This is a genomic window from Paenibacillus sp. V4I5 (genome assembly GCF_030817255.1).
Classification (GTDB): domain Bacteria; phylum Bacillota; class Bacilli; order Paenibacillales; family NBRC-103111; genus Paenibacillus_E.
Genome location: NZ_JAUSZB010000002.1, coordinates 2,133,725 through 2,191,395, shown reverse-complemented (window position 1 = coordinate 2,191,395; position 57,671 = coordinate 2,133,725). Strand labels below are relative to the sequence as shown.

At 43.6% G+C, this 57,671-nt stretch carries 44 protein-coding genes and 2 pseudogenes (2 of these 46 running past the window's edge); 43 read left to right on the top strand and 3 right to left on the bottom strand.

Features of this window, described 5'->3' with window-relative positions:
• On the top strand, window positions 1–835 hold the 3' portion of the coding sequence (locus QFZ78_RS11905) for a sugar ABC transporter ATP-binding protein (protein WP_307547683.1). The gene continues 722 nt to the left of window position 1, outside the view; the window shows 835 of its 1,557 coding nt (coding positions 723–1,557); the start codon falls outside the window, past its left edge; its stop codon occupies window positions 833–835.
• Window positions 832–1,809, top strand: coding sequence for an ABC transporter permease (locus tag QFZ78_RS11900; protein WP_307547681.1), 978 nt, complete (start codon window positions 832–834; stop codon window positions 1,807–1,809). The genes QFZ78_RS11905 and QFZ78_RS11900 overlap by 4 nt, the downstream gene beginning before the upstream one ends.
• A 140-nt stretch (window positions 1,810–1,949) precedes the next feature.
• Here QFZ78_RS11900 and QFZ78_RS11895 read toward each other — a convergent pair whose 3' ends face one another.
• A complete protein-coding gene (locus tag QFZ78_RS11895; protein WP_307547679.1) occupies window positions 1,950–2,507 on the bottom strand; it encodes a CBO0543 family protein in 558 nt (185 codons plus the stop codon).
• Between the two features lie 391 nt (window positions 2,508–2,898).
• Here QFZ78_RS11895 and QFZ78_RS11890 point away from each other — a divergent pair, with 391 nt between their 5' ends.
• The 19 genes and pseudogenes from QFZ78_RS11890 (at window position 2,899) to arfA (ending at window position 26,762) form a co-directional block, all read left to right on the top strand.
• Complete coding sequence (locus tag QFZ78_RS11890; protein WP_307547678.1) at window positions 2,899–3,669, top strand: GNAT family N-acetyltransferase; 771 nt, start codon at window positions 2,899–2,901, stop codon at window positions 3,667–3,669.
• Between the two features lie 322 nt (window positions 3,670–3,991).
• The gene (locus QFZ78_RS11885) at window positions 3,992–4,195 is read left to right on the top strand and encodes a hypothetical protein (RefSeq protein ID WP_307547676.1); all 204 of its coding nucleotides are present in this window, start codon (window positions 3,992–3,994) and stop codon (window positions 4,193–4,195) included.
• Window positions 4,196–4,383: 188 nt separating this feature from the next.
• Window positions 4,384–6,249: a copper amine oxidase N-terminal domain-containing protein gene (locus tag QFZ78_RS11880; protein ID WP_307547674.1), complete on the top strand. Its 1,866-nt coding sequence runs from the start codon at window positions 4,384–4,386 to the stop codon at window positions 6,247–6,249.
• A 398-nt stretch (window positions 6,250–6,647) separates the two neighbouring features.
• Window positions 6,648–7,640, top strand: coding sequence for an aldose 1-epimerase (locus QFZ78_RS11875; protein WP_307547673.1), 993 nt, complete (start codon window positions 6,648–6,650; stop codon window positions 7,638–7,640).
• Between the two features lie 87 nt (window positions 7,641–7,727).
• Entirely contained in the window at window positions 7,728–8,855 is a 1,128-nt protein-coding gene (locus tag QFZ78_RS11870; RefSeq protein ID WP_307555632.1) for a Gfo/Idh/MocA family protein, read from the top strand.
• A complete protein-coding gene (locus tag QFZ78_RS11865) occupies window positions 8,852–9,754 on the top strand; it encodes a sugar phosphate isomerase/epimerase family protein (protein WP_307547671.1) in 903 nt (300 codons plus the stop codon). The genes QFZ78_RS11870 and QFZ78_RS11865 overlap by 4 nt, the downstream gene beginning before the upstream one ends.
• A 38-nt stretch (window positions 9,755–9,792) precedes the next feature.
• Window positions 9,793–10,905: a fatty acid desaturase family protein gene (locus QFZ78_RS11860; RefSeq protein WP_307547669.1), complete on the top strand. Its 1,113-nt coding sequence runs from the start codon at window positions 9,793–9,795 to the stop codon at window positions 10,903–10,905.
• Between the two features lie 37 nt (window positions 10,906–10,942).
• The gene (locus QFZ78_RS11855) at window positions 10,943–11,263 is read left to right on the top strand and encodes a MocE family 2Fe-2S type ferredoxin (RefSeq protein ID WP_307547667.1); all 321 of its coding nucleotides are present in this window, start codon (window positions 10,943–10,945) and stop codon (window positions 11,261–11,263) included.
• Window positions 11,264–11,616: 353 nt separating this feature from the next.
• Window positions 11,617–11,862: pseudogene (locus QFZ78_RS11850) on the top strand (formylglycine-generating enzyme family protein); the annotation flags it as partial.
• Window positions 11,863–12,188: 326 nt separating this feature from the next.
• A complete protein-coding gene (locus QFZ78_RS11845; protein ID WP_307547664.1) occupies window positions 12,189–14,015 on the top strand; it encodes a cache domain-containing sensor histidine kinase in 1,827 nt (608 codons plus the stop codon).
• Between the two features lie 22 nt (window positions 14,016–14,037).
• Window positions 14,038–15,666 (top strand): response regulator, encoded by a 1,629-nt coding sequence (locus QFZ78_RS11840; RefSeq protein ID WP_307547663.1) that lies wholly within the window; start codon window positions 14,038–14,040, stop codon window positions 15,664–15,666.
• A gap of 128 nt (window positions 15,667–15,794) precedes the next feature.
• Window positions 15,795–17,168, top strand: a complete 1,374-nt coding sequence (locus QFZ78_RS11835) for an extracellular solute-binding protein (protein WP_307547661.1) — start codon at window positions 15,795–15,797, stop codon at window positions 17,166–17,168.
• A gap of 66 nt (window positions 17,169–17,234) precedes the next feature.
• On the top strand, window positions 17,235–18,143 hold the full coding sequence (locus QFZ78_RS11830; protein ID WP_307547659.1) for a carbohydrate ABC transporter permease: 909 nt from the start codon (window positions 17,235–17,237) through the stop codon (window positions 18,141–18,143).
• Window positions 18,144–18,162: 19 nt separating this feature from the next.
• Window positions 18,163–19,479, top strand: coding sequence for a carbohydrate ABC transporter permease (locus QFZ78_RS11825; protein WP_307547657.1), 1,317 nt, complete (start codon window positions 18,163–18,165; stop codon window positions 19,477–19,479).
• Window positions 19,480–19,604: 125 nt separating this feature from the next.
• Window positions 19,605–20,708, top strand: coding sequence for a peptidylprolyl isomerase (locus QFZ78_RS11820; RefSeq protein ID WP_307547656.1), 1,104 nt, complete (start codon window positions 19,605–19,607; stop codon window positions 20,706–20,708).
• A 136-nt stretch (window positions 20,709–20,844) separates the two neighbouring features.
• On the top strand, window positions 20,845–23,292 hold the full coding sequence (locus QFZ78_RS11815) for a right-handed parallel beta-helix repeat-containing protein (protein ID WP_307547654.1): 2,448 nt from the start codon (window positions 20,845–20,847) through the stop codon (window positions 23,290–23,292).
• A gap of 74 nt (window positions 23,293–23,366) precedes the next feature.
• Window positions 23,367–24,179, top strand: a pseudogene (locus tag QFZ78_RS11810) (glycoside hydrolase family 43 protein); the annotation flags it as partial.
• 60 nt (window positions 24,180–24,239) lie between these two features.
• On the top strand, window positions 24,240–25,199 hold the full coding sequence (locus QFZ78_RS11805) for a glycoside hydrolase family 43 protein (RefSeq protein WP_373461114.1): 960 nt from the start codon (window positions 24,240–24,242) through the stop codon (window positions 25,197–25,199).
• 60 nt (window positions 25,200–25,259) lie between these two features.
• Window positions 25,260–26,762, top strand: a complete 1,503-nt coding sequence (arfA, locus tag QFZ78_RS11800; RefSeq protein ID WP_307547652.1) for an arabinosylfuranosidase ArfA — start codon at window positions 25,260–25,262, stop codon at window positions 26,760–26,762.
• A 132-nt stretch (window positions 26,763–26,894) separates the two neighbouring features.
• Here the strand turns inward: arfA and QFZ78_RS11795 are convergent, their stop codons facing one another.
• Window positions 26,895–28,655, bottom strand: coding sequence for a sensor histidine kinase (locus QFZ78_RS11795; protein ID WP_307547649.1), 1,761 nt, complete (start codon window positions 28,653–28,655; stop codon window positions 26,895–26,897).
• An 18-nt stretch (window positions 28,656–28,673) separates the two neighbouring features.
• Window positions 28,674–29,405, bottom strand: coding sequence for a response regulator transcription factor (locus QFZ78_RS11790; RefSeq protein ID WP_307547647.1), 732 nt, complete (start codon window positions 29,403–29,405; stop codon window positions 28,674–28,676).
• Between the two features lie 259 nt (window positions 29,406–29,664).
• Between QFZ78_RS11790 and QFZ78_RS11785 the strand changes: the two genes are divergently transcribed.
• The 22 genes from QFZ78_RS11785 to QFZ78_RS11680 form a co-directional block, all read left to right on the top strand.
• Window positions 29,665–30,657, top strand: a complete 993-nt coding sequence (locus QFZ78_RS11785) for a mannonate dehydratase (RefSeq protein ID WP_307547645.1) — start codon at window positions 29,665–29,667, stop codon at window positions 30,655–30,657.
• Between the two features lie 28 nt (window positions 30,658–30,685).
• Window positions 30,686–32,023 carry an ABC transporter substrate-binding protein gene (locus tag QFZ78_RS11780; RefSeq protein WP_307547643.1) on the top strand — a complete coding sequence of 446 codons (1,338 nt, stop codon included), beginning with the start codon at window positions 30,686–30,688 and terminating at the stop codon, window positions 32,021–32,023.
• 39 nt (window positions 32,024–32,062) lie between these two features.
• On the top strand, window positions 32,063–32,941 hold the full coding sequence (locus QFZ78_RS11775; RefSeq protein ID WP_307547641.1) for a carbohydrate ABC transporter permease: 879 nt from the start codon (window positions 32,063–32,065) through the stop codon (window positions 32,939–32,941).
• A gap of 11 nt (window positions 32,942–32,952) precedes the next feature.
• Window positions 32,953–33,792 carry a carbohydrate ABC transporter permease gene (locus tag QFZ78_RS11770; protein ID WP_307547639.1) on the top strand — a complete coding sequence of 280 codons (840 nt, stop codon included), beginning with the start codon at window positions 32,953–32,955 and terminating at the stop codon, window positions 33,790–33,792.
• A 29-nt stretch (window positions 33,793–33,821) separates the two neighbouring features.
• A complete protein-coding gene (locus tag QFZ78_RS11765) occupies window positions 33,822–34,850 on the top strand; it encodes a mannonate dehydratase (RefSeq protein ID WP_307547638.1) in 1,029 nt (342 codons plus the stop codon).
• A gap of 398 nt (window positions 34,851–35,248) precedes the next feature.
• Window positions 35,249–37,900: an Ig-like domain-containing protein gene (locus QFZ78_RS11760; protein WP_307547636.1), complete on the top strand. Its 2,652-nt coding sequence runs from the start codon at window positions 35,249–35,251 to the stop codon at window positions 37,898–37,900.
• A 430-nt stretch (window positions 37,901–38,330) separates the two neighbouring features.
• Entirely contained in the window at window positions 38,331–39,695 is a 1,365-nt protein-coding gene (gudD, locus tag QFZ78_RS11755; protein ID WP_307547634.1) for a glucarate dehydratase, read from the top strand.
• A gap of 109 nt (window positions 39,696–39,804) precedes the next feature.
• A complete protein-coding gene (locus tag QFZ78_RS11750) occupies window positions 39,805–40,506 on the top strand; it encodes a FadR/GntR family transcriptional regulator (RefSeq protein ID WP_307547633.1) in 702 nt (233 codons plus the stop codon).
• A 253-nt stretch (window positions 40,507–40,759) separates the two neighbouring features.
• Window positions 40,760–41,500 (top strand): hypothetical protein, encoded by a 741-nt coding sequence (locus tag QFZ78_RS11745; protein ID WP_307547632.1) that lies wholly within the window; start codon window positions 40,760–40,762, stop codon window positions 41,498–41,500.
• 2 nt (window positions 41,501–41,502) lie between these two features.
• A complete protein-coding gene (locus tag QFZ78_RS11740; RefSeq protein ID WP_307547630.1) occupies window positions 41,503–41,880 on the top strand; it encodes a GntR family transcriptional regulator in 378 nt (125 codons plus the stop codon).
• Between the two features lies 1 nt (window position 41,881).
• Complete coding sequence (locus QFZ78_RS11735; RefSeq protein WP_307547628.1) at window positions 41,882–42,571, top strand: ABC transporter ATP-binding protein; 690 nt, start codon at window positions 41,882–41,884, stop codon at window positions 42,569–42,571.
• Window positions 42,572–42,630: 59 nt separating this feature from the next.
• Window positions 42,631–43,539: an NAD(P)-dependent alcohol dehydrogenase gene (locus QFZ78_RS11730; RefSeq protein ID WP_307547626.1), complete on the top strand. Its 909-nt coding sequence runs from the start codon at window positions 42,631–42,633 to the stop codon at window positions 43,537–43,539.
• A gap of 161 nt (window positions 43,540–43,700) precedes the next feature.
• Window positions 43,701–44,024, top strand: coding sequence for a hypothetical protein (locus QFZ78_RS11725; RefSeq protein WP_307547624.1), 324 nt, complete (start codon window positions 43,701–43,703; stop codon window positions 44,022–44,024).
• Window positions 44,025–44,046: 22 nt separating this feature from the next.
• Window positions 44,047–44,760 carry a DUF4386 domain-containing protein gene (locus tag QFZ78_RS11720; RefSeq protein WP_307547623.1) on the top strand — a complete coding sequence of 238 codons (714 nt, stop codon included), beginning with the start codon at window positions 44,047–44,049 and terminating at the stop codon, window positions 44,758–44,760.
• Window positions 44,761–45,276: 516 nt separating this feature from the next.
• On the top strand, window positions 45,277–45,738 hold the full coding sequence (gene hutP / locus QFZ78_RS11715) for a histidine utilization transcription antiterminator HutP (protein ID WP_307547622.1): 462 nt from the start codon (window positions 45,277–45,279) through the stop codon (window positions 45,736–45,738).
• Between the two features lie 161 nt (window positions 45,739–45,899).
• On the top strand, window positions 45,900–47,441 hold the full coding sequence (gene hutH / locus QFZ78_RS11710) for a histidine ammonia-lyase (RefSeq protein WP_307547620.1): 1,542 nt from the start codon (window positions 45,900–45,902) through the stop codon (window positions 47,439–47,441).
• A gap of 178 nt (window positions 47,442–47,619) precedes the next feature.
• Entirely contained in the window at window positions 47,620–49,851 is a 2,232-nt protein-coding gene (locus QFZ78_RS11705) for a helix-turn-helix domain-containing protein (RefSeq protein WP_307547618.1), read from the top strand.
• A gap of 205 nt (window positions 49,852–50,056) precedes the next feature.
• On the top strand, window positions 50,057–51,031 hold the full coding sequence (locus tag QFZ78_RS11700; RefSeq protein ID WP_307547616.1) for an ABC transporter permease: 975 nt from the start codon (window positions 50,057–50,059) through the stop codon (window positions 51,029–51,031).
• A 27-nt stretch (window positions 51,032–51,058) separates the two neighbouring features.
• Complete coding sequence (locus QFZ78_RS11695) at window positions 51,059–51,922, top strand: carbohydrate ABC transporter permease (RefSeq protein ID WP_307547615.1); 864 nt, start codon at window positions 51,059–51,061, stop codon at window positions 51,920–51,922.
• Between the two features lie 85 nt (window positions 51,923–52,007).
• Window positions 52,008–53,582, top strand: coding sequence for an extracellular solute-binding protein (locus QFZ78_RS11690; protein WP_307547613.1), 1,575 nt, complete (start codon window positions 52,008–52,010; stop codon window positions 53,580–53,582).
• Window positions 53,583–53,698: 116 nt separating this feature from the next.
• Entirely contained in the window at window positions 53,699–55,072 is a 1,374-nt protein-coding gene (locus QFZ78_RS11685; RefSeq protein ID WP_307547612.1) for a glycosyl hydrolase family 28 protein, read from the top strand.
• Between the two features lie 418 nt (window positions 55,073–55,490).
• A protein-coding gene (locus tag QFZ78_RS11680) for an OmpL47-type beta-barrel domain-containing protein (RefSeq protein WP_307547611.1) crosses the window boundary here: on the top strand, window positions 55,491–57,671 show its 5' portion. It continues 4,536 nt past the right edge of the window; only the first 2,181 of its 6,717 coding nucleotides appear in the window; the start codon lies at window positions 55,491–55,493; its stop codon lies off the right edge, out of view.

The window sequence follows — 57,671 nt, the reverse complement described above, 5'->3', positions numbered from 1 at the left end:
TATCGCCGAAACCAATCCGGAGCATCTGGTTAAGACAATGGTTGGTCGTGAATTAAACGATTTATTTCAAAAACCGCCTTCACATACGATCTGGATTAAAGATAAAATACCGGTTTTAGAGGTTAAAGGTTTATCTGATAACAAAAATGTAAAGGATATTTCGCTAAAGGTGCATTCAGGAGAAATTGTTGGGATTTCAGGATTGGTAGGGGCAGGAAGAACAGAACTAGTCAGAGCGATCTTTGGTTTATCAGAAATAACGGCAGGTGAAATTCTGATTAACGGTCAATCGGTGAAAATCTCTTCTCCAGAAGATGCTATACGATATGGTATTGCTCATGTTCCGGAAAGTCGTAAGGAGCAAGGGCTATTCCTGAATATGTCTGTCAAAGAAAATATTATGATGGCTGAAATGTATAAATATCGAAAAGCAGCCCTCTTAGATTGGTCGCAAATAAGCAATGAAGCTGATAGGTATATAAGTGAATTAGGCATTAAAACGGCAAACAAAGAACAAAAGGTGGTCAGCTTGAGCGGAGGAAATCAGCAAAAAGCACTGCTTGCACGTTGGTTATCCATCCAGCCTAAAGTGCTTTTGTTAGATGAACCGACAAGAGGTGTCGACATTGGCGCCAAAACTGAAATTCATAAAGTTATTTGTAAATTAGCAAAAAATGGTCTTGCTGTGTTAGTCATTTCCTCTGAGCTGCCAGAAATATTAGCGCTGAGTGATCGTATACTTGTTATGCATGAGGGTAAATTACGGGCAAACCTGCAGCGGGAAGACGCGACGCAAGAAAAAATCATGTATTATGCAACGGGGGAGATCAAATGAGTGCTGGAATGGAAGCAATTGTTAATAAAAAAATGAATGTTGGATTATCCATGAGAAAAATTTGGAATCAACTAGGCATGTTAATTGTGTTAGTTGCTATTTGTATCATACTCGCCATTTTTGCACCTAATTTCACCGATACGGGGAATATTCTCAATATATTAAAGCAATCGTCCGTTATCGGAATTCTTGCAGCGGGTATGACCCTGGTTATTCTGACGGGCGGGATTGATTTATCCGTGGGATCGACTATCGCACTTTCTGGCGTCGTATCCGTAATGTTGTCAAAACTAGGAGTTAACCCTTTTATTGCCATGTTCGCTGGGATTGCGGTGGGATATGCAGCAGGCTGGATCAATGGTTTTCTGACTGCAAGAACCAAACTTCCATCCTTTATTGTTACATTAGGCAGTATGACTTATATTAGAGGCGCTGCTTTCGTGATTAGCGGGGGATTACCTACCATACTGGCTTCGGAACCGTTTAAGTTTATTGGATCAGGGAAGATCCTATCGGTTCCAACCCCCATATACATTATGCTCAGTGTCTATATTGTTATGTTTATCGTACTTAAATACACGATGTTTGGCAGACATATTTATGCGATTGGGGGAAATGAAGAGGCAGCGAGATTAACAGGTATTAAGGTTGAAAAGACATTAATTAATGTGTATGCCATTAGTGGTTTATGTGCGGGATTAGCTGGCGTAGTACTTGCAGGGCGTTTAATTTCCGGTCAGCCGAATGCTGGAAGCATGGCCGAGCTTGATGCCATTGCTGCCGTTGTTCTCGGCGGTACGAGCCTAGCTGGGGGAATTGGCCGAATTCAGATGACGATTATTGGTGTATTAATTTTGGGTGTAATAAGAAATGGATTGACACTTTTAAATGTCAGCTTCTTTTGGCAAACGGTTATTACAGGTGTTGTTATCGTACTTGCAGTACTTTTGGATCGTCTCCGCAGCGATAAGTAAGAGGAAGGGCTGAATGTGGTGAAATGATGGATTGGAGATGACCCAACTTAACGCAATATTTATCAGTGCGGGGGCAAGAGGGGGCAGATAAATATTGAACTTTTGCATTAATATCGCTACCCAACCAAAGAGTCATGTTATTATGGAGCATCCAAATTATTCATTTTGTTTCGTTTCGAGAAATAATCCGCCAATAAATATATCAAAATGTAAATAGGTAGTGATATGAAATTACTCCAATGTACCACCACATAAATTCCTAACCAACTCAATAAAGGCTCGGATACGAATGAGTTAAACAGCCCCAATATGAGCGCCTTTAGAAAAGGAGAAGACTTTGGTTTGTACTGTAGTAAGAGCATCACTTCAAAAACAATGAATGTTTCAAAAGGAATGTAAGGAGGGATACTTGGAATTAGTTTGTAGGGATAGTACCATAAACCAAAATTATTTCCCATAAAATCGAGCCAGGACGCCGAAAGCAGTACAATGATGCCTGGATATAACAAGCGATCAGTGCTATTTTTTTTCCTAATAAAAAACCAAACAATAATCGGAACGACGAATAAAACTAGGCTAAACCACCACTGCCAGGTAAACAACACATGCTCTTTCCACAATATTACGTACTCGATGCTATCTTGGGCAGTATTACTTATCAATTCTTTTATATGTTTAAGATATTCTTCATTGGTCATAGCTACCTCTTCGTTATTGTCCCGTAAGTGATGTAATAATTGGAAACAACGGTATTTTACGCAATTCAAAGAAGGTTTATTCATTTGTGAATGTGATGACACGAATACAATAAAAATGTCGGGTAAAAAGAAAAAGTCCGATTGCCGATACTGAAGGAGCTAGCTTTGTGGCAGCTCCTCTTTTGCTATTCAAGTAAAGGGCAGATTAACACAATAAAAAAGGAATTGGAATTAAATAGAGAAACATATTTCTAATAAAAGTTGGTGATGTTCGACAACTCACGGGGAATTAAACGGGCAAGTTAGATTAACGAATACTTTCCCTTTAATTTATGAAATGCATCATTTACTATGGAATTACTAATAGTCTCTCATGAAAGGACGGCTTGGGATGATTACAAAAGAATGTCTTATCAATGAAATTCAATATCTTATTGAAGAATACATCCTCGGGCTATCTTCACCTTTTGACTCCTTCTTGGAGGATCATATTCTAACCTCGACTTTTTACATGATCCAAGAGGGATCAAAAGTACTGGGTTACTATGCAATTCACAATAATGAACTTCTTACCCAATTCTACATCAGTCGTCCCTACCAAATGTACTCGCAGAAGATGTTTAACCAAGTGCTAGAACGTAATACTGTGAACTCTCTTTTCGTTCCGACCTGCGATGAACTATTTGTAAGCCTAGCGTTAGATAAGGACTTCACAATCAACAAACAAGCTTACTTTTTCCAAGACAATCAAGCAGACATAATAGAGAGTAATGTTTCAGGTGATGAATCATTTCGCCCTGCTAATCTAGAAGATCTGCAACAAATACAACAAATCTGTGGAGATTTTCTTGACCAATACGAACGGCGGATTGCCAGTGGAGAACTCTTCACCTACTATAGAGGTGCTGTGTTGCTTGGAATCGGAGTAGTTGAGAAGTCTAAGATGTTCAAAGGATTAGCAAGCATAGGTATGTTAACTAATGAGGCATATAGAAAGCAAGGAATTGGGAGAGTCATTATTTTAAAATTAAGGAAATGGTGTGATAAGCAGGGTATTAAGCCTGTAAGTGGATGTTGGTACTATAACGAAGCTTCTAAAAGGACTCTGGAGAGTGCGGGTATGGTCACGAAAACCAGACTATTGAAAATCAAAGTAACTTAAGAATGACTGAGTTATAAGAACCAGAAGCGATAATAATTGATTTAGTCTTAAATATATTACACATGAAGGCTGCCCGTAGGATACGCAGCCTTCTTTGTGTTCAAAATCTGATTTACATCTGACTTACAAATACGATTTCTTCATATGAGTTAAACTTTTATTATCAGTTTATTCTATTGTTTAAGGGAATGTGAAGAGAAGCATACTTGTACGGAAAGTGCTGTCCATCATGATTTGGGCGAGTTTTGCAGCTTTGCTGTGGACACCGGTAATGAAGATTCTGGAAGTGCTCTTTTACGGTATGAGTCGGGCATGCATGTAAGTGGAAACTTATAATTTCGATTTGGATGCTTATGACGGCCATGGGGGAGGGGATCAACAGCTAATAAGTAATTATCTGAAGGTATTACGCGGGGAAGCGAAATCTGCAACCACGTTAGATGATGGTCTGCTTAGTGCATTATTATGTTTGAAAGCGAATGAATCCGCAGAAAAGGGAACCTTTTGTAACATTGTTTGGGATTAAAATTATTCCATCTAATTTTGAAACAGTTAGAATTCTTGAGAAACATCACATTTGTGTTTGAACTGTGAAATGCCCATTAAATTAGAATTGTTCCATAAGGGGGGGGGATAAAAGTTCAACCTCCTCAGTATCCGATTTATCAATCATAATAAAGCCATAGAGGCTTTTTATGAGGTGGATATGGATTAATGATGAACAAAAAGATGTTATCAACCATGCTGGGATGTGTGCTGGCCGCCTGTTTGACCGCTGCCGGTATTGCGTTTGCTTTCGGTGAGACAGCTCCTGGGGGAGTGGAGATTAAAGGATTCAGCCTTGAGGATACGGCATCCGACATTGTCGGTGCGGCGGATTTTACGCCGGAGGGCAACAAGGACGGCCACTACAAGCTTTCGCTGAAGTTAGAAGAGGAAACAACCATTCACGCGGTCGTGCTTCGTTCGACCGATGACTACGGCAAGGATAATTACCAAGGCGTATGGCGGACCAACCGTGCCACAACCGGATGGCTGCTTGGCATTATGCAAGGAACCGATATCATTAACCCCGGTTTTCGTAAAGATGTAAAGGAGCCTGTCGGTACCTATAAGGGTACGGTTAACTGGGACTTGTACGCCAGCAATAACGGCACAATAAAGGAAACGCAGTACTATGTGTTGGAGATCGAAACGCCGAAGGGAACGGTAGTTTCCAAACCTATAAAGTTCAAAAAGCCGCAGGGGGATACGTCTACGACTCCCAATCCAACACTGACACCTGCCCCATCTTCGACGCCGGCATCAACGCCAACACCTGTTCCATCGACGACACCAATACCGGTGCCAACAGCCAGTCCTATTAAGGTAAATCCGCTTAAGGTTACAGGAGGCACCAATATCGTCACGGTCGAAGGCGGTACACCTGAGTCGACGGTGAGTCTTATGCTCATACAGTCAGGTCAGACCATAACGATGGGACAGTCTATCATCAAGTCTGATGGAACAACATCCTTCTATGTCGGACTACCCGGAACGGAGTACTATGTTTTCAATGCGGCTGGGAAGCGTTTCGGTCCGGTTACAGTAACGGCAGGAGAAAACAGCAGCTTGTTTAACCTTTCGAATACGACGGCTACCGCGACTTTCAATCCGGCATCAGGTCTGTACGATGTTAAAGTTAGCGGCGAAGTTCAAGATTCCGTAGAGAAGGTAACGGTTAGTGGATACTACGAAACCATCCCGATCGTAGACAACAAGTTCAACGTAACCTACAGTGCCGATCCGTACAGGTATTCGACAAGAGTAGTGATGTCGGCTGCAACGGCGGATGGAACCAAAACCATCATCTATATGGATACGCAGCGCGATCTTGTTGATAATTTAACGGTAGAGGCTACCCAACTGGATCAAAATGGAACATGGCTGATTAAAGGGAAATATGCCTCAGGGAAAAGCAAGGACGGCTTGGAGATTTATTGGAAAAATGATGGAGGGCAAGTGACCTACTTGCAGGATGAACGGCTAATCGGCAAAGCGGCGCCGCTGTCCAAAGAGGAAGCTGATCTTAAGCAATCCATGAATGATTTTGAATATAAAATAACGACCAAAAAAGATAGGATTGAATTAGGTTTCTACGTAAAGAACAGCCGGGGCGAATTCGAGTACGTTACACCAATGGAAGGTTTAGGAACGATGCGTCCATTGGAAAATATTTATATGCAAATTGATTCCACTACGGTCAGAGTGAACGGCAAAGAACAACAGCTGGAGGTTGCACCGTATTATTTCAATGGACGAACGATGGTACCGATCCGGTTCATCAGTGAAGCCATGGGTGTGGAGGTAGGATGGAACAGTGAGGATCAAACCGTAACCCTGACCCGGGGGGATACTCAAATTAAGCTGCAGATACACCAATATATGGCCTATGTGAACGGCGTACCAACCTGGCTGGATACATGGCCGATGATTAAAGATGGTGTAACCATGGTGCCGCTGCGGTTTGTCGGCGAAAGCCTGAACAAGGACGTCCAATTCGACGAAGGAAGAATACACATTACGAATAAAAATGAATGATACTGTTCTGATGGAAGGAAGCCTTTTGCGCGAATATTTGCTGCAAAAGGCTTTTTCTTATTGCTACATAATTTATAAGTTTTCGGTCGCTCCACCAACACCGCAGCAGAGAGGTGAGGATTCGCGAATATCCGATAATTAATAGGTGTATATCTGACTGAGCTTCTCGTTCATCTAAGCAGGATACACCTATATAATTCCAGATAATACCATGCTATTATTTTAATAAATTCAGAGTTCGTTAAAAACAGCAGCAGTAATTAAGGATTATTTAATATACCTTCTGACTTTTGAGTTAGAAGGTTTTTAATAACTTCTTATTAAAGCGCGAACATTCCATATGGGCATACCAATTGTCAGATCAGTGTATTGTTGAATATTGAATAGGGTGGTGCCTCATGAGTCGATATTCCGCAAAATCAATCATAAATGAAGGGTATTCGGTTATTGTTTTAAACGACGCACGAAGTGATGCAACCGCAGAAATTATACCGGAGGTAGGAAACAATCTCTTTCGCTTCGAAAGCGGGGGACATCCCGTTATTTTGCCTCCGGTAAGCTTACATATGCTAAGAAATGAACCCTTTGCCAATTTCAAATACGGAACTCCGATCTTGTTTCCACCCAATCGCGTAAAAAATGGTCGGTTTTCATTTCACGGACGGACGTACAACTTGCCATTGAACGAGCCGCCCTCCAATCATCTGCACGGCGAAATTTGCTCCAGAGCGTGGGAAGTTCTCGAATACGGGGCAACGCTAGAAAGCGGAGCTTTTGTGATCAGCCGTTTCCGTTATGAGTTGAATCCAGATATTATAGCTTATTTCCCTCATCATCTTTCATTCACGCTCACATACCGTCTCTATGAGGGTCGTCTATACATGAACGGAACGATTGTGAATGAAGGGGAGGACGAAGCTCCCTTTGCTTTCGGACTGCATCCTTATTTTTCAGTTCCTTTTGATAGCGGAGAGAAGATCGTGTTGAAGGTTCCTACGACTGAGGAATGGCCAGTGACGAATGAAGCATTCGTGACGGGCAGGCCGACTATTACACACTTAAGCCGAACTCTTAAAGAAGGCGTCCAGATCTCAGACTATCCGCAGCTCGGTTGTTCACTGTTGACCATGGATAGCGAGGATGAAGATCGCATTTGCCGTATTGAAATGATGGATCACGGGTATGCCATTGCCTATCAGATCGACCGTCAATTTCCTTTTGTCGTGTTGTTCCGTCCTAATTGGGGATCGGCATTTTCGCTGGAGCCATACACATGCGTCACAGATGCGTTTAATCTTCCCTATGAGCATGAACTGACAGGCGTTAAGGGCATAAAGGCAGGTGAAAAAATGAGTTTTACGACCTGCTTATGGATAGAATCCACGAAATAAGGGGTGTGAAATCAAACAATAGAAAGCGCTTTAATTGGTGTGAACACACATGGAAGGTCAAAGAAGGAGGAATATCTTGTGCAGACAATGGATTTAAACTTACCTATCGAACCGGAAATGCCAAAGCGTAAAGATTATCGAATTGGCTGCATCGGTTCCGGATTCATTATGCGGGACTGCCATCTTGTGGCTTATCGGGATGCAGGATTTAACCCATACGCCATTAGCTCAAGATCGTTTGAAAATGCCAAGGCTGTTGCAGAATTGCGGCATATCCCGCAGGTATACCGTACATGGGAAGAACTGATCGAAGATCCGCTGATCGAGATTCTGGATATCGCGATTCCTCCGGATCGACAGTTGGAGGTTGTTCGACAGGCGGTTAAGCAAGAGCACATAAAAGGAATTCTATGTCAAAAGCCGCTAGCTATGAACGCTCACGAAGCTTTTGAAATTGTTGAACTCTGTGAAAGGGCCGGCATCAAAATCGCCGTCAATTCCAACATGCGTTACGACCAATCGATGCGGGCGCTGAAAACAATCCTAGACAAGGGATATCTTGGCGAACCTGTCCTTGCAACGATTGAAATGCGGGCGATACCTCATTGGCAGGAATTCCTGCATAAGTATGAGCACATCGAAATCCTCAATATGGGTATCCATCATATCGATATTTTCCGCTATCTATTCGGCGATCCGGAGAAGATCACCGCTGTTACGCGCAGAGACCCTCGGACGTCGTTTAAACATATCGACGGAATTTCCCAATACACATTCCAATATGCAAGTGAGCTGTTAGCCACTAGTTTAGATGATGTGTGGGCTTGGCCGGGCGAGGGTACTGAGAAGGATCTATACATCAAATGGAGAGTCGAAGGACTAGACGGCATCGCCCAAGGGTATATAGGTTGGCCGTCGTATCCCGAACGAACGCCAAGCACACTTGAGTTCACAACGAAGCAATCTCCGAATCACTGGCACCGACCTCAATGGGACGGAGTCTGGTTTCCGGATGCGTTTCAAGGAACGATGGCGCAGCTGCTTCGTGCGGTAGAAACGGATAGCGAACCGGAAATAGGCGGCAGGGATAACTTGAAATCGATAGCTCTTGTGGATGCGTGCTATAAGTCCATTGCCGAACAGCGTACGATTGCCATTACGGAGATAGAAAGCCAGTATCAATCTTACACTTTTGAAGGAGGCATACAACCATGATTTCAGTAGGTATTTTCAATGGGTATTATCCCTACACGCTAGCGGAGACAATTTCGAGAATTCAAAAGGACGGTTTCTCTTCCGTTCAGCTTGATCTGTCTTTCAAGGACATGGATCTATCTTTCGAGTCACTTACACGAGAGAAGTGCCATACAATCCGCGATGCTTTCAGGGACGCTAACTTACCAATCGTCTGCATCTCAGGTTACACCAATATTATTCATCCGGACCCGAAGAAACGGGAACAAAATCTATTCGGATTGAAAACACTTTTAAAGTTTGCACGCGATCTAGGCACCCCCTACGTAATCAGCGAGACGGGCACCTATCATACGGAAAGCGATTGGGTATGGAACGAGAAGAATGGCACCGAGGAAGCGTATGAGGAAGTGTGCAGGCAACTGGAGGATCTGGCCAAATTCGCTTATGATCACGGTTCCGTCTTTCTTGTAGAGAACTACGTGAATAATGTCATTGGATCGGTCAATCAATTGGCACGTTTGTTTTCCGACGTTAATCATCCGGGTCTTGGGCTGCTGATGGACCCTACCAACTATTTTACGGACAGTAATATTCACCAAGTGGATGATGAACTTAATCTCATTTTCAATACGCTCGGCGACAAAATCAAGATTGCTCATGCAAAAGATTGCAAGCCTGCCGAAGACACCTCCGAAAAGCACGCCACAATCGACGCTGTGGAATCGCATACGTTCCGAGGAGCTGGGGCGGTAGAGCTTCCGGCCCCCGGATTGGGCATTCTGAATTATGACTTGTATCTGCAAAGGCTGTCTAAGCTTCATCCGAACATACCGATCATTATTGAGCATCTGGATGAGCAGGACATTCCACGCGCGAAAAAATTCCTTGATGACAAATTAAAGAAGAACGGCTGTTAATCAGCCTAATCGTATGACAGGCAAAGGAGGAATCATTCATGGCTCCGAATCCACAAAAAAGAGACTACAGCATTACCGGCCCCGAGAATAAGCGCGCGCAAGAGAGAGGACTCGCGACAGCCGAGTGGTATACGAGTCCAATCCCCCGTCAGCGCATGAAAGAGTTAATGAAGAGAAAGAACGGTCCTGCTATCAGGGACACATTCATTTGGTTCGGTTCTCTTGCTGTATTGGGTTTTATCGCTTATCAAGCATGGGGCACATGGTGGGCGATTCCCGCCTTCCTGGCATATGGCATCCTTTATGCGACACCGGGAGATTCCAGGTGGCATGAGTGTGGACATGGAACAGCCTTTAAAACACCATGGATGAACGAGGTCATTTACCAAATCGCTTCCTTCATGGTTTTACGGTCGGCAACGCCTTGGCGATGGAGCCATGCTCGTCACCATACGGACACCATCATCGTTGGACGCGACCCGGAGATCATTACAGAGCGACCTCCGGTGTGGAAAATCATAATCATGCAAATTTTTCATTTGTATGGCGGTCCTGTTGAGATCAAACGATTTATTTTACATTTCTTCGGCCTGCTGGACAAACAGGAAAGAGAATATATTCCTGCTTCGGAGCATGGGAAAACGTTTTGGGAAGCACGTATATACGTGCTCATAATCCTTGGCGTCATTGCAGCAAGTTTATATACCCAAAGCATACTGCCCGCTTTGTACATCTTTTTGCCGTCGTTCTATGGTGGCGTTGTCGTCCTTCTCTTTGGCATCACACAGCATCTGGGGCTGCATGAGGATGTTCTCGACCATCGACTGAACACCCGTACCGTTTATATGAATCCGATATTCCGGTTTCTGTACTGGAACATGAACTATCATACGGAGCACCACATGTTTCCCATGGTTCCCTATCACGCGTTGCCTAAGCTTCATCAAGAGATGAAGCACGACTGTCCAACTCCAAGCCCCAGTCTTTGGGCTGCGTTGAAAGAAGTGATTTCAGCGCTGATCAGACAAAAGGAAAATCCAGCCTATGTGATCGAGCGGCCATTGCCGGACACAGCTCGGCCTTATTTATACGGTATCAGGCAGGAAACTGACGTAAATGCAGCAGTTTCTAATGGAACAGCGGTAAGTTAAACGATAACTAAAATACAAGCTAATGGAGAGTAGAACAATGAGTAACGAACAGTGGGTCGAAGCATGTGCCGCGGAGGATATCGATGTGGAGGATGTCATACGTTTTGATCATGAGGATCGGACATTTGCCATTTACCGTACGGAAAACAGTGTTTACTACGCCTCCGATGGATACTGCACGCATGAACGAATACATTTGGCTACCGGCTTGGTTATGGGTGATGTTATTGAGTGCCCGAAGCATAACGGCCGTTTTGACATACCTACTGGTGCAGCTAAACGCCGTCCCGTATGCATCGCTTTAAAAACATACCCTGTCAAAATAGAAGAAGGTAAAGTGCTCATTCAAATCGATTAGAGAGAATATAATGTGTTTTGGAGAACGTTAATTCAATAAAACAGGGACAGTCTTGGGATCTTCAGATTAAAAAGTCGAACTAATGACAAAATGTCATTAGTTCGACTTTTTTACTTGTTGGAGTGATGTCGTATAACAAGAACATTATCTCATTCGTAAATAAACAATCTGATAAACGCAAAAACAATTCATTGAAGATTACTTCTGCAATCCATACTATGACCGGGAGCAAACACAGCCGTTCCTTCCAATAAACCTTCATGCTGCTCAGCAAGTCGGAGCACTATTCATCAAACTAACGTATGATTTATATACCAGGTGGGAAGTTTTTAATGGGGACTGACGATCAAGACGGCCTTTATAATGCAGCTGGGAATGTGTGGGAATGGTGCTCGGATTGGTTTAGCCCTACCTATCATATCAATGGCACAAAGGATAACCCCACTTGGCCCCCAACTGGAGATAGTAGAGTTCTAAGGGGAGGCTCGTACTTGTGCCATGCTTCCTATTGTAATCAATATCGTGTGGCTGCAAGGAGTAAGAATACACCTGACAGTTCAGCGGGAAATATAGGTTTTCGTTGTGCTGCGGATGTTTAATTAAGCATCCGTGTATCCAATGGCAATTGAAAGAAATTTGGTCCAATGGCGTTCACTCTCAGGGTGAGCGTCTTTTTTAATAAGTAAGAAGTAGTCCCGAAACATGAATAATGCCCGCAACCTTTCCTACTGAAAAGATCAAGGGCTATTTAATCTAACGACTCGGTATCTTTATGTTAGTGGGATCTTTTGTTAATGATTTTCTTTATAAATCGATGATCTTGTGATTTTTCAAATAACATCCATTCCCGGAAGATAGAACAAGATTTACTCTTATGTTAGTATTGTAAGAAAATGTCGAACGTTGACGAAATGGAGGCGTCGCCTTGCATATATTTAATAAATGGATTTTTACTCCAATCGATTATGTGAAACGATCTTTTTACAGGAAAATGCTGCTGTCTTTCTTCATGATCATCATTATTACAGTGTTAAGTCTAGGGATCAATTTCTATGTTCAAACCTCTAAGGATATAAAGAAAAACGCGATATCCAATATGGAACGACTAGTGGACCAATCCGTTCAAACGATGGAATCCCACATGGATTACACGAATAAAGAAACATGGAATCTCTTTAGAGATACGGATTTGCAGTCACTTATGAAAGATTATTCTAAGAACCCGGAGAAAATGAGCTATTTTACGTTTAGACTCATGGACCTTGCAAACAATAATCCATTCATCGATGCCATCGTCGTCCGTGATTCGAATGGTTTAAGCAAACTGTCAGCCGGAGCCTTTCGTTATTTTACAAACCCAGGCCAATTGGCCTCTTTTGAAAAAGAATCAGACAGACTGAGTAAAATAGCGGTTCAAAACGATGGTAAAGGGGCGTGGGTTCTTTCCAACACTTATGACCCGAAAAACCAACCTTATCGAACAATAGCCTATACACAAGCGCTCAAGGATGTATTTGGGGATTTCCAACCTATTATCGGGATGCTGACGATACAATTTTCGAATGAAAAGCTGCAGGAGTGGATAAATTCTCTTAAATCGAATGATCAAGGCGATTTTTATCTGATCGATAAGAAGGATGGAAAGATCGTGCTTGGCCCTGATCAATCTTCTACCGGAAAACCGCTTCTCAATGAACAGAACTTTTCTGAATTCGAAAAAATGCGTCCCGAACCTTATTTTTTTATAAATGAAGATAAAGGACAAACATTGATTGTTTACAAGAGTTTTATGAATTCAGACTGGATGTTGGTTGGTAAAGTTCCTGTTAACGTGCTCCTTGCTCAAGTCAATTCCGTTGCCAAAAGGACAATTCTGATTGGCCTCAGCGCTTTGCTCAGTACGATGCTATTTGCCAGTTTTCTTTCCTCGCGTGTACTCATCCCGATAAAGCGCTTAAGAAAAGGGATGAAACAGATGGAGACAGGTAATTACAATATCTCAGTACCCGTTGAAACCAAAGATGAGATCGGTTACTTTTGCCAAAGCTTTAATCAAATGACCCATAGAATCAATCATCTGGTTGTACAAGTTTATGAAACAGAGCTGTTGAAAAAGGATGCGGAAATAAAAGCGCTGCAATCACAAATGAATCCACACTTTTTGTATAATACGCTTGGCACGATTGAGAGCTTGGCACCGGTGCAAGGTGAGGGTCAGATGATTAGTGTGATGTGCCGCTCTCTTGCCCAAATGCTTCGTTATAATATCAATGGGGCAAGCTTCTCTACATTAGGAGAAGAAATTGAGCAGCTTGAAGTCTATTTATCGATTCAGAAAATCCGTTATGAAACACGGCTTGAGTATAACATTATTGTCGATCCTGAACTCACGAAGATGAGAATACCCAAGCTATTATTTCAGCCCATTGTGGAGAACAGCATTATCCATGGCATAGAGCGTTCGCGAAAAGGCGGGACGATTCAAATTGAAGCGGTATCGATGGATGAGCAGGATGCCATGATTAAGGTGACGGATAATGGGGTCGGTATGGATCCAGACAAACTCAAAGCTTTGCAGCTTAGGCTAAATACTTGGTCAGCATCCAGCTATTCGGCGAACAATCAACAGACATCGATTGGAATGGTTAATGTTCATGCCCGATTAAAACTATTATACGGTGAACAATATGGCGTAGCCATTGAAAGTGTTTTTGGCGAAGGCACGCAAGTCATCATCCGATTAATGAAATAATGGATTGAAGGAGCGAGTTCGTATGAATTTTAAAGTATTGGTTTTAGATGATGAGCCCAAACAACGAAAGGGGATCATTGCGAAAATTAACATATCGGGATTACCTATTACCATTGTAGGTGAAGCTGGTGATGGAATTGAAGGACTTGAGTTTGCCCTCCGCGTGCAGCCTGATATTGTGATTACAGATATTCGGATGCCCGGAATGGACGGATTAGATTTTATAGAACGAGTCAAAGAGCTTAATCCTGAAATCGTATTTGTTATTATTAGCGGGTATAGTGATTTTGATTTTGCCAAAAGGGCGATTAAGTACGGCGTATCCGACTATTTGTTGAAACCTATTGATGAGGCGGAGCTGCGCAGCAATTTGGCAAACATCATATTGAAGATTGAAGAGACGCGGAAATCCCGATTAGAAATGGAAAAGTTGAAGCAAGATAAAGAGATGAATATGGAAAGTCTTCGCCAACAATTATTAACGAGAATGGTTCAAGAACCCAAACAGTCGGCTTCCTCACAAGAAAGCATAACGACGGTATCTGATATTATAGAGAGATTTCCCTACATTTTGGCCATCGTACTTGTATTAGAGCCCTACCAGCTTCCACATTATTCATTTCGTACGGGCGATGAAGATCTCATCCGGTTCGCCATCGAAAATATGATGTCGGATCAAATGAAATTGGCGGGTAGAGACGGAGTTATATTTCAACACGCTATTCACCAGAATGAGATGGTTTATATTTTGGGAGTCGAGAATCCGAATGAAAATACCGCGGTAAAAGAATGGCTCAAAGGCGTTCTTTTTGGAGTGAATCATTACATGCGTCTGGAAGTGACGATCGCTATTGGCAGTATTGTCGATAGCCTGGATAAGATGCAGAAATCATACCAGTTAGCCAAATTGTCGCTTCGTAATAAAATCATTAGCGGCGCAAATAAAATTTATGATTATGGCTGGATTCAGAGCCATACGAACTCGAGAGAACAATTCATGAAAGAGAAAGATGAAGAACTGCTGTTTAGTCTTCTTAATGAAGGGAATGAAACGGCATTACATCGATGGATTGCGCATCGCATTCAGAGCCTTGTGGACTTCCCGACAGCTACTTATTCTCAGCTAGAATGGTTCTGCGCAGATATGTATCTTCTCTTAAGGAAATATCTATTGGAGAAAACAGAGGATACCAAGTTGGTTATTGGGGAAATGGACGATCTGCACTATTGGCTGCAAAATCTGACGAGTTGGAGTGAAGCTGTCCATCAAATCCAAAGTCAAGTTACTAATATCATCCATTTCTTGAATAAAGCTCATCCTGTTAAGGATGTCATGGATGAGATTAAGCAGTATCTTGTTATGAATTTAAATGAAAACATATCCCTGCAGTCCATTGCAGAACGTTTCTTTATTCACCCTACTTATTTCTCTAAGCGGTTTATAGATAAGTATGGCCAAGGCTATTCTGATTTTCTGACCCAGCTACGGATGGAAAAGGCGGCTGAATGGTTAAGGGAAACGAATATGAAGGTTCAGGAAATAGCGGAGATGGTCGGTTTTGAGGGTGCTGCGTACTTTAGCAGTGTTTTTAAAAAATCGCAAGGCTTATCACCGAAAGAATACAGGCAAATGAATCGACAAACAAAGTAATAAGGTGTAAAAAAATTATAACTTTCATTGAATTATTTGTAGAATAACCTTGAATTATTGGATTCTAACCATCTTCCGTTCATCTTATAATGAAAACGTAATCAAGAATATCTCAGGGGGATTGAAAAATGAAGAAACAACTTAAAGTAACTGCAGTCGCTCTCTCTTCCGTACTTTTGCTTAGTGCATGTGGCGGCAAAACAGCCACTACAAGCCCTAGCAGCAGCCCTGCCGGCAACACGCCAGCAGCTGCTTCAGCCAAACCGATAGAAATTACAGTATGGGATAAGCCAGCTGCTGATAATCCTGTAAAGCCGTATCTTGAGAAACAGTTTGCAGCGTTTGATGCGCAATTTCCGAACATCAAGGTGAAGCATGAAGAGCTTGCAACAGGAGGTAAGGATCGCGAGCAATATTTGACAGCAATGGCTGGAGGGCAAGGGCCAGATGCAACACCGAATAATCCTTACCCTGACATGGAAAAATATATTAAGCAAGGTTTTGCATTAGATATTACTGATCGATGGAATAGTTATGCAGATAAGGGGAAGTACATTCCTTCTTCATTGGTAGCTGCAAATAGGGATGGAAAAGTCTATGGCGTTCCTAATGATATGTATGTGACGCCTTTGATCTATAATAAAAAGCTTTTTAAAGAAGCCGGTCTAGATCCTGCCAAGCCGCCTGCGACATGGGATGAATTTGTTGATGCGGCAAAGAAATTAACAGACCCAAGCAAAGGTCAAATTGGTTATAATATTTTGGGAATGGATTGGGCAGATTGGTTTTTTGAATATTATGTTTGGCAAGCCGGCGGGGATCTCACTAAGAAAAATGATGACGGAACAGCTACGTTGACATTCACTTCAGATCCCGCAGTAACTGCGCTGCAATTCTACAAAGACTTAAAATGGAAGCATAAAGTCGTGCAGAAAAACGTTGTACAATCTCTGGACGACAATAACAAGGATTTCTATACAGGACATACGGGAATGACCGTAGGCTGGGTGGATTGGTTTACTGCTAAAGGCATGGATATTAATGATATCGGCGCTATGCCGTTTCCTGCTGGCCCATCTGGTAAATCGCCTTCGCAAGTCGGAGGTGCCTATTGGACAATTAATGCGAAAACTACGAAAGAGAAGCAGGATGCAGCTTGGACCTATGTTACATTCATGTCTTCGAAGAGCTTCTACGATGGTAGATTGAATTATATCAAAGAAATTGGCCAATTTCCTAACTTGCTTACTTTCCGTACAGATCTGGACACCTCAAAGATTTATGAGGGTATCCCTGCTGATATTGTTGAAAATATTAAGAAGGCTGCTTCAGATACACATCTAGAGTATTTCTTAAAGGACCGTCTCAGTAAGTATGTCGTTGCCGCGATTCAAAAAGTGCTGCTTGATCAAAACGCAGATCCAAAAGCCGAGCTTCAAAAGCAACAAGATCTGGCTCAAAAAGAAGTGGTAGACAAATACAATGCTGAAGTAAAAAAATAAATAGAGACAGTAGACATCGGGATTCCCTTAAGGGAATCCCGATAACTACCTAAGAGGGTGAGTGGAATGGAAACCAGTATAGAGACAGGATTGCAGAGTGTAAAAGTGAAACGACGTATAACCATTAGCTGGATGCCTATTATCTTTTTAATTCCTTCGCTTGTTTGTTTTCTCCTATTTAAATACTATCCGTTGTTTAAGATGATCTATATCAGTTTGTTTGACTATGAAATCGGAAATCCTCCCGGAACGTTTGTGGGATTAAATAACTATGTTGAATTTTTGAGTTCGCCTTCCTTCTGGCATGCGATTGAGATTACCTTTGTTTTCGCGTTGATGTACTTGCTTATGACGTTCTGGGTTCCTATCGTACAAGCGTTGCTTCTTAATGAAATTCATCACGGCAATATGTTTATTCGCTTCCTTTATCAGTTGCCCTCTGCTGTTCCGGTGGTCGTTAATGTTCTGATTTGGCGATGGATGTATAATCCCGATCACGGCATATTGAATTATTACCTTGGGAAAATCGGTTTAGGTCCTTACCTTTGGTTAAACGACTTGCATGTAACGAAGTTTGCGATCGTTCTCCCTTCACTCATTGCAAGCCAAGGGATAGCCATCCTTTTATATTATTCTGCCATACGATCGGTCCCTACGGATATTCTCGAAGCCGCTAAAGTAGACGGGGCGGGTCCATGGAAACGATTGCTAACGATGATCTTACCGAATATGAGATTCATTATTTTCATTCAATTAATTAGCTTTATGACAGGGATCCTGCTGACCTTTGATAACATTTACGTGATGACCCAAGGGGGACCTGCCGACAGTACAACGGTTGTATCGATGTTAGTTTTCAACACGGCCTTTCAACAATTTCGTTTCGGAGCTTCGGCAGCCATTTCGGTGTTCTTATTTATCCTGATTGGCTTGATCACGTTTATACAACTCAAAGTTTCCAACGATAATGATTGATAGAAAGGAGTGATGAGCTTTGAATCCAAATACCATTAAAGAAAAAGGCCAAGGGTCGATTAAAATTATTGCTTATAGCATTACCTATTTATTTATTTTTTTATCGCTTATTCCACTTGTGTGGATGATCTCTTCTTCACTGAAGGACGCGTCGTCTATTCAAGCCTATCCGCCAAAGTGGTTGCCTACCATCCCTCATGCGATTCAAGTTCAAATCGATTACACAGGCCAAGAGTCGAAGGATGCTGAGTTTTACGAAAAAGATGCGATGAAAGCGACTTGGTATCCATGGGCATCGAATATTCGTGATTCAATCGGAGAAGTCGTTATTCGCGGGATGAAAGACGGCAAGCTGATATATACCGCGAAAACATCAGGACCCTCTTTCCTTTATGGAAGAACGCTAGTTGTACCTACGACGCTTTTTAACGACAATCTGATGAATGTCAAATTACCGGTTATCCAAGCGAATAAGCTATCTACCTTCCAATGGTTTGGGGATCATGGTGAAATCGCAAACGAATTAGAAAATTCGCAGGAGCTTATTTCTACTCATTTTCGGGATTTTTACGCGACTTCGAAGTACGTCAGCGGCAAGGTACAGAGTATCGAAGAAAAGCCTAGATTTTGGAGCATTTTCGATAGTTATCTGATCCTGGATAAAGTTACGAAAGCCGCATCCAGTAATGGCAGTGGATTTACTCATTATTTTCTGAATAGTGTGATTGTCACGTTAGGTTCTATTGTTTCTCAATTGCTGTTTGGCGGTTTGGCCGGATATGCGCTTTCGTTTCTTATTCACAACAAAAAGCTTAATTTAGTCTTGGTTATGTTCTTTCTAGCCACCCTGATGATCCCGGATATTGCCTTATTAATTCCGTTATATTTAACGATGACTCAATTGAATCTGATTGATACGTTATGGGCAATAATATTACCGCATACCGCATGGGGTATTGTGATTTTCCTGTTCAAAGGCTTCTTTGATCAATTACCGAGGGAATTAATCCAAGCGGCAAGAGTAGATGGCGCCTCTGAATTCAGAACCTTTTATCAAATCGTCATCCCGATGTCCATCCCGATTTTCACGGTTGTTTCGGTTCTGACATTTTTGCCGGTTTGGAATGAGTTCTTATGGCCGCTCGTTGTGGCTAAGTCTCCGGCAAACTGGACCATCACGGTAGCACTGAATAATTTGCAGTATCAAGGTGGATCTATATCGGAGAATATGCTCATGGCCAGCGGTGTCATTAGTATGATTCCTTTGCTCATTGTGTTCATAACTTGTCAAAAATTTATTGAGAAAGGTGTTGCCTTTACTGGAGTAAAAGGCTAATGACGATCTGCTAACCTAATAGTTAGGCTCGTCGGCCATAAGTCGGACGAGCCTTCAAATAATGAACAAAATGGATAAATCATGTACACATTGGAAAATCTAATCGACAATCAGGAGGGGGACTTATGAAGCAAAGTAAGCGGATAAATCGTATTTTTAAAAAGAAAATATTTTTTGCCGTCCTATTGCCGCTATTAGCGACGGTACTGCTTTCAGCCTCTTTGATTGTATCTCATTCAAGCAAATATTCAGGTGGGGCAACCGTATTTACGGTAAATGGAGAGCCAGTATCCAAGGATGAGTTTATGAACGTCATGTCGGGTTTAAGAGCAAATGTCTTTTCCTATTTTGTTCAAAAATATGGAGTAACGGACAGCGCCAAATTCTGGACAACAAGCTTTCAGGGAGAAATACCGATTGAAATTCTTAAGCAAAAGACATTGGATAAATTGAAAAGAATTAAAACAGAGCAGATCGTCATGAAAAACAATGGAATAGCCAGCGATATATCCTATTCCGGTTTCCTCGATAAGCTCAAAGCTGAAAATGAAAGGCGAAAGAAGGCAGTAGAAAATAAACAAGCTATATACGGCCCCCAGCAATTTGATGCGACAGGATATTATGAGGTTCTCCACGGGAATAGGATGGAGGAATTAAAAAACAAACTGGTAGATAAAGAGCTGTCATCCAGTGATGAAGAATTAAAAAATGCCTATGACGAAAATAAAGAAACAATGTATAAAAAGATAGATTCGATTAAGTATGAAAAAATAGTCCTATCTTATTTGGATGAAAAAGGTAATCCTTCGCCAGATAAGAAAAAAATTGCAGCTAGTATGGCTACAAGAATAAAGGAAGATACAAATAAGGGTTTGAAATTTGAGGATATCGTTAACGCCTATAAGAAACAAGATAAATCAGATATAGAATACAAGGGAATGGCGTTTAATGAAAGCACTTACAAGACGGATGTCAGGACATATCCGCAATTGACTACAACGTTGAATGAATTAAAGAATGGTCAGATAAGCGACGTTATTGAAGAAAGCGCTTCCTTTAATATCGTTAGAGTGCTGGAAAAAAGCATTCCTAGCTATAAAACACTGGATGAGGTAAGAGAGCAAGTTAAGAAGGAATTAACTGACAAAAAGGTTGATGAGTTCATAAATAAACGGGTTCATGAATCGAAGTTAATTGTGGATAACAAAGTGTACAACAGCATTTCATAACTTGTAAATTATTATTATCCGGACCTCAGTTTAGAGGAAGGAGGGCTGTTGTAAGATGGCTGATCAAAGCTGAGATCATGGAATAATAGTTTAAATAAATCAAACAACTTAGCGTTGAAGGAAAGGGGATATAATTGTGAAAAAATTTGCTAGTGTATGGCTCCTCATCATGATGATTATGGCGCTTACCATTCCGGTTGCGACCGTTCAGGCTGTAGGTACTACTTATTATGTTGATTCTTCCGGAGGAAACGATTCCAACAGCGGTACAAGCACATCCGCTGCATGGCAAACATTAACCAAGGTTAACAGTATTACCTTCCAGCCGGGTGACCAAATTTTATTTAAAGCCGGAGGCTCGTGGTCAGGCATGCTGAGCCCTCAGGGTTCAGGGGATAGTACCAGCCAAATCACCATTGACATGTATGGAACTGGTAATAAACCATTGATAGCAGGAGGCGGTGTTGCGGCAACGGTTTCCCTGAATGGTCAGGAATACTGGACGATTAACAACCTGGAAATAACCAACACTGCGGCCAGCAGAGCCGCAAGAAGCGGGATCAGGGTGCTTGGTAAAGCAACGGGGATTACACATGGCATCCACATTGCGAACAACAATATCCACGATGTAATCGGAGAAAACAGAAGATCAATGCCTGCGTATCAAAGTATGTATGATAACTCAGGAATTCACATCAGATATGATGGTGACGCTACACCGACAGACCGTTTTGATGATGTGTTGATAGAAGGAAACAATATACATGATGTTTTGACAAGCGGTATTAAGGTTGATTCAACCGGTGGTACGACTGCTGACCAATTGTTTACCAATATTGTTGTTAGAAACAATATTATAAGTAAAACGGGTTCAGATGGTGTGGTTATGGGCAGTACTCTGAACGCGCTTATTGAACATAATTCGGTTTATGATGCCGGCTACAATGGTAATCAAGCCGATACAAAGCTTATTGCAGGCATATGGGAAATTATCTCGAAAGACACTATTATTCAATACAATGAGGTAGCCAGAACTAGACTGTTTGATGCTGACGGCACAGCATTTGATACGGATTTAGGAACAGGCGGAACGATTTACTTCCAGTACAATTATTCCCATGGGAACGAAGGCGGATTCTGGCTTGATTGTGCGCATATCACACCTTATGGTTATGTAAAAACAGTACTTAGATATAACGTTAGCGTCGATGATATCGGGTATATAGCAAGAACTGACGATAGGCCAGCCGACTTCTACAACAATACATTCTATAAGTCCAGCGGTTCACTGGATGCAAGCCAAGGCGCTGACGGCAGCTCATATAGGTTCTGGAACAACATCTTCAATTTCCAGACAAGTCCTAACTGGGCATCTTCGCTATATGACAATAATTTGTACTATCCTGTTACGGCAAACACTGCCGATGGTAACGCAGTGACCGGGGATCCTAAATTTGTGAATCCAGGCGTTGTTGGCGACGGTATGAGCTATGCCGACAATTACAAGCTTCAATCGACATCAGCAGCTATTGATAAAGGTATACCAACTGCCGATAATGGCGGGGTAGATTTCTGGGGCAACACGCTGTACAATCTGATGCCGGATATTGGAGCTCAAGAGTACGGTACGAATGGCACTTATGATGCGAATACGACGAATAAGTTTTCACTCGATTTTTCAACGACACAAGGTCAGAAAAACTGGAACTATATGCAATATAACGGCAGCACTTACTCGAATATGACCTGGAATGGGGGCCTGAATGCATGGAAGGGTGCTGGTACGTGGAACCGGATCTGGTCCGCAGGAGTTCTTCATCCTGACACCAATGATACCGTATTGGCATGGAAGGCACCGAAGGCAGGACAGGTTAGAATCACCGGTAAACCAAGGAAAGCAGGTACCGGAGGTGACGGCGTGAATGTTAAGCTTATGCAAAACAGTACACAGCTATGGCCTGCAAGCGGATGGCAGGCAATCGGTGCTTCAGACATATCCGGAGTGGCGCACGATGTAACAATCAATGTTGCGGCAAATGATATGATTTATTTTGTCGTGAATAAAAACTCAACCAACAGCAGCGATGCAACGTATTGGGATCCAATGATCCGATACGCGTCTACGCTTGCCACTGATTTTTCGTCAACTCAAAACTCGGGGTATTGGAATTATATGCAGTTAAGCGGAAGCACCTATTCGAATATGACTTGGAACTCAACCAATAATCAATGGAAAGGTGCAGGTACGTATAACCTCATCTGGTCTCCATCTCAGATCCATCCGGATACTAACGATTCCGTAGTGGCATGGAAATCTCCAGTGAAAGGATCGGTAAGAATTACCGGCAATCCTAAGAAAGGAAATAGCGGTGGCGATGGCGTGAATGTGAAGATCATGAAGAACGGCACGCAGATCTGGCCTGCAAGCGGATGGCAATTTATTGCTGGTACAGACACCACTGGGGTCACACACGATGTTACGACAACTGTTGCAGCGAATGATATGATTTATTTTATCGTGAATAAAAACGGAACCAACGGCAGTGATGAAACGACCTGGAATCCGACTGTAGCTTTTCAATAAATCAAATTCCTGAAGGGGATGGCCTTAGCCATCTTCTTTAGGCACTAATTAAGGATAAGGATAAGGGGAAGCTAATGCTAAAAAGAGAAGAAATTCAAATACGAGATCCATTCATACTGGCTGATACAAATGAAATGAAGTACTACCTCTATGGAACGACTGATAAAAATGCTTGGGAAGGAAAAGCGACGGGTTTTGATGTGTATGTGAGCGAGGACCTTGAAGATTGGGAGGGGCCGTTCCCTGCTTTTCGGCCGGAAGCCGACTTTTGGGCAGACCAAAATTACTGGGCCCCTGAAGTTTATCTTTATGAGGGCAAGTTTTATATGTTTGCCAGTTTTAAAGCAGAAAACAGGTGCAGGGGAACACAAATTCTGGTTTCTGAGCATCCAATTGGGCCGTTTATCCCGCATTCGGATGGTCCTGTTACCCCTTCTCATTGGGAGTGTCTGGACGGAACTCTGTACGTTGATGATGCAGGGATTCCCTGGATGGTATTTTGTCATGAATGGCTGCAGGTTCAAGATGGTGAAATGTGTGCTGTCCAATTAACGAAGGATTTCAAATCTGTCATTGGCGAACCAGTGATTTTATTTCATGCATCAGAAGCATCGTGGGCTTGTGGATTTGCAAGAAGTGCTGCTTCAAACGAAAAAGATAACTATGTGACAGACGGTCCTTTCATGTATCGGACGGAAAATGGCGAACTCCTGATGCTGTGGTCAAGCCATGGCGCTGATGGATATGCAATTGGGATTGCGCGTTCTGCAACAGGACAAATTACGGGACCATGGCTGCATGATGATGAGCCGTTATTTACCAAAGATGGCGGGCATGGCATGCTGTTTACAACTTTTGACGGGACATTCATGCTAACCATCCATAGACCTAACCAAACTCCGGAGGAGAGACCTGTATTTTTACCTATACTTGAGCTGAATGGTAGGTTGAAAATAAAGCAAGCTTATAAAAATCCAATCGTCCTGCAGCGTGCAGACCCATGGATTTATAAACATACAGATGGTTACTACTACTTTACGGCTTCAGTTCCTGCGTTTGATTGTATTGAGCTTAGAAGGGCAGCAACTATACAGGAGTTGGGAACCGCTATTCCAACGGTCATCTGGAGGAAACATGCAGCTGGAAGGATGAGCTCCCTTATTTGGGCACCTGAAATCCATTTTATTGATGGTAAATGGTATATCTATTTTGCTTCCGGAGGATCGGATGAGAACTTGGACGAGGTATGGGACCACCGGATGTATGTTCTTGAAAATGAAGCCGCAAATCCGATAGAAGGGATTTGGGTGGAAAAAGATCAGCTTCAAACAAACTGGGAATCCGTTGCTCTGGATGCTACAACCTTTGAACATCAAGGAGTAAGGTATCTGGTTTGGGCACAAAAAGATCCCGAAATCGAAGGGAACTCGAATCTTTATATAGCTGAAATGTCTAATCCATGGACGATTAAAGGCAAACAGATCATGCTTACGAAACCGGCGTATCCATGGGAAATCGTAGGTTACTGGGTCAATGAGGGGCCTGCTGTATTGAAGAAAAACGGTAGAATATTTATCAGTTATTCGGCAAGTGCCACGGATAGCAATTATTGTATGGGGGTACTGACAGCAGGGGATACTACTGATTTACTAGATCCGAAATCATGGATCAAATCGCCAGAGCCCGTTTTCAAGTCAAACGAAGAAACCGGACAATATGGTCCGGGCCATAACTGCTTTACCGTATCAGAGGACGGTTCGGAGGATATTATGATTTATCATTCCCGAAGCTATAAGGAAATCATCGGTGATCCGCTGTTTGATCCCAATCGTCATGCACGAGCACAAAAATTAGTCTGGAATGAGGACGGAACTCCGAATTTCGGCATACCAGTTGCAGATCGTTAAGACATGGATGCTTCGAATCATACAGAGATGAATTTTATAATCGGAAATGGAGAATACAGGATGAAGCATGTGAAATGTATGGTTGATAAAGAGTATTTGATTGCAGAAATTGACGATAAGCTGTTTGGTTCCTTCATCGAACAAATGGGCAGAGCCGTGTATACGGGCATTTACGAGCCCGGTCATCCTCTAGCTGATGAACAGGGCTTCAGAAAAGATGTATTGGAATTAGTAAAGCAACTATATATTCCGATTGTTAGATATCCTGGCGGAAATTTTGTTTCAGGCTATAATTGGACGGACGGAATCGGACCGAAGGAGAATAGGCCAACTAGGCTTGACCTCGCATGGTTGTCTGTAGAGAGGAACGAGTTTGGGATCGATGAATTTGTCGACTGGTGTAAGAAGGCAGGTACAGAGGTAATGGCTGCTGTTAATCTGGGTACGGGAACGCCTCAGGAAGCGGGATACATGCTTGAGTATTGCAACCATACTTCCGGCACCTACTGGAGTGACTTAAGAAGAAAAAACGGGCATCCAGACCCTCATAACATAAAAATTTGGTGCTTGGGCAACGAGATGGATGGACCTTGGCAAATCGGTGCGATGAATGCGGAGGATTATGGTAAAAAAGCGCGTGAAACTGCAAAAATCATGAAATGGGTTGATCCGTCCGTGGAACTGGTTACATGCGGAAGCTCCTCCCCGTTGATGCCCACATACCCGGAATGGGACAGGGTCGTTCTAGAGCACACCTATGAACATGTTGATTATTTATCTTTGCACAGATACTACGAGAACGAAGGAAATGTCGAAGATTTCCTGGCCTCATTTGTAGACATGAATGATTTTATTAAAACCGTAGCGTCCACGGCTGACTATGTAAAAGCCAAAACCCGCAGTAAAAAGACGCTTAAATTATCATTTGACGAATGGAATATTTGGTATCAAAAAAAACAAACACGGTTCCCTTGGGAAGTGGCACCGCCGATTCTAGAAGATAACTATTCGCTATTGGATGCGCTTGTTTTTGGCGGTATGCTCTGTACGCTTTTGAACAACGCGGATAGGGTCAAAATGGCTTGTCTCGCCCAATTGGTCAATGTCATTGCGCCTATTTTTACGCAAATGGGCGGAAAAGCAATCAAACAAGCCATTTATTACCCGTTCCAGCAGGTATCGTTATACGGCAGAGGAAAAGCTATTCAAACACAGATAGCCTGCCCTAAGTTCGAGAGTAATCTTTATGGGGAGGCGCCAGTTATCCAAAGCGCTGCAACTTATAATGAAGAGGCGTGCAGTTTAACACTATTTGTATTGAACTGCGATAAAGAGGATGTCGAGTTAACGCTGGATTTGAGGTCATTTCAAGAGGTAAGAGGAATTGAACATATGATTATGGATGGTCAAGATCTGGAAGCTAAGAATTCATTTGATGAGCCAGATAAGGTTGTACCACGAATAGCAAGTATGATTGAGCATGGGGATAAAGTACGAAATGTTGTAATTCCTAAGCTTTCATGGAACGTATTGAGATTTTCCACTAACGGAGATAATCGATGATTACAATGACGCGCATTTAGAAAAAAGCCTTCGAGGTTGCAGAGGTTACCCTCGAACAATTAATGGATTATTTGAAAGACAAAAAGGGTCGATGAATGATTACATTCGTCGCCCCTTTTTGATCTGGATAATTTATATAGGAATGGTTAAGTAGACCGCCGTTCCCCAACCGTATTTACTCCGGATTTTAATGCCGAATGATTCACCGTAAAGCAATTTCAATCTTTTGTGTGTGTTGTATAGACCGATATGATCCGTTTCGCTGATATCCTGCTTGAGTTCGTTCGTAATTTGGTCAAGTCTTTCTTTGCCAATTCCGATTCCGTTATCAATCACAGCCAAGTGAAGCATCTCTTCTATCTGCCAGATTTTAATTTTGATTCGATAGGATCCTTCCTTCACTTTGATGCCATGGTAGATACTATTTTCAATAAGCGGTTGCAAAATTAGCTTTGGCACATTGTACTTGTTGACATGCTCCTCATATTCCCAGACAACATCAAATTTATCGTGATATCTAACCTTCTGTATGTCGATATAGCTTAAGGTATAAGCGATTTCTTTTTGAAGGATGACCGGTTTGTTATGCCCTTCCAAGGAATATCGCAAAATATCTGCCAAATTTTCCACCATTTTGTTCAAATTCCCAGGCTTGCCGGTAAGGCTAGCGATTTTCCAATTGATTGTCTCCAGCGTATTATATAGAAAATGAGGATTCAGCTGTGACTGCAGGGCGATCAACTCCATAGCTTGGGCTTTATACTTTCGTTCGGACAGTTGGATGCTTAAATAGTTCTGCTCGATGAAATTTTTCAGAATGCTATGAATGATATAGCTGTAAACGTCTTTCACGCGAGAAGGTAGAGCAGGCAGCGGCTTGCTGTTTTCGGCGGATTCCAAAATCGTAACAATCGTTTTCACATCTCGGTAATTTTTTCTGGTCAAATAATACGTTAATCCGGAGCCAAATAAAAAGGAGAACAGCAGGAGAAGCTGACTGGTCAGGTTCAAACCATCGGGAACTTCATATAACGATGTTTTGGGGGCAATAGATAAGTAGGTCCAACCGTACTTATCCGAGTTCAGCTTGGAAACGATAAATGGCTGACCGTTCAGGTTCGTCTCATAAAAGGGACGCCCATCGGAAACGAGATCTTTAAATACTAAATGATCAAAATAGGGGAGTTTTTTATTTTTAAACATAACATCCCCGTTCGGGCCTAATATGAGCAGGGTTTGATCCTGTAGTGTGGACAAATTGGACAAGTGGTTCTCGATATATTTGGCGTCAATGTTGAGCACGATGAGACCGTCTCCCTGATCGCGGGACAATTTGCGGTAAAGACTGATAAGCTCCACGGCAGAATTCTCAAAGTTGTATTTCTTAATGGTGCGGTTTTCCGTCCATACCAAATCGTCGCCATGTTGATGCCTTTTATAGCTGTCGAACCAGGCTTTATCATAAAATTCATTTAAATCGATCAGTCCGCCGGAGGTCGTGGAAAGTAAACGGTTTTTGTCATTATTTAAATAAACGTAGACAGAATCGATATAAGGCATCGCCATGGCAGGCGCATCGATCAAATTTTTAATGGTCGCGAGTACTTTATAGTCATCCAGCTCCAGAGACGGCTTGAGCATTAGGCTCTTTAAATTCGCAAATTCGATCGCATTGGCCATAAAGTGGATATTCAGCGAATCAAGCTGTTTAAAGATCAACTCGATATTTTCCTTTGTTTGCTTGAGCATATTGGTCGTGTTGTGATTAATTTCTTCCGTTACATATCTCTTAATAATGACCGTGGACATTGTGCCTAGGATCAGAATAGGTACAAGCATGGGGATCAAAAAAGTGAATAAATTTTTAAGGAAAAATGCATGGTAGGTTTTCATCCGATTTCCTATAGTCCTTTATATGTATTCCGCATTTCTGAATTCACGCGGGCTTTTGCCGAAATATTTTTTGAAGGTGCGGGTAAAATTTTTAGGGTTGCTGTAACCGATCATTTCGCTGATTTCATAGGTTTTATAATCGATTTCCTTTAAAAATTGTGCGGCTTTCTCCATCTTAATGGAAATGACGTAATCCGAAAAATTTTCTCCCGTCTTTTGCTTAAAATACTTGCTAATATAGTAAGGGCTCATGTGAACTAAATCTGCAGCGCCCTCCAGGGCAGCATCTCGATAGCGCTCTTTCACGTAATTTTTGATCACCGAAATCACTTTATCGGAAACAGCCCCTTCTTGCGCTGCATCTTGTTTCTTTTCTTGATTTAATTCTTCTTTGATGCTTAAGAAAACATTCATTAATTCATCGTATTTGGTCGGCTTGACGATATAATTTTTCACGCCGTAAATCAGCGCCTGTTGGGCGAATTCAAAATCTTTGTAACCGCTTAAAAAAATGACTTTAATTGGTGATTTTTTTAGGTAGAGCTCTCTAGCCACATCGATTCCGGTCATAATCGGCATTCGGATATCGCAGAGAATAACATCCACCTCATGTCTCTCCGTATATGCCAATACCTGAGTGCCATTATCAGCCTGACTCACGACCGTGAAGCCAACGTCTCCCCAGGGAAAGTAGTTGCTTAAGCCATTTCTGATTTCATATTCGTCATCAGCAATAAGGAGCTTATACACAGCGACCCGCCTCTCTATTTGGAAAAATCAACAACCTTCTTATAGGCACATTATAGCATTGATCGGTGGTTATAGTCCCTCAATTTGTCAAATGAGTATGTAATGATTCCTTTTTGTTAAAAGATGATACTTCTTCGTCCTGTTCGTCCTTATCGAGCCAATAAATGATACCAAAAGAGGAACCAACCGCCTTTTTATTCTTCCTGTATCCATTATAATCATAGTACTGAAAGCGTTTCCTAATGAAAGGATGAGGAGATTGATCAGAATATCCATAACAACAGCAAGAGTGGATCACCCTGACAGTTATTTGAAGCAGCTTGTACAGCTGGGGGCGGATTGTCTCGATTTTGGGAACGGCTCCAGCTTCGTTGGAGTGAAGGAGCAAGGGTACCCTGATTTAGATGAACTGTTAAAGCTTAGACGCAGACTCCGTTCCTTCGGACTGGATATCAACCGTGTGACACTGCCTAATATGTCGGAAAGATTTATGAGAAACCTTCCCGGCTCGGAAAAGGAACTGGATAATACCGTTAACGCCATGAAGGTATTTGGCGAAGCTGGAGTACCCATCGTACGACAGCGGTTTGCCGGGGATACGTTCGATCAGTTGATGACACGTTACGATGCGGTGCTGCGTGGAGGGTATATCTCCCGTGGTGAGAGCTTAGGTCTTACCAAGCAACAGCAGGAGACGCCGACTTATGAGGAACTTCAAGCTTGGTGGGAACGTTTCCTGATCGTTTACGGTCAACTGGTCCCGATTGCAGAAGATTTCAATGTGAAGCTGTCCATGCACCCTTCGGATACACCAAACGCAGATACGCCTTTTGGCAGTCTGGGTTATCATCGAATTACTGATGCTTTTCCGAGCAAGCAGGTAGGCTATCTGTACTGCATCGGCACCCGTGCCGAAGCGGGCGGGTCATCGCTCGTGCTTGACGAAATCAATCATTATGGAAGACAAGGACGCATTCATCTCATTCATATGAGAAATGTTCGCGGGAGCCTGCCGACTTCGGGAGGGTTTGAAGAAACGCTGCTGGATGATGGGGATTTGAATATGTTCAAGGTTTTAATGGCATTGAAAAAGGTAGGCTATGACGGGTGTATCAATCCGGATCACATTCCTGTACTTGAAGGGGACGATCGGGATCGGCACAGCGGTGACCATCGTACTGAATGCGGAATTGGACTGGCTTATTCAATCGGGTATCTCAAAGCGCTTCTTTGTGCGATGTACGCCATATAAATGACAATACAATAGATGAGGTGAGACTATGAAATGGAATAGAGTGAGCTCTGTATTAGCAGCAACTACTTTGTTGGGAACGATTGCTGCAGGATGTTCGACAAGTAATAATACGGCTACTTCTTCATCCGTTGATAAAGCTGCTTCGCCAGGTGCTTCTAATGGTCCTAAAGAGAAATTTATCTTCTGGGATAAAGGGGAATATACCCAAGCTTATAACGATCTTATGAAGCAGCGGGTGGAGGAATTCGGAAAGGCGAACAATGTCGATACTGAATACGTGGTCATTGCTCAAAACGATTTGAAAACGAAGCTGTTGGCCTCGATCGAAGCGAAGAATCCACCGGATCTTATTGTGGCTAACGACCCGGTTGCCAAGCAGTTTGTCACCTCCGAACAGCTCGTGGACACTTCGGACATCATTACGAAAATCAATTTTACGGATGGAGCTAAAAAATTTTCTGTAGTGGCAGATAAATATTTCATGGTGCCTCAATCCTTCCAAATGGGCGGAGCCTACTTGCGCAAAGATCTTTGGGAGAAGCACAAATTGCCAGTACCGAAAACGTGGCAGGAGCTTTACGAGCAGGCCAAAATTGTCAACGATCCGAAAAACGGCATATACGCCGTAGGTCTCCCGTTAGGCCAATCCGGAGGCGGAGATGCCGAGGGTTTTGTTCGGGATGTCATACTAGCGTATGGCGGAGCTATTGTCGATAAGGACAATAATATCACGGTCAATTCCAAAGAGACGCTGGAGGCGATTACGTTTCTCGCGAAATTTTGGCAAGAGGGCCTAACGCCGCCATCTTCTGTGACTTGGGACGATAACGGCAATAACAATGCCTATCTAGCAGGTACCGTCGGTTTCGTCATCAACAGCGGAAGCATCTACGATCAGGCCAAGAAGGATAAACCAGAGCTTGAGAAAAATACGCTTCTCATTCCAAAGCTTGCCGGCCCTAAGGGTGATTTTATTCTAGGCAGCGGCAACGTCTTCGCCATATTCAAAAATGCCAAAGGCACCAAGTGGGCGAAGAAGTTTGTTACCGAATTTTATGACAAAGATTTCTACAATAAATTTGTTGAAGTCATGGGAGGAAAATTTCAGCCTGTACTTAAGGGCTCTGAAGAGATGGCATTCTGGAAGGACCCGAACAATAAAGCCGCAGGCTGGATGAAAATGATTAATGACGTTGTCGGCTCAAGTAACTATCCAGGTCCTGAGGATGATCTCGGATCCAAGGCCAAATCCATGCAGCTTGCGACAAGAGCGGTGCAAAGAATTGTTGTGGAGAAGATGGATCCGCAGAAATCTCTTAATCAGCTTGAACAAGAGCTCAAGCAGTTATATGGCAAAAAGTAACGGGGTCTTACTATACGCAGTCAGGCGGTGATTTCTTGCGTGGGACAGTTAAGCAGAAAATATGATAGAACGCTCGGATACTTATTAATTCTACCGGTGGCTTTTGTCATCTTTGTGGTCATCGGTTTCCCATTCATCAATGCCATTTATTTAAGCTTTACGGACAAAGTCGTAGGTGTGGAACCTAAATTTATCGGATTTGACAACTATCTCCACATTTTTACCGATAGAGAGTATTGGAAGGTTCTTAAAAACACCTTCATCTATATGATCTTCAGCGTGGGTTTTAAATTAGTCGTCGGTCTGATGCTGGCGGTCGTGGTCAACGAGACATTCTTCGGCCGGGGAATTTTTCGCATGATCCTGCTTATTCCATGGGCTCTCTCCGGCATGGTGGCCGCCATCACATGGCGGTGGATGTATGACGATACTTACGGCATTATCAATTCCCTGCTGCTTCGTTTTCACCTCATAGATACACCCATTCTATGGACCTCGGGGCTCCATATGGCATTGGTTTCCGTCATCATAGTGAACATATGGAAGGGACTTCCCTTTTTCATCTTCAGTTTACTCGGCGGCTTACAGACCATCGATTCACAGATGTATGAGGCGGCTACAATCGACGGCGCAGGCTGGGTAAGACAGTTCTTCGCGATCACGGTTCCTTCGATCATGCCGGTCATTACCATTACAACATTGCTTTCTTGCATATGGACATTTAACAATTTTGAGAGTGTATATTTGATCACGGGCGGAGGCCCATTGAACGCATCAGCGATCATGTCCACTTATACGTATGAAGTAGCTTTTCAACAAAATCTAATGGGTCGGGCGCTGGCAGTGGCGGGTTCCGTCGTTCCTATTCTGGTCATCATGATTGTCGTCTCCATGAGAAAAATGAAAGCGGATGATTAGGGGGAACAAGGATGAAGTCAAGAACAGTGAAAAAGATTAGGAATCAGACGATTATTTACGTCATTGTTTTTATTTTCACCATCTGGACGTTGTTTCCGGTGTATTGGATGGTCAAATCCTCCTTTACCCCGAACGAGCTGATGTATACACCGAAACCCGGTTTGGTTCCTGATTCGTGGACATTATCCCATTACAAGGATTTATTTCAAAAAACGAAGTTCATGAATTATGTGAAAAACAGCCTTTATGTGGCTTCCCTCGTTACCCTCATATCGGTGAGCATCAGTATTCTGGGCTCGTACAGCATGACCCGGCTGCGTTACCGGGGGAGAAGCTTTTTCTCGCAAAGTATTATTTATACGTATCTGCTGCCAACGGCGGTATTGTTTATCCCGATGTATGTGGCGGTAAGCAAGCTTGGTTTGAGCGACAATAAGAATGCTTTGCTGATTGTTTACCCGACCATTATCGTTCCTTATTGCTGCTACATGCTGATCAGCTACTTCAAGGCAATTCCCAGAGAGCTGGAGGAAGCGGCCTTGATCGACGGATGCAGCAGTCTTCAGGCCTTGTTCAGAATCATACTGCCCATTGCGGCTCCCGGAATAGCCGTCGTATCTACCTTTGCTTTCACACTGGCATGGAACGAATATTTGTATGCTTTGGTTTTGACGACAAGCCCGGGGCAGCAGACGGTCAATATTGGGATTTCCGGCTTTAAATTTTCGGATCAGGCAGTCTGGGGACTGCTGATGGGCTCGTCTGTCATTGCATCCTTGCCAGCCATTTTCCTGTATTTCCTGGCTCAACGGTTTTTAAAGAGCGGTTTGGCTGCAGGTGGCGTCAAGTGATGAATAACTAGCGAGTAGGAGGCTAAACGATGATGAAGATATCGGTTACGGTTAATACGTGCGATTTAACGGATCGCGATTTGAAGCAAATGTGCCAGTTGGGCATCGATTATGTAGATTTCGGTAAGGGATCGTCGTTTCCTGGGGTGCAGGAGCAGGGGTATCCGGATTTGGATCAGTTACTTCAGCTGCGCAGGCGTGTGCGTTCCTTTGGGCTCGATATGAACCGGGTTACGCTGCCAGACTTCACGGAACGGTTTATGAACAATTTGCCGGGCTTTGAAAAGGAGCTGGAGAATTCAGCTCTTGCTGTAAAGGTATTTGGCGAAGCGGGCTTGCCGATTGTAAGGCAGCGTTTTGCCGGGGATACTGCACCTGTTTTGACGAATAGCTATAAAGCCGTACAGCGGGGGGGAGCTGTAGCTCGAGGAGAAAGTCTTGGCTTGATGAAGAATAAGCCCGAAATGCCTGGTTTAGAAGAGAGGGAGCGCTTTTGGAGCCGCTTTACGGAAGCATTTCGCACATTGGTTCCCTTGGCCGAGGACTACAACGTAAAATTGACGGTTCATCCATCCGATACACCAAACCATGGAACCCCGTTCGGTGGGCTCGGCTTCCATCGGATTATTGATGCTTTTCCGAGTAAAAATGTCGGATTCGTATACTGTGTGGGAACGCGCGCCGAAGAAGGCGGAAGCTCTTTGGTCATGGATGAAATCAATCATTATGGGCGCAAAGGAAAAATATGTTTGGTACACCTTCGCAATGTGAGGGGCAGCCTTCCAACAGCGGGAGCTTTCGAAGAAGCGCTTCTGGATGATGGCGATTTGAATGTGTTTAAAATTTTACTCGAACTGCGGAAGGTTGGATACGAGGGCTGTATCAATCCGGACCATATCACACAGTTGGAAGGCGACAGTATCGATTTAGATCAAAATTGGACGCATTCGGGCATTGGTTGGAAATCGTCCAGCATCGGTTGGGGCTATTCCATCGGTTATGTAAGGGCTCTGCTGACCGCATTGGCGGAGTTTGAGGGTAACCGTTATGGACACTAGTTTTGGTCATTGCGGGACAGGCGAATCGGATTATTCATTTTCGGGATGGGCGGATATATAAAGACGTTTAGTAGTTATAGGACCGGAACTCCGAATTACGGGTTCCGGTTTGTTTTATTTTCTTTGAGTTATTCAATGAAGTCAAGGATTGTCTTTCGCTATCTATTAGCCCAGGCTGATAAACGCACGCCAGTCCTTTTTTCCATTATGGCTAAAACCGTAAAAAATGACATGTGGATCATAAATTAATCTATCCTGGAAATTTCAACAATTCATTATAATGATAGTTGAAAGCGTTTGCCGAATGAACGATTATACGGAGGAAGGGGTTGGAGTTGGAAAGAAGTTGAGCCTGCTGTTTAAAGGCAATTTTTCACGAAAATAAAGGAGGCTTTTAGATGTTTTTCTTCAAAGTGTCTAAGCAGCAAGTTTTTAAAAGGGGATTAAGCTTAGTTCTTTCGTTTGCCCTTGTACTTTCACTGATCAGCCTATCCGGTTTTCCGTCATCATCGGTTCATGCAGCGCCGGGAGATAGCTTAGGTTTATTGGAAATAGAAGTGAACAAGCCGGTAAACGCAGTCGTTGATCTGAATCAAGCAACCATTCATATATCATTGCCCTACGGCACCTTATACCAAATGTTGAATGTAATGACAAACCCGGGCGTTACCACGACGCTATTCAGAAGTAACAAAATAACCACCATCTCTTTTGCTGCCAGCGGCATTAACAAAGGAGATGCCAAGATGGACCAATTTTCAACCAGCGGAACCACTTTATATTATCTGGTGGTAACCGACAAGAATGACAGCAGTAACACCCGAACCTATACTATAACCGTTACTGTAGATATGGCTTTGCCCCCGATAACAGGGATGGGAGCGGGTGACAAGTATTTGCCTCTCAATATTCAAGGTAGAGAACATGTATGGGATGTTATGGGCGCATCTAAAATCGGCAATGGCAGTACTACGGGTTCAATAGAAGGCCCGAACACCCCCTCGTCTTACAGTGGGAAAATATGGTCGCAATCAGTCTATGATCGTTCAGAGGACTACCCGGTGGCTTCGACAGTTAAGGAAGCATGGCTGGGGGATAACATGTATTTGCAGACCATAGGCAGAAATGATACGAATGCACTTACAAAATACGGGATCGCAAATATTCCGGGAACCGACAAACTAGGGTCCGACATTTTGCGTTTTCACGAATTTGTGCCTTTTGTTACCCCGGACGGCGTAAGCCGGGACGACGGCGATCGGGGCGCAGTAGGAAGCGATCGTCAGAGGCTGGAGATTAAAAGCAACACCAACGCTTCAAGCAGCGATGCAAACAGTAAGGGCGGCGACATTGTGACCCACCACTGGAGGCTTATGCTCCCGTCTGAAACCTTAAGGTTTCAGACGGATGTCGGTGATCACCATGCCAACGATTTTATTGCTCCCCACAGGTTTTGGCACATCTTCCAACTGAAAGAAATAGCCGGAAACGCAGCAGGACAGCCGGTGGCCACGCTTTCTCTGGTTTCAAGCGAAGGCAAAGGGCAACTAGAGTTCAGGAACAATCCTGATGGCGGCTATGCGGACAGAATAAAGCCGTTATTCACGATTCCATTTGAACAGGTCGTTGACCGCTGGCTTGATTTTGATGTTACGATTTTAACAGCCGATAACGGTTACATCTACGGTAAGCTTATCGATTTGGAAACAGGTAAGGTGCTTTTTGAAGGCGGTATGACAGCTGAAACCTACAGACGCCCTGAAGTGGAAAACCCGATTACCGGCCGAAACGAAAGAGGCGACCTGCCTGTTGTATCGGGGCAGCAAAACCGTTCCAAATGGGGTCTTTATCGGGGCATGTATAATGGCGCAGGAGATGCGGCCTATGCAGATGAATTCCAATCCGCAACCATGTATCTCTCCGATACATACTTGATCAAGAGGGATAAAGACATTTATATTTTCCATGATGGATGGAATCCCAAAGATCAACCTAAGGATATTGTAGCGTGGGCAAGGTCGAAAGAAATTACGGCTTCCAAAGGTACAGCGTTTGGAAGTTTAAGCTTGCCTTCACAGCTTGATGTAACCTTGAGTACGGGGTTGACAGAAAAGGTGAACGTTACATGGAGCTCCGCCGGTTATAACCCCGATGGCATGGGCACTTACAGGATTTATGGTGGATTTAACGCTACTAGCTTGACGAATACCAAAAACATTAAGCCATATATTGATGTTACCCTGCGGGATCTGACCCCACCGATTACGGAGGCTCAGATTGATCCGATGCCTCAGAACGGCTGGCTGAACAAGGAGGCGTCCGTCACGCTATCGGTTTATGACGATCTCTCCGGTGTAGCGAAAACGGAATACAGGCTGGGGGATCATGCAAATTGGCAAACTTATGCTAGGCCGATGACCTTTACGAATGACGGCGTAAGCCGACTGGAGTACCGTTCTATCGACACTGAAGGCAACATTGAGCAAACGAAAGAGCTCGTCGTCCGGATTGACAAATTGAAGCCGGATTTTGTGCTGACGGCAAACGGGGAACCGCTTGCGGAAGGTGCAGTTTTCTCCGATGATCGCCCGATTGCGCTGCTTCTGAACGCGAACGATGCACTATCCGGTATAGCGAGCCAGGAATTCACCCTGGACGGAAAGCGGCTTACGAATGGCGCTTCCGTTGATTTGGCCGGTAAGCTTGGCCTTCATACACTGAGGGTCGTCATCACCGATCAGGCTGGCAATACGACGGATGAGTCTGTCGGCTTAACAATAACCGCCACCCCCGAAGGAGTATCCAAATTGATTGACCGATATGTCGAAGCCGGTGAATTGAAGAGTCCATTGGCTGAACAATTGCGCAACAGTTTGAACCAGGCTTTGCATCAATTGGACAAAGGCGACAAGATCAACGCGGCCAAACATATGCAGGACTTCCTGAAGCACCTGAATAACGAGCCGCTGGCGGATAATGTCTCCGAAGCCGCGATGTCCGTCCTCGGAACGGACGCCAATGCTTTGATCACAGAATGGTCCACGAAGTAAATAAAACAGCATCGTACAACACATGTAGTAAGCATCCGGTCCGGATTGGCCGGGTGCTTTTCTACATGTGACTTAGAACGGCTGCCATTGAGGCAGCCACTTTTTAATTGGACCATACGTGTGCAAATGAAAGAAAACATTCATTTATAGTGGGAGGATTCCAATGTTCAACGTGTTGATCGTGGACGACGAAAAATTTGAACGTGACGGGATCAAATATTTGCTCTCAAATACACAAAGGGGTATGAGTTTCATTGCATAAATACTGCCAGGGGATCTTCATAACAGGAGAACCCCTGGCTATTTCTTCCCCTATCGCAGATCATAAAGAATAAATTGACGCATATTTTAATTTGTCTTACAATATGACTTGTATATATCCATTTCCTTATTTTATATTATTTTTTAATGAAGGGAAGAGAACAATTTGATGCAGGATATGAAACATGACCAACTGAATAGCCGATTTTCAGGCACGCCGATCATTACGGAAATGCAGGTCATTCCTGTGGCGGGGTACGATAGCATGCTGCTTAATCTCAGCGGTGCACATGCTCCTTTCTTTACACGCAACATCATCATTCTCAAGGATAACGCAGGACATACGGGTGTTGGTGAGGTTCCAGGTGGTGAAAAGATTCGTCAAACACTAGAGGATGCACGGGCGCTCGTCATTGGTCAATCCATAGGTCAATACAATAACATCCTGAACATAGCACGCAAACAGTTTGCTGATCGAGATGCTGGGGGACGTGGCTTGCAAACCTTCGATCTTCGCATCACGATTCACGCCGTTACTGCTTTGGAAGCTGCACTGTTAGATCTTCTGGGGAAATTTCTCTGTGTTCCTGTTGCTGCGCTCCTTGGAGAAGGGCAGCAGCGTGACCGCGTAGAGATGTTAGGTTACTTGTTCTATATCGGCGAACGTAATAAAACGAAGCTTCCTTACTTGAGCGGGCAGGATGGCAAGGATGATTGGACACGATTGCGTAATGAGGAAGCGCTTACACCTGAAGCTGTCGTTAAGCTGGCTGAAGCGGCATACAAGCGATATGGCTTTAACGACTTCAAGCTGAAGGGCGGCGTGCTTCGTGGAGAAGAGGAGATCGAGGCCGTTACCGCGCTAGCCGAACGTTTTCCGCAAGCAAGAATAACGCTGGATCCAAACGGCGCATGGTCTTTATCTGAAGCAATTCGCCTTTGCCGCGATCAACACCATGTACTGGCTTATGCCGAAGATCCTTGCGGAGCTGAAAATGGCTATTCCGGACGTGAGGTAATGGCAGAGTTTCGTCGTGCTACAGGGCTCCCGACAGCTACGAATATGATCGCCACGGATTGGCGTCAGATGGGACACACGATTCAACTGAATTCGGTTGATATTCCACTTGCAGATCCACACTTCTGGACGATGCAAGGCTCTGTCCGAGTAGCTCAAATGTGTCATGAGTGGGGGCTGACGTGGGGCTCGCATTCTAACAATCATTTTGATATTTCGCTTGCTATGTTTACCCATGTCGCTGCCGCTGCACCGGGAAAAATCACAGCTATCGATACCCATTGGATTTGGCAGGACGGGCAGCGTCTGACCAAAGAACCCTTCCAAATTGTCGGAGGCATGGTGGAAGTTCCAAACAAGCCAGGTTTGGGCATTGAGATTGATATGGTTGAAATTGAGAAAGCGCACCAGCTTTACAATGAGAAAGGGCTTGGAGCACGTGATGATGCGATTGCTATGCAGTATTTGATTCCTGGCTGGAAATTCGATCATAAACAACCTTGTCTTGTACGGTAATCGAGATGATAAAATGAAATGAAGGAGAGATCTGTCTACATTGTTATTTCATCTAATTCGTCTTACAATATGATTATGCGTTTTAGTCAGCTAAGAGAGAAGGGCAATTATGGTAGAACTTAAAGGAAGCGTAGAATTGGAGTCTATTAAACGAAACACGCTGCCCAAGCAAGTCGTTGACAGCATTGTTCAGCTGCTGATCAGCGGTCAGCTTAAACCAGGAGATAAACTGCCGTCCGAGATGGAACTGATCGATATGTTAGGCGTGAGTCGACCGGTTCTGCGGGAAGCATTAAGTTCACTTGAAGCGCTTGAAGTGATTACGCGAAAAACTCGTGGCGGAACCCATTTTAATAATAAAATCGGCAGCAATCCGTTCTCGGTGATGCTGGCTTTGTCCATTGGTAACCTTCCAGCGATCATCGAAGCACGAATGGCATTAGAACTGGGACTTGTGGCCATAGCGGCAGAAAAGATTACGAACGAGCAGTTGAACCGATTAAAGGAAACCATTGATGAAATCGCAGGCAGTGTCAATAACAACTATGGGGAAGCGGACAAGGAATTTCATCGGATTATTGCATTGAGTGCGAACAATCCGATCATTGAAGGAATGATCGATCCGCTGCTTATAACCTTTGACAAAATGGACAGACAAATTAGGGAACGTGAACGTGATGTAACGGTCCAATTCCATACAGATATCTATAATGCGCTCGTTAATCGGGATCCACACGAAGCGTTTACGCATATGTACCGACATCTTAGTTACGTCCGAAATAAGCTTTTGCAGGTATATCAAAATGAATAAGAGGCCCATGATGGTCCATTTAAAAAGTCTGCCCAATCTCTCGTGAATGCGATACAGAGATCAAGCAGACTTTTTTCGTTAATTGCCTTAGTGGAATAAGTTCAAAATAACAAAAGCTGCGTACTCAGGGAGTAATGAAGGTTTTCCTTCTTGCTTCTTTTTATAATGTCTATTTACATACACAATGTCTTAGTGTACTATTACGTTAATACAATTTTCCGTTGTGAAGTTTCATTAAGAAGGAGAGATTTGGATGAGGGCATGGGTAGCTTTATTAAAAAAAGATTTTAAATTAACAAGAACCGTATTTTTCGTAGGACTTGTAATTAATTTATTGATTGTCTTGTTGACGTTATATATGGGGATGAAAGCAGATCATACCTTACTTATTTTCTTACCCTTAGTAGTTGGCGTTGTTCTTCATGTTTTATATGTTCCGATTATTGTATTTATCAGTTTGAAAACAGAGGCAAATCAGCTGCATCTATGGCTGCATAATCCTGGGCCGGCTTCTAGATTGTTAATTAGTAAGATAGTGAACGGGCTGTTGATGCTTGTTATTTCGCTATTGATGTTATATGTGATGTCCGGATTGCTGATCATACCCAAGTTCAACTTAATTGAAGCGTATTGGACGGATACTTGGATATCGGGATTATTCATATTTCTTCATATTATTGTGATTTCTATAATCATTGGCGTTTGGGTGTTATTTCTTTGGGCGCTATACCAATCCCTTAAGTTTGCAATCGGGCGTTGGAGTTGGTTAGTCGTTATTGGGGCAATTATCATACCTAGTTGGATAACTGCCCTATTCGAGTCCACTAAACTGTATAGTTTAGTAACGAAATGGGGGAATATTACTTATGATTTCCCTTCTTTTTCAATAAATCCTATTCAAACATATGCAGGAGAATATTTGTATACCTTCATTTTTATCATTGGGTTATTCTTTCTGAGCGCGTGGATCGTTGACAATAAAGTTGAGGTGTAAGAATGGAAGAATTTAATGCTTCAAAGCCAATTTATCTGCAATTAGCGGATCGAATTAATCGACAGATTGTAAGCAAAGAATTGAAAGCAGGTGAGAAGCTTCCGTCTGTCCGAGAAATGGGGATCAAATACAGTGTTAATCCAAACACAATTCAGCGTACTTACAGTGAGTTGGAGCGTGAGGGTATCCTGGAAACGAGAAGAGGTCAAGGTACATTTGTCACGGAACAAGAGGAGCGCTTGGTCCAACAGCGTGAAATATTAAAAAATGAGCAGATCTTATCGTTTGTTCAGGTCATGCAGGAAATGGGATTCAGCTCTTATGAAATCATATCAGGGCTCCAGGACCACTTAAGCAAATTGGATAAAGGAGATGAGTGATTTGATTCAATTGACGAATGTTTCTAAAAAATATGTTAAACAGCCCGTACTCAATAACATTTCATTCACTTTGCCCGTAGGTAAAATTATTGGCGTTGTGGGTGAGAACGGCAGCGGGAAGTCAACGCTTTTGAGACTTATATCCGGACTGTCGCTTCCAACAAGTGGGAAGGTAACCGTAAATGGAGTAACTGCCAGTCGAAGAACTAGCAAAGTGGTTTCTTATTTATCAGAGATTGGTTCTTTTTATTCGATATTCACAGTACGTGAAGCGATGGATTTTCAGGCTTCCCAATATACGGACTTTAACATGGCTAAAGCGGAAGAAATCATGAAGTTTATGCAGCTGGAGCCTCATATGAAAATCAAAGACCTCTCGAAAGGAAATCGTGCTCGGTTAAAAATCATGCTTACTTTGGCCAGAGAAGTATCCTACATTCTAATGGATGAACCACTGTCCGGGCTTGATCCCATGGTGCGAGAATCTATTGTTAAAGGAATGATTTCTTATGTTGACTTGGAATCTCAGACGCTCATCATGACAAGCCATGAGATTGCGGAAATTGAATCATTATTGGACTCCTTCATTGCGATCAAAGACGGATCATTACTTAGAATGGCTGATGTGGAAGAATTACATGAATCAGAGGGTCTTGGTATCACGGATTGGATGAAGAGGAATTATGTCTAATTCGGGGTTAATTGGATCTGTTTGCTCATTGCAATTGGTAATCATTAGGAGGGACAAATATGAGAGCAATTGTATACACCCAATACGGATCGCCAGATGTTCTTCATCTGAAAGAGTTAGAAAAACCTACACCCAAGGACAATGAAATACTGGTGAAAAACTATGCGACAACGGTAACAGCAGGTGACTGGCGCATGCGAAAGGCTGATCCATTCGTTGCAAGACTTTACAATGGTATCTTAAGGCCCAAAAAAGTAACGATATTAGGGTTTGAGTTAGCTGGGGAAGTTGAAGTAGTAGGCAAAGATGTAAAACGATTTAAGAAAGGTGACCAAGTTTTTGCCTTCTGTGGTATTGGCTTTGGTGCATATGCCGAGTACAAATGTTTGCCTGAAGATGGCATTGTGGCTATAAAACCGACCAATTTGACGTATGAGGAGGCCGCCGCTGTTCCCGTTGGAGGAATAACCGCGTTGAATTTCCTTAGGAAAGGAAAAATCGCGAGTGGAATGAAGGTTCTTGTTTATGGAGCTTCTGGAAGTGTAGGTACTTATGCGGTACAGCTTGCCAAATATTATGGGGCGGATGTAACAGGGGTATGCAGTTCCACGAATCTTGCGTTGGTGCAATCTATAGGAGCCGATAGGGTAATTGATTATACGAAAGAGGATTTTACAGCGAGTGGAGAACGTTATGATTTAATCTTTGATACCGTTGGGAAAAAAATATCGAAAATCACAAAAACAACAGGCAAGAAATCGCTTCGCTCGAACGGAACCTATGTGAATGTGGATATGTCACAAAAGAATCGTGTTGAAGATCTAGTCTTCCTGAAGGAGCTTATTGAGGGAGGAAAGGTAAGACCGGTCATCGATAGACACTATCCGTTAGAACAAATTGCCGAGGCTCATAGGTATGTCGAGAAAAAACACAAAAAGGGGAACGTGGTCATAACGGTAATGAAATAAATTCAAAAAGGGAGATAAACAAATATGAACGAGGTCTCGTTGTTTCGTCTTTATTTGCTGAGGGCGCTGTACCTTCTTATCATCGTTGGGCTCGGTATCGTGGTATGGCCTGGAGTCATCCACCACGATAAGCCGTGGGAACTTATGGAAGGAGTGGTCCAGTGCATGCTGGCCGCCTTTTCGGCTCTGTCAGTCCTGGGGCTGCGATATCCGCTGCAGATGCTGCCTTTGCTTCTGTGGGAATTATTGTGGAAGTCGATCTGGCTGAGCGTCGTTGCACTCCCACTGTGGTTCTCCGGTCAAATGGACGAGTCAACTTGGGCGACGGCCTCATCCTGCTTGATAGTCATGATTTTTCCTTTCGTCATCCCTTGGCGCTTTGTGTTTGCACACTATGTAAAGAAGCGCGGAGATCGGTGGCGCTGAGGGAAGATAGACAGCGCAGCCCATGGTCGGGGAACATGGTCATAACGGTAAGGAAATAAATTCAAAAAAGGAGATAAACAAATGAATACTAATAAAAAGAGCGCATTAATTGTGGGAATACTATTTATACTTGCGGCGGTTACGGCGATAATCGGTCTTATTTTATACGATCCTATCCTAAATGGTCCGGATTACCTGATGAAAGGTTCCGAACATGCCAACCAGGTGATACTGGGAGCACTTATGGAGTTAATTCTTGTCGTTTCAGCGGTTGGTACTGCAACTACAATGTTTCCATTGTTAAGAAAATATAATGAAACTATTGCTCTTTGGCATGTTTGCTTCAGGTTTCTTGAAGCCGTTATTATTACTATTGGTATAATCAGCGTACTGTCCCTGTTGACCTTAAGCCGGGAATTTGCAGCAGCAGCGGCTCCGGATATCGCCTCTTTTCAAGCTTCAGGTATATTATTAAAAGCAGTACATGACTGGACCTTTCTGCTCGGGCCTCTCTTCATGCTGGGCATCAACACGATGATGTACAGTTATATATTTTATAAAACCAAGCTCGTACCCAGGTTTATACCCATCTTGGGGATGACAGGAGCAACACTTGTTTTTATCTGTGCCTTGTTAGTCATGTTCGGTGTCATTCAACAAGTTTCTGTTTGGGGTGCTATTTTGGCGCTGCCAGTAGCAGCTAATGAAATGATTCTAGCTGTATGGCTCATAGTTAAAGGATTCAATTTATCTGCACTCTCTTCCGAGTCAGCAAAAACGGAACGAGCGAGCTAACAGCAACACACGAATATAAGAAAACGGAGCACCGCGTGTTTGCGGGCTCCGTCCCGCCAGGAACCGGCAGTTACCCGTACGATGCATTCGCCGACTGTCTGCGAAAATCAGGATACAGTGGTATGATTTCTGCCGAGTGCACGGTTAGGGACAGTCAGGAATACGCGCAAGGTCTTGCCTTCATGAAACAGAAATTTTGTTGATCGATTAGAAGAGCTTTCGAGTGCGAAAACGAAAATTCTGAACCTAGAAATGTCATTTCGGTAATGTTCTCTGCTTGTTGACATCAACCAACCACCATGATATATTTCATTATACAGTTCAGTCGTTTAGACATTAGTTATTTAGAAGATCGGGGCTAAAGTATTTGGGATACGCTAAGTATCTACTTACTTTTAACGCGATCTTTTTTGGTTTTTTATTGTAATAAAAGCAATAGACAATCAATGAACAGTTTGTCATCAATGCTTAATTATTATATGTAAGCGCTAACTAATATTATAAGGAGGCGATCCAATGACGAGTCCAGGAAAGACACCCTTTCCGATCGGTAAATTGTCTATGTTATTAGCAGTTTTGAGGGATCATTCATGGAATGAAGATGTTGAAAATGAGTTGAAAGAAAAAGGCTATCGATACGTTGTTGGCAAAGTTGGAGCGATGGACTTAAACAAAGTTATCGCAGCCATAGAAACGACGGCAAAAAACAATCATATTATTAATAAAGATATTTATCACGAAGTGCACGCACTATACCATGCTATTATTGAAGCTCTTCAGGGAGTTGGTAGAGGTATGGTACAGTTCGGTGATATATTACGGACCGTAGGGCTGACATTCTCCATTGTTCGCGGTAAATTAGGAGAATCCTCTGAGCAAAGCGGTGAGTGGATCGCTGTATCTATTTACGGAACCATTGGTGCTCCCAAAAAGGGATTTGAGCATGAAGCCTTTGGCTATGGATTTAATCATATTTAGTATATTTAGTATAGTTAGTGATGAATGACTATTCTTTGCACATGAAACAATGAAAGTGAATTTAATAATAAACCAGGCTATTAGTAAATTTAGTGATTTAGGAGCCGATACCTTATTTGGTATTGGCTCCTTTTTATATTTTCATACGAGGAGCGATCATAATGCAGACATTACAGACAGAAATTTTAGTAGGTAGTGGAGTAACACTAACATTAAAAGATGTGATTGAGGTTTCTCGAAATAAGACTAGAGTGGTTTTGAATCATACAAGCGTAGAGAAAATTAACCGCAGCAGAAGTTATGTGGAAAAGCTTCTTCGAGAGAAAAAAACGGTTTATGGACTTACCACCGGATTCGGTAAATTCAGTGATACGTATATCTCAAGTGAAGATACAAAAGAGCTCCAGGCAAATCTCATACGAAGTCATGCTTGTGGAATAGGGCTGGCATTGCCAGAAGAAGTCGTTAGGGCGATTATGCTGCTTCGAATCAAATCGCTTTCATTAGGTTACTCGGGCATCCGGCTTGAGGTTGTCCAAACGATGATCGAGATGCTGAATAAGGATGTCGTTCCGGTTGTTCCAGAGAAAGGCTCGCTCGGTGCCAGTGGCGATTTGGCTCCTTTGTCTCATGTGGCATTAGTCATATTTGGAGAAGGTGAGGCTGTCTATGAAGGTCAGCGTATGGATGGCGGAACGGCTATGAAATTGGCGGGCATTCAACCGATATCTTTGGAAGCTAAAGAAGGACTTGCGTTAATTAATGGAACCCAAGTCATGACCGCGGTTGGGGCAATAGCATGTTATGACGCTTTGAATTTGGCGAAATGGGCGGATGCGACGGGAGCACTGAGTTGCGAGGCATTATTGGGTATTAGGGACGCTTTCGATGCGGAAACGCATGAAATTAGACCGCACAAAGGCCAGCTGCTGGTTGCCGAAAATATAAGAAAACTGACGATGGGAAGCCAATTGATGACAAATCAAGGGGAGTTAAGGGTGCAGGATGCGTACTCTCTACGCTGTATACCGCAGGTTCATGGAGCGAGTCGTGATGGACTTTCGTATGTATTGGAAAAAATCGAGGTGGAGATGAATTCAGTCACTGATAATCCACTCATATTCGAGGAGCAAGAGAGGGTAATCTCTGGCGGCAATTTTCATGGGCAACCGATCGCATTGGCCATGGACTTTTTATCCATTTGTATGTCAGAGTTGGCCAACATATCCGAGAGAAGGATCGAGCGTTTAGTAAATCCGCAGTTAAATGGTGATCTACCTCCCTTTTTGACAAAACATGGTGGTCTTCAATCTGGATTTATGATTGCCCAATATGCCGCTGCTTCGGTGGTGTCCGAAAATAAATCTTTAGCTTATCCAGCTAGTGTCGATTCAATTCCATCTTCAGGCAATCAAGAGGATCACGTAAGCATGGGAACGATCGGAGCTCGAAAAGCGAAGCAAATTGTAGAAAATGCTTACTCAGTTATCGCTATTGAGCTTTTATGTGCTTCTCAAGCTATCGATTATCGTAATCCCGAGCTTCTGGGCAAAGGGACAAAGTGGATTTATGCCAAGTGCCGCGAACAGGTACCTTTTTTGGAAAAAGATAGAGTTCTGTCTTACGACATCAAAAAAATAACTTCCATGTTACAAGAGACAGATGTTGCGGCTGAATTGGCACCAATTACAACTATTCAATAATTTTATTAGATACATTTCTTGCTTTTCAAGTAACCGTAAATCATTATATGTGGTAAACTTTTCTTTTGAAAACCTAAGTGCAAGGCATCATGCAATCATGGTACAATATAAGTTATAAAATGAAAACGCATACGAATGAACCGGATGAATGGTCCGAGAAAGTTAAAGGGGGCTTGTTATGAGAGTAATGCCCAAGTACAGAGATACCTATTTTACCCGTCTTATCTTATCTTATACGATTTTGGCTGTCGTCCTGATTGGGCTTACGGGAGGTTACCTATATTCTCAAGCCAATCGATTGATGGTTGGCGAAATCGCCAAGGACAGCCAAAACCGGCTTGTTACCGTAAAGGATTATGTCGAACAGACACTGCTTAGAAGATTCGAAGACAATCTACAGAATAAGGCTTTATCTACCATTTTCATTCAGAATAATTCCAATTTGAATTATTTGTTGGATAGCGGATGGGAAGGCAATCTCAGCCGCATTGCGTCGTTTCGCCAGGATCTTGATAATTATAAATTGGCTATTGAAGGTGCTTCTAAAATGACGGCCTATTTTCGTACGGGAAATTATGTCGTTGACAACAATTCCTTTTTTATGAAGCCGGATAACTCTACAGACGTCGCTTTCATCGGTCAGCTAAATCAAACTGTTCCCAACCGATGGATAACCCGAACATTGCCGGATACAAGCCCCAGTATTGCCGAAGGGAAGCAGGTTATGACTTATGTCGTTAAGCTTCCGTATGACATCCCAAGCGCTATGCCTAAAGGATACTTGTTTGTTGATGTCGAGCAGGAGTACGTCAAACAGGCTGCTGCCAAAATTATGAACTCCCAGAACGAAAGGCTTTATATATTCGATGCGGTCGGGAATTTGATCGTTCAAACAACGGATTCGAATCCGGACGAAATTCACCTGCTTCAGAACGTAATTGGATCCGGTCAGACCGTTCGGGAAATCGCTGACGACAAGAGCGGCACAATTGTGATGTCGTACCTTGACAAATCGAAGTCGGGGAACGGTTGGACCTATGCGATGGTTCGTCCTATGAATACGTTTGTATTAGCTTCCGAACAAATCAAAACAAAAATATTCATAGGCTGCAGTTTGGTACTCTTGTTAGGGTTTGTCATTTCCTACATGATTTCAAAACGATTTTATATTCCAATGAAAAAGCTTGTCCAGCATATCCGCAGTCTGCATCAACCTAACTCGGCACAGTCCCAAATGAACGAATACGCAATCATCAGAAATGCGTTGAATAGCTTGGGACAAAAAATTGAGACCTTGGAATCCCTGGCGAAAACGAACGAAATGAAAAATCTTGTTTTGGGCGCCAGCCTTGGTTTGGAGAATATGGACGACTTGCCTCAGGACCGCCAATTTCTAGTCGCGTATATTCCGCTCATGGAAGGCCATAGTAAGGAGTTCAAGCAGCGTTATGAGCAGATCGACCACTCCATACGAAATGAGGTTGTCTGCTTGAATTTGAGGGAAGCAGCTATCATCTTCTTCTTTGATTCCCTCGACATGGTTGACGATGAAGCGATTGCTGCGGATTTAGTTCGAGTAAAAGAGGTAATTAGAGACGAGATTCGTTTCGGGGCTGCGATCGGCTCTTTAGTTCAATCGCTCGAAGAAATCCCACTCTCCTATCAATTGGCGCAGCAAGCTTATCGCTATTGCTTTTTTTATGGTCAGGAAGCGATTGTTCAGCACTCGAAGATTTCTGCATTGAACCCGACGCCGTACATGTTTTCGTTCGATCTCTATAAAAATGCATTGAAGGTCGGGAATGTAAACGGATCGAATCAGTTTATCGATGATTTCACCAATATCCTGGAGGAACAGAGCCTACAGCTCGAAGTGGTGGAATTAGCGCTGCTTCAACTGGTTTCCACGCTTTATCAGGTCGTGATCGAGCTGGATTTACAACAGTTGATTCCTTCCTCCAATCTATTTGACGAACTGAAAAAAGAAACGCTGTCGGACACGATGGACGCGATTCGCAGCCTCTCGGGGCAGATTGCTTTACATGTAAGCGAATCGGGCAATCATGCTCATGCGGACGTCATATTAAAATTGAAAGTGTATATCGACGAACATTTACACGAAGATCTTTCGTTGAATCTTCTTTCCGAAATGGCCTCGCTCGCTCCGGCCTATGTTTCAACCTTGTTCGGCGAAGTCATGAGGGAATCATTTACCGAATATGTCACTCGGGCAAGGCTGGACAAAGCAGCAGCTCTGTTGCGAGAAGACGTTCGCTTATCCGTCACGGAAATCGCGTCTCTCGTCGGATATCGTAACCCGCAATATTTTCACAACAAATTTAAAGCCCGCTTCGGGATCACCCCGGTACAATATCGGCAGGTAAAAAACACAGATGTGCAAGCCATATAGCAGAATTACTCATGAACAGCCTAATAAGGCTGTCTTTTTTTTCTATGGAAGCCGCTTATCTATGATTCATTAAAGAAAATGCAATCAAATATGAAAGAATTCTTACGAAATCGAATGAATTTACAATGGAAAGAACGCTATCAGAGTAATAAAGTAGGGGTATGAAACGAGGTCTCAGCCTCATCTAAGAAAGGAGATTACAAACATGAATCCGGCAAACACCTCTGAATTAAACAGTGTTAAAGTAGTCGGCAAAAAAACGGAATCGAGATTGGCACACACATGGAGAGAATATAAGAAGAACAAGTATCTGTTCCTGTTGCTGGCTCCTGTGCTGATCTGGTATGCCGTGTTTCATTACGCCCCCATGTACGGCATTCAATTGGCTTTTAAAGATTTTTACATTATAAAAGGGATATGGGGAAGCCCTTGGGTTGGGTTCAAGCACTTTCAATATTTATTTATGATGTCACCCGACTTTTGGAAAATCATGCGAAATACGGTCGTGATCAGCTTTTATCACATCGTATTCGGGTTTCCGGCCCCGATCATTTTGGCATTGCTGTTAAACGAAGTGCGGATTTCGGTATTCAAGAGGATTGCCCAAACGATCTCGTATTTGCCCCATTTTTTATCTTGGGTCGTCATCGGCGGGATTATGATTACGCTGCTGTCTCCGAGCACCGGCGTCGTCAATTATATCATCCAACAGCTTGGGTTTGAACCGATCTATTTTTTGGGCAGTGAATCGTCTTTCCGGTTCACGATGGTCGTATCTGCCATCTGGAAAGAAATTGGCTGGGGGACCATCATCTATTTGGCGGCTTTGGCCGGAGTGGATTCGCAGCTGTACGAAGCAGCCGTACTTGACGGAGCGAACCGCTGGAAGCAAACCATCCACATTACGATCCCTTCCATTCTTCCGGTTATTACCATTTTATTGATCTTGCGGGTTGGCGGGGTTCTGGACGCGGGCTTCGACCAGATCCTTACCTTATATTCTCCAGCCGTATATGGCGTAGCTGATGTATTGGATACGTATGTGTACCGCGTAGGTCTGCAAAACTTCCAATTTAGTTTGACGGCAGCAGTCGGTCTTTTCAAAAATGTCGTAGCGGTAGTGCTGGTGTTAACGACCAACTATATCATAAAAAAAATGGGGCAAGAAGGAATTACGTAACAAGTGTTCAGAAAGGTGTGAACGGCCGTGAGGTTAAGCTTAGGTGAAAAAGTGTTTCAAATAATCGTAATCGCATTTCTTACTTGTGTTTGTATATGTATGATCTACCCGTTTCTTCACGTTCTTTCCATCTCCCTCAGTACAAGCGCCGAGGCGTTAAGGCCGGGATTGCACTGGTATCCGTATGAGATATCGTTCAGTGCATGGGAGAGAGTGTTTACGACCGATTCGGTTTGGATCGCTTTCGGGAACACGGTGTTTCGCTCTGTAGTGGGGACGTTTCTTACGCTGCTATTTATGGCGCTGGGGGCCTACTCGCTCTCGAAGAAGTATCTTCCGCATCGCAATTTTTATACGATGTTTATCGTTGTAACGATGTTTTTTGGCGGCGGGCTTATTCCCACTTACCTCCTGATCAAATCGCTAGGGTTCATCGATTCGCGTTGGTCCTTGATTATCCCTGGCTTGATCAGCACATATTCGATGCTGATTCTTCGCAACTTTTTCATGAGCCTTCCGGAGGAGCTGGAGGATTCCGCCAAAATCGACGGGGCAAGCGACCTGCGTATTTTGTTCACTATCGTGTTGCCGTTGTCCAAGCCTATATTGGCCACCCTTGCGCTTTGGTCCGCCGTCGGGCATTGGAACGCCTGGTTCGATGCGATGCTGTACATTCAGGATCAATCGAAGACTGTGCTACAGATATTGCTAAGAAGAATCGTGATTACCGCGGAGGGAGATCCATTGACAGCCGTGCCTATCGAGGAACAGGCGCCGGAAACCCTTAAGGCCGCAATCATCATGTTTACCGCGCTGCCGATCCTCGTCGTCTATCCGTTTCTTCAGAAATATTTTGTCCAAGGCGTCTTGGTAGGCTCGCTAAAGGGTTAGCACATATCACCTGATTTAAATGGGATTGCTCTTGTAGTATTCCGTCTAAATATAACTTGTATGATAAAAAGGGAGGCAAAAAAGAATGAAACAGATTAATAAGAAAATGTTGGGTATGACTTCTATCGTCTTATCGATGTCGCTTTTGGCGGCAGGATGCAGCGGAGGGAAATCGGCCGAACAAACGCCGGCAGCTTCCAATAAACCGGGGGCAGCAGAAAAGCCGATTGAAATTACTTGGGCGAACAACTTCAATGCGCCTGAAGCTGACGACAACTACGTGCAGAAGCAGTTGGAGCAAAAATTCAACGTAAAAATCAAGAATGTCAAATTTGAACGAACGACATGGAAGGAAAAATTCGGAGTTCTGCTTGCCTCCGGACAAGTTCCTGACATTTTCCCGATCGATGCGAACGAAACCGATATGGCCACGTGGGCGGATCAAGGCGTCATTGCCAGCCTTTCCCCGGATGAAATCAAAAAGAATATGCCGAATTATATTAAATCGCTGGAATCGGTTGACGCCGGTGCATGGGGTGTCGGCAATTACAAAGGAAAGAACTGGGGGATTCCTAAGGTATGGCCGGACGGTGAGTCTGGCTTCATTCCCGGTTATAACGATGCCTGGCTGAAGAAGATCGGCTACAACGCACCTCCGCAGACGCTCGCGGAGCTGGAGGATGTGCTCACGAAATTCGCCAATAACGATCCGGACGGCAACGGCAAGAAGGATACGTACGGCATGTCGGGTCGAGGCAAGCTCCCGATCCAAATGTTCACCTCCGTATTCTCGGCTCATGGCGTATCTCCGTATCAGTTCAAGCTGGGTGCTGATGGAAAAATCGTGTACGGCGGGCTCACAGAAGAAACCCGCTCCGCGCTCAAGCTTCTGAACAAGTGGTACAAGAGCGGACTGATCGATCCGGAGTTTATTACAACCGACAACAATCAGCTCAACGAGAAATTCGCCAACCAAAAGATCGGTATGGTCGACAACATGAAGTGGGGCAATTTCGACAAGAACTCCGGATTTATTACGAAACCAGGATCGGAAAAGGGCCAGACTGTCGTTGCAGGTAAGCCGGTTGTCGGCCCGGCCGGCAAATCGTTAGGCTTCGCTTACGGCGGGCGTCAAGCTCCTGTTCTGTTGGGCGCACAGGTCGAGAAGGATGAAGCGAAACGGGTTAAGATTGAGCAAATTCTTGATGCCGTCGCAACAAATCCGGAGTTGTGGCTGCTGACGGTTTACGGTCAGAAGGACGTCAACTATGATCAGAACGGCGACTTGGTTGTTCCGAAGACGACACCGGAGGCCGCTGCCATCAAAGCCGGCGCTGGCAGCTTCTACAATCCGCTCAACGCCGCAGTTACTTCCATGGCGAAATACAATACGAGCAAGGAATTGCTGGACCTGAAGGCGAAGGTAAATGTCGGTTATGAGCCAATGAAGGACATCCTGGGACCTGCCGTTTTGACCACCAAGTCGAAATATTGGGGGAATCTGCAGACGCTGGAGGACGCATATGTGATTAAATCCGTCACCGGCGAAACGAATACGGATAAAGCGTTTGACGATTTCAAGGCTGCGTGGCTGAAAGCTGGCGGTCAAGAATTGACGGATGAAGTCACCAAGGTGTACGCAGAGCGTAATAAGAAGTAATCAACAGTAATCAAAACTGCTTTAACTCTGGGCCGGTCGGTTGGAACATGCCATTCATGTTCCAGCCCTTCCGGCTTTTATTTTCACAATTAGAAGTATTTTGGAGGCGAGTTCCATTGATTAAAGTTCAAAATGATTTGATCACATATCCTGCACCGGCAGAAGCGGCTGGAAATTCCGATTTCACGGTACGGGTCCGATTGCTACAAGGTGAATGGCAGGAGCTGTTTAGTTACAACGTGAAGGTCGATATGCATGACGTGCGGAATGCCTCCATGGTGTATTTCGATTGCACCGGTCCCGTTGAAGTCGAGGTGGTAAAGAACATAGGGGTTGTAGAGGAAGCGGTGATTCGCCCCTTATCGTCAGGGCTCGAGTGCGCCTATAACGATAACCGGGTAACGTTCATGCTTGATCGGCCGCGTAAGTTATCGTTGGAAGTAAACGGGGATCGGTTTCACAACCTTCACATTTTTGCGAACCCGTTGGAAGATAATGTTCCCGATCCGGCAGATCCAGATGTGATTTACTTCGGACCGGGCATGCATATTTTGGAAGAGCCCCAATTGCGCATTCCCTCCGGGAAAACGGTTTATATCGCTGGAGGTGCCGTTGTTGTAGGGGCGTTAGTGTGCGAACATGTGCAGGATGTGACGATACGGGGCAGGGGGCTGCTCTATATGTCCGACTTTGAAAAAACCACTTATTATCGTGGAGTACAGATCACCTTCTCAAAGAACATCACGATAGAAGGAATTATCACGGTTGATCCACCACACTATACCGTACTGATCGGACAATCCGAACATATCTCAATCCGCAACCTTAAGACGTTCAGTACCCGAGGTTGGTCGGACGGCATCGACATGATGTCCTGTTCTCATATTGACATCGACGATGTCTTTCTGCGAACTTCCGATGATTGTATCGCCATATACGGACACCGCGGGGAGTTTGACGGAGACAGCCGGAACGTTACGGTTCGAAACTCGATCCTTTGGGCGGATGTTGCGCATCCCATGAATATCGGAACCCATGGGGATTCTGAAAACGGTGGAAATGTCATTGAAAACATCGTATTTGAGAACATCGACATTTTGGAGCATCACGAGCCACAACCCGATTATTGGGGGTGTATGGCGATCAATCCCGGGGACAATAATACAGTCCGGAACATCAGGTATGAAAATATCCGGGTTGAGCAGTTTGAGCTCGGAGAGCTGTTTAACATTCGGGTCGTGCATAATCCGAAATATAATCCGCAGCCGGGAAAACGGGTGGAGAATATACTTTTTAAAGATATTGTCTTTAACGGCATTTGCAAAAATCCTTCTCGCATCGAGGGGTTCGATGAAACCCGAGTTGTGGACGGTGTAACCTTTGAGAATGTTTATGTAAACGGCCGACCGCTGGAAATAGATTCGGAGGATATCCTCATAGGGTCCTATGTTCATCATGTGAACATCATTCAAAATAAAGATTCGATATAATGTATGGCTCACTAATTTCAATTCAATAGTAGAAGGCTATCCCGGTATCACGATCACGTGATAGCCTGAAATATTGCGCTTCTTTTAGCATGCTATCGGTCAAATTGAAAGAAATCTGATGAAATTGAATAATTTTGCAATGGATAGAGCGCTTTCATTTTGATAGGATTCATTGTGAAAGTGCTGAAAGATGCTTATTTGATTGTTGTAAAAAAAGGGTTCTGTGGAGGTGATTAAAGATAAAGATTCGGACCAGTTTGTTTGAGAACTGTCATTATCTAGGGGGCCGCAATAGTTGTGAGCTAAGAGGTTGAGGTTTTTGAATATTTGACAATACGAGACTTCACGTTGAAGTTTTGGGGCAATGATTTAATGAATTTTTACACCAAGGCACAGCTGAATGAATGGGGGAGTACAAATGAAAGGGCTTACTTTCAGGAATGCGTTTAAGCGCATTTTGTCTATCGTTATTTCCATTACTTTTATGGCCACGATCCTGCCTTTATCGACAGGAGTAGCTGCAGCGGAAACAACATCGATTTTTACGGATTATCAACCAACGATTAATGAAGTCATTGATGTAAGCGGTTTTAAACATCCCGGTGTCGGACTGACCAAGGATATTCTTGAAAATATGAGGACACAGGTTCTGGCGCAAAAAGAACCTTGGAATACTTATTTTAATCAAATGCTCCAATCTTCAACTGCTTCAAAGACTGTCGGATCAAGCAATCAAGGCGCTGAACCAGCGAAACCAGGCATTGATGCTTTTAATAGCCAGAGCTTTAATCAGAGATTTATACAAGACGGTTTGAAGGCTTATACCCAAGCTATTTTGTATTATGTAACGGGTGATGAGGCTTATCGGGCAAATGCGATGCGTATTATCCGAATTTGGTCGCATATGGATCCTACGAAATACGCGTATTTTAATGATGCGCATATTCACACGGGAATCCCGCTCAACCGGATGGTTACCGCTGCGGAAATCTTAAGGTATACAAGCACTCAAACAGCAGAACTGGAGTGGACAGATCAAGATACAGCAGATTTTACGACAAATCTGATCAATCCGGTAATCGAAACCTTCCAGCATACGAATTACCGCTTTATGAATCAGCATCTTTATCCGCTGATTGGAGCTATGTCAGGTTATATCTTTACTGGCAACAGTGAAAGGTATGCTGAGGGAGTAGAGTGGTTTACTGTTAACGAGACAGCTGTTGACCAAGGTATGAACGGATCTATTAAACAATTGTTCAGATTGGTAGATACCAATATCGTAACAGGAGAGCCGGTAAATCCTCCAGTCGTTCAGCATGTCGAAATGGGTAGGGATCAGGCGCATGGCGCCGGAGACGTAACCAATATGGAAATTTTATCGCGTTTATTGCTTGCCCAAGGAACAAAGGTAGATCCGGTGGAAGGGACTATTTCTACAGCGCCCAATGCTGTTGGCCCCTACGAATTTCTGGATAATCGAATCTTAAAGGCTGCCGACTTTTTTGGCCGGTACATGATTGGTTACGATACACCATGGATACCCGTTGCGGCACACACAGATATAAATGGAAATCCAACCATCATTTATAACCATCTGGCTGGCGGTTACAGGGGAAGAATTGGCGGTAATGTGTATGACCTTTACTATTACTATAAATATACGGCAGGAATAAATATGGAGGTAGAAGCTCCATACTTTACCGAGATGTTTAATATGAGACACCCTTTCTACTGGGAGTCGCCGGATGCAGGTGGCGATTATTGGCTGTATATCCCTCAAGAAGCCGAGGCTGAGGGTACACAGAATATTCCTACAGGTATAACAAATCCGGATTTGAGAGAAATAGAAGATCGATACACGAAGCTTGATAGTAACTCTGCTACAATGCAAGAGGGAGATACGACTTTCGTCCAGATTACGGGAACGGAAGAGGGAAGCAGAATTGTATTGGTTGCTTCCGGAAGCAGCGAGAGAACCGTTGCATTCAAGATTCGGACTAATGGCGTAGCGAAGATGGATGTGTTTGGCGATACCGTTACGCTGCCGGATACGAAGGGTCAATGGAGATATATCAGCTATGCGTTCAATAATTTCCAAGGGCTCGGCGATCTCCTTTATTTCAATGTAAAAGGAGCCGGCACTACGGTTTACATTGACCACATTAATGTAAAAGCTGGCGTACAGCTGACGCCTCCCGTATTTACAGCAGGAAGTGAAGACTTAAATTTATTTACCTATGTCGGGTCTGAGGCAACGATCAATTTCGATTTCTCTGCGACAGACGCTGGTGCAGTTAACTATCAGGCTGATCATATGCCTGAGGGCGCTGTGTTCAATGAGACCACTGGCGCATTTTCCTGGTCTCGGGCACAAGCAGGAACGTATTCCTTCGTCGTGAGTGCGTCAGACGGTACTTCGGTTACGACCAAGGACGTTACCGTTGTCGTAGCAAACGATCGGCAATCTGCAGTTAACGCAGTCATTGCACCTTATGATGCAGATACACTTTATATTTCTGCAACGCTTGATCATTATCAGGACGTGCATGCTGACGTTATAAATGTAATCGCAAGTGCAACGGATGAGGTTTTCTAT

Coding starts and splice junctions, on each gene's coding strand:
- QFZ78_RS11900 (WP_307547681.1), top strand. CDS start 832: ATGAGTGCTGGAATGGAAGCAATTGTTAATAAAAAAATGAATGTTGGA.
- QFZ78_RS11895 (WP_307547679.1), bottom strand. CDS start 2,507: ATGACCAATGAAGAATATCTTAAACATATAAAAGAATTGATAAGTAAT.
- QFZ78_RS11890 (WP_307547678.1), top strand. CDS start 2,899: ATGATTACAAAAGAATGTCTTATCAATGAAATTCAATATCTTATTGAA.
- QFZ78_RS11880 (WP_307547674.1), top strand. CDS start 4,384: ATGATGAACAAAAAGATGTTATCAACCATGCTGGGATGTGTGCTGGCC.
- QFZ78_RS11875 (WP_307547673.1), top strand. CDS start 6,648: ATGAGTCGATATTCCGCAAAATCAATCATAAATGAAGGGTATTCGGTT.
- QFZ78_RS11870 (WP_307555632.1), top strand. CDS start 7,728: ATGGATTTAAACTTACCTATCGAACCGGAAATGCCAAAGCGTAAAGAT.
- QFZ78_RS11865 (WP_307547671.1), top strand. CDS start 8,852: ATGATTTCAGTAGGTATTTTCAATGGGTATTATCCCTACACGCTAGCG.
- QFZ78_RS11860 (WP_307547669.1), top strand. CDS start 9,793: ATGGCTCCGAATCCACAAAAAAGAGACTACAGCATTACCGGCCCCGAG.
- QFZ78_RS11855 (WP_307547667.1), top strand. CDS start 10,943: ATGAGTAACGAACAGTGGGTCGAAGCATGTGCCGCGGAGGATATCGAT.
- QFZ78_RS11840 (WP_307547663.1), top strand. CDS start 14,038: ATGAATTTTAAAGTATTGGTTTTAGATGATGAGCCCAAACAACGAAAG.
- QFZ78_RS11835 (WP_307547661.1), top strand. CDS start 15,795: ATGAAGAAACAACTTAAAGTAACTGCAGTCGCTCTCTCTTCCGTACTT.
- QFZ78_RS11830 (WP_307547659.1), top strand. CDS start 17,235: ATGGAAACCAGTATAGAGACAGGATTGCAGAGTGTAAAAGTGAAACGA.
- QFZ78_RS11820 (WP_307547656.1), top strand. CDS start 19,605: ATGAAGCAAAGTAAGCGGATAAATCGTATTTTTAAAAAGAAAATATTT.
- arfA (WP_307547652.1), top strand. CDS start 25,260: ATGAAGCATGTGAAATGTATGGTTGATAAAGAGTATTTGATTGCAGAA.
- QFZ78_RS11795 (WP_307547649.1), bottom strand. CDS start 28,655: ATGAAAACCTACCATGCATTTTTCCTTAAAAATTTATTCACTTTTTTG.
- QFZ78_RS11780 (WP_307547643.1), top strand. CDS start 30,686: ATGAAATGGAATAGAGTGAGCTCTGTATTAGCAGCAACTACTTTGTTG.
- QFZ78_RS11770 (WP_307547639.1), top strand. CDS start 32,953: ATGAAGTCAAGAACAGTGAAAAAGATTAGGAATCAGACGATTATTTAC.
- QFZ78_RS11765 (WP_307547638.1), top strand. CDS start 33,822: ATGATGAAGATATCGGTTACGGTTAATACGTGCGATTTAACGGATCGC.
- QFZ78_RS11760 (WP_307547636.1), top strand. CDS start 35,249: ATGTTTTTCTTCAAAGTGTCTAAGCAGCAAGTTTTTAAAAGGGGATTA.
- gudD (WP_307547634.1), top strand. CDS start 38,331: ATGCAGGATATGAAACATGACCAACTGAATAGCCGATTTTCAGGCACG.
- QFZ78_RS11750 (WP_307547633.1), top strand. CDS start 39,805: ATGGTAGAACTTAAAGGAAGCGTAGAATTGGAGTCTATTAAACGAAAC.
- QFZ78_RS11745 (WP_307547632.1), top strand. CDS start 40,760: ATGAGGGCATGGGTAGCTTTATTAAAAAAAGATTTTAAATTAACAAGA.
- QFZ78_RS11740 (WP_307547630.1), top strand. CDS start 41,503: ATGGAAGAATTTAATGCTTCAAAGCCAATTTATCTGCAATTAGCGGAT.
- QFZ78_RS11730 (WP_307547626.1), top strand. CDS start 42,631: ATGAGAGCAATTGTATACACCCAATACGGATCGCCAGATGTTCTTCAT.
- QFZ78_RS11720 (WP_307547623.1), top strand. CDS start 44,047: ATGAATACTAATAAAAAGAGCGCATTAATTGTGGGAATACTATTTATA.
- hutP (WP_307547622.1), top strand. CDS start 45,277: ATGACGAGTCCAGGAAAGACACCCTTTCCGATCGGTAAATTGTCTATG.
- hutH (WP_307547620.1), top strand. CDS start 45,900: ATGCAGACATTACAGACAGAAATTTTAGTAGGTAGTGGAGTAACACTA.
- QFZ78_RS11705 (WP_307547618.1), top strand. CDS start 47,620: ATGAGAGTAATGCCCAAGTACAGAGATACCTATTTTACCCGTCTTATC.
- QFZ78_RS11700 (WP_307547616.1), top strand. CDS start 50,057: ATGAATCCGGCAAACACCTCTGAATTAAACAGTGTTAAAGTAGTCGGC.
- QFZ78_RS11690 (WP_307547613.1), top strand. CDS start 52,008: ATGAAACAGATTAATAAGAAAATGTTGGGTATGACTTCTATCGTCTTA.